The following is a 45,512-nucleotide window of genomic DNA, read 5'->3' as shown; positions in this document are numbered from 1 at the left end:
GCTGTCGACGAAGGCCACACCGTCGAGGCCGGGGACCTCATCGCCGTCCTGGAAGCGATGAAGATGGAAAACCCCGTCAACGCCCACAAAGCAGGCACCATCACCGGCCTGACCGTCACCGCAGGCGACGCCATCACCCAAGGCACCGTCCTCGCAGAAATCAAATAACGACATATCGGTAGCGATGCGAATTTTGGCTCGAATCCGGGCCTTGGATAGCGTTACCCTGTAGCAATGTCCGAGCTTCCGGAAATTCGTATCGGTACAGCTGATCGGGAAAAGGCGCTCGACGCGCTGAGCCTGCACTTCAGCGAGGGTCGCCTCACGGTTCCCGAGTTCGACGAGCGCAGTGCCACTATCGCTTCGGCCACGACGCGTGGGGAGCTCGACACAGTATTCGTCGATCTCCCCGCGACGCCGGGTACGGCCCAGGCACCTGCTCGGACCGGGGCGTCGCCCGTTCCGGCAACGGCCGGAACCGGTATCGACTGGCGTGCAGTGGTGATGCCGGTGGTGATATTCGGTTCCCTGGCATTGTTCTTCCTCACCGACTTCGATCAGAACTGGCTCTTCTTCCTTCTCATTCCGTTGGCGGGTGCGGTGCTGTCGGCAGGTGGCCATTCCAAGAACGAGAAAAGGAAGAAGAAGAGGGATCGTTGAAGGCGCTTCTGTTCGATGTGTTCGGCACGGTGGTCGATTGGCGCACCAGTGTGGCCCGTGAGGTCGAATCTCTGTGTGGTTCCGACGTGGACAGTCATGCATTCGCCGACCGCTGGCGCAGCCTGTATCAACCGGCGATGGAACAGGTCAGGTCGGGTAGTCGACCGTTCACGCGGCTCGACGTACTTCATCTCGAGTCTCTTCGAGTCGTGCTGTCGGAGTTCGACGTTCAGCTCGACGACGCCGACGTCGCATCCTTGAACAACGTGTGGCACCGATTGGATCCGTGGCCGGACTCGGTGCCCGGTCTCACGAGACTGCGGACCGATTTCATCATCGCCCCGCTCTCCAACGGCAATATCTCGTTGCTTCTCGACATGGCCAAGAACGCTGGACTGCCGTGGGACGCGATCCTCGGTGCAGAACCGGTCCAGGCGTACAAGCCCATGCCCGACGCGTATCTCCGCACCGCGGAGATTCTGGGTCTGGAGCCGAGCGAATGCATGATGGTCGCTGCCCACAACAGTGATCTCGTGGCAGCAGCCGACTGCGGGTTCGCTACGGCGTTCGTCGCCCGTCCACTCGAACACGGGCCGAGCCAGACCGCCGACCTCGCCGCGGAGTCGGACTGGACCCACAGCGTCGACTCGATCGAGTCTCTGGCAACACAATTGGGCTGCTGACCGCACCTGCCGCTCAGTGACGCGCGAGAGGAATGAGCTGGCGCGCAATCCACGCGTCCACGTCCCGATGCGACCGGAAGCGGACAATCGTCAGCTCTGGGCGGCGCGCACTCAGTTGCCGCACCCGCTCGGTGGTCGACCGATCGGTGTTCCACGCCCATCGAATGATGTGTTCACGGTCGAGGAAGATGCGGTGCAGTGGCGGCTCGATGTTCCCGTTCCACAGCTCACGCCTACCGAACCTGCGGCGTAGCGTCCGAATTGTCACCTGCCGCATAACTGTTCGACGGGGTAGGTCGAGCCACAGGAACAGCTCGGCTCGGTCGGCGAGACGGTCTCGGACATACTGCCATTCGGTGACCCAAGAAGAACGTGCAACGAACTCGTCGACGTCGTGCTCGAAGGTCGGACGCGGTGTCCAGTTCGGTCCGTGGAACAGGCTGTCGATCTCGATGTGTTCGATGCCGAGCAGGCACCCGAGGCGCGCGGCCAGCGTGGTCTTGCCGGAACCGGATGTTCCCGCGACGACGATTCGCGCAGGGCGATGTGGCAGCGCAGCATCCGGTCCGAAAATCACGACCGCGTCGCTCGTGTGCGGGCCAACAGATACGCCTGAGGCGTGGGTTCGTGCCCCATCGGGGCTCGATGCACGCGCACGTCCACCTCGAAGTCCGCGTCGACGAGCATGCCCGCGACTGCGTCGGGGTCGAGTCGATAGGCGTCGTAGGAGACCGAGTGCCCGTAGACGTGTTCGAGCCGCACTCGCTGGTCGCCGGACTGAAATGCCAAGAGCAGTGGACCGTTGGGCATGAGCACTCGATGCAGTTCGGCGAACACGGCAGGCAGGTGCGCCGGAGGGGTGTGGATGATCGAGTACCAGGCAACGATCCCGGCAACGGAGCTGTCCCCCTCGTCCAATGCCTCCATGGATCCGACACCGAATCGCAGGTGCGGATGTTCGCGCCGAGCGACCTCGATCATGTTGGGCGACAGATCCATTCCCGCTACGTCGAGGCCGAGGCGGTGCAGCTCCGCGGTGATGCGGCCGGATCCGCAGCCCACCTCCAGAACGGACCCGCTCGGTACCCGGGCCGCGAATGTCGCCAACAATCCGTGCTCGAGATGTCGGCCGTCGAGCTCGTCGCGGACGAGGTCGGCGTAGCTTTCGGCGACGGTGTCGTAGGCAGATCTCGTCATCGAAACATGCTGGTGCTCGGCCACGGTGGCTACGGTACCGGCTCACCCGGCGTCGGCAGGTACGAGTGCGTCAGCATCTCGAAGAAGTGACCGGTCGGGTCGCGGAAGTACACTCCGCGGCCACCGTGACCGGTGTTGACGGTGCCGGGTTCGGTCATCCGAGGATCGGCCCAGTGCTCGATGCCCTGGTCGACAAGCCTGGCGTAGGCCGCATCGAACAGATCGTCGCTGACTCGAAAGGCGTAGTGCTGGAACTGAATATCGTCGAAGGGAGGCTCGGCGAATTGAACGAGCGTGCCGTCGGTGAGTTGCACGTTGACGAACGGCCCCCACGACGGTGCCTCCGGCAGAGCGAACAGCGTGCGAAAGAACGCCGCAGAGTCGGAACTGTTCTTCGCCACGATGATGGTGTGATCGAACGAAATGGACATGCGCTGCCTCCTGGGCAGTACGACGCCTCCATGCCTGACGCAGTCCGTCATCGACACGCGACGCTGCCGCCGATGCTCGCACGGACCCCGAATCCGAGTCAACCGGTGAATTCACGGCCGCAGTTCGGTCATCTCCGATGACAGCATTGCCGAGGAAAGGACCACAGCATGGTCGGCCGACTTCTGTTCGTTCACGGTGCCGGCGGATTCGTCGACGACGCACCGCTGGCCAACGGGCTTGCGCAGGCTCTGCGCCTCGACCCTCGGATGCCGGAGCTGCCCGACACCGCGATGGGTTTCGAGGACTGGGCCGAACCGGTTCGGCAGCACCTGGACCGGCTCGGACCCGACGATGCGGTGATTGCGCATTCTTTCGGCGCATCGATCCTCGTCAGGGTCTTGGCAGAACATCGCCGGGAGCTACCCCTGCGAGCCACTCTGTTGGCAATGCCGGACTGGACGCCGCGTGGGTGGGACGTCGCCGACTACGCGTTCACCACCCAGGAGCCCGAGACCGGCCTGACACTCCTCCACTGCCGGGACGACGACGTGGTTCCCATTTCTCACCTGGCGCTGAACTCGAAGGCTCTTCCGTCGGCGACGGTGGTCGAGTTCCCGACCGGTGGTCATCAGTTCGACGGCATGATCGACGCCGTTGCCGCTCGAATCCTCCGACCGGGCGCTCACCGATAGTCGTGATCGATTCCCGTTGCCCAGTGCGAACATTCGACGGCAACGACGTCGTCTCTTCCCCTCAGGAAGTCTCGGGCACCTGAGTCTCCCGATGCCGATGCCACGGCTGCGTCCACGTGTCGACGCGCCAGAACGACAGGATGGCCGGGACGGCCGTCGAACACGGCCCTGGCGAGACCGGTTTCCCGCGCTGCACCGAGTACTGCCCGAACCACCTCGGATCCGACGTCCGGGGTGTCGACCACGTGCACAACCGCGTACTCCGCGTCCGCCGTCGCCGCCAAACCGGCGGTGAAGGAGGCGCTCATGCCCTGGTTCCACTGGGGCGTGTGCACCGCGATCACGCCGTCGGGCATGGGCGCATCTGCTGCGCCGAGAACCACGACCACGCGATCACAGCCACCGTCGCGCAGCGCCTGCACCGCCGTCCGCAACCACAGCCCGTCGTGGGCGAGAACCTTGGGCGATCCGTATCGCGTTCCGGCACCGGCGGCCAGTAGCACTCCGACGGCCAGGTCCGACACGATCGCTCCCTTCTCCGTTCGGTGGAGTCTTGGATGTTCGCACAACGTCCACGTCGAGTACGCCCCGAAGTTTGTGCGCGCTCGACTAGCGAGGATAGGCGTGATGGCTGATTCTTAGTGCACTTCTCCTGCAGCGTCGCAGGAATCCTGCCCTGTTGCTTCCGCGAGGTGCCCACCCATGTCCGTCAAGCCCACCACACGCAAACGTGTCCATCCTGTCGACGAAGTGCTTCCCGTTCCGAAACTTGCCGCCTACGGGTTCCAACATGTCGTCGCGTTCTACGCAGGCGCTGTCCTGGTACCGATCATCATCGGCAGCGCGATCGGACTGACCAACGAACAGTTGATCCACCTGATCAATGCGGATCTGTTCACCTGCGGCATCGCATCGATCATTCAATCGGTCGGATTCTGGAAGGTCGGCGTTCGACTCCCGCTGCTGCAGGGTGTGACGTTCGCCGGTGTCTCTCCGGTAATCGCGATCGCGATGGCGAACGGCGGCGGCACCGAGGGGTTGCTGTACGTCTACGGCGCCGTCATCGTCGCCGGACTCGTCACCTTCTTCATGGCTCCGTACTTCAGCAAGCTGCTGCGGTTCTTCCCGCCGGTGGTGACCGGTACCGTCATCACGATCATCGGTGTCGCGCTGCTCCCGGTGGCCGTCAACGATGCGGTGACCAATCCCGCTACGCACGAGCAGGATCCGACGAACGGCCGGTGGATGGCGTACGCGATCGGCACGCTGCTGATCATCGTGCTGATCCAACGTTTCTTCAAGGGCTTCATGGCCACCATCGCCGTGCTGCTCGGCCTCGTGATCGGAAGCGCCGTGGCATTCGTGCTGGGAGACATGAACTTCGACGGCACCTCGGATGCATCGTGGGTCGGCTTCACCCAACCCTTCCTGTTCGGAGTACCCAAATTCAGTGTCATCGCGATCATTTCGATGATCGTCGTCATGCTCATCATCGCCGTCGAAACCACCGGCAGTGTGTATGCGACGGGTGAGATCGTCGGCAAGCGCATCAAGAAGGACGACATCGCAGCGACTCTGCGGGCGGACGGAGTGGCCACCGTCATCGGCGGTACGTTCAACTCGTTCCCGTATACGGCGTTCTCGGAGAATGTGGGCCTGGTGCGCCTGACCGGTGTGCGCAGCCGGTGGGTCGTCGCCGCGGCCGGCGGCATCATGATCCTGCTCGGCCTGCTGCCCAAGACCGCGGCGGTCGTCGCGTCCATCCCGCCACCGGTACTCGGTGGTGCCGCGCTGGCGCTGTTCGCGACCGTCGCCGTCGTCGGAATCCAGACGCTGTCGAAGGTGGACTTCACCGATCATCGCAACCTGATCATCGTGGCCACCAGTCTCGGACTGGCGATGCTGGTGACCATTCAACCGTCGGTCTCCGAGGGCGTGCCGGATTGGCTCGAGATGTTGTTCGGCAGCGGCATCGTTCTCGGCGCGGTGTCCGCGATCGTGCTCAACGTGTTGTTCTTCCACATCGGCAACCGCGGCCAGGCGGTTGCAGGCGGTCCGGGTAAAGGCATCACCCTCGACAAGGTCAACGAGATGTCCGCCGAGGACTTCGCCGCCACGTTCGGCGGCCTGGTGCAGGGCACTCCGTGGGTGGTCGAACGCGCCTACCAGCAGCGCCCTTTCGCCGATGCGCACGGTCTGCGCGAGGCCTTCCAGGAGGCACTGTTGGCCGGCACCACCGAGGAACAGATCGAGCTGATCAACAGCTACCCCGATCTCGGCAGCGAGGACGCCACCGGCACCCTCAACGCGGCCGATCACGTCGGCCTGTCCAACCTCGAGGAGGACGAACACAACAACATCGTCCAACTCGCCGCCGAGTACAGGGAACACTTCGGCTTCCCGCTGGTGATCTGCGCGCGGGAGACCGAACGCTACGATCGAGTCCTGGCCAACGGCTGGTCTCGCGTCGAGAACGCACCGTCGGCCGAGCGGTCGTTCGCGATGATCGAGATTGCCAAGATCGCCAACTACCGGTTCGACGATCTCGTGGCCGATGCCAACCCGATCGCGGCCGCGCGGTTCGGTCGCATCAACGATTTCAGATAGAGAGCGCGAGTTGCTACACGAATGGATAGGGCTCGACGGGTTCAATCGGCTCAGTGACAGGCAGGCGATGCATGCGCTCTACGAGTGCTGCGCGTCGTCGATCTGGGCCCGTCGAGTCGCCCACGGTCGCCCCTTCGACAGCCGAGACATGCTGTTGGACAGAGCAGATCGGGTGTTGGCCGAACTACCCGAGGCGGAGATCGACCATGCGCTCGACGGTCATCCTCGGATCGGAGGCAAGGCCGACAACCCGTCGTCGAAACGTGAGCAGGCCGCGGTGACGAGCGCGGGCACCGAGGTGCTCGACAAGCTGGCGGCGGGAAATCGTTCCTACGAGGAGAAGTTCGGTCACGTCTACCTGGTGTGCGCCACCGGCAGATCCGCGGAGGAACTGCTCGCTATCCTCGAGGAGAGGCTCGACAACGATGCCGAAACCGAAAGACGGGTGCTGCGCGTGGAACTGGCCAAGATCAATCGAATTCGCCTCGGCCGCATGCTGGGCCCCGAGCAGTGACGGGATTGTCGACGCACGTCCTCGACGCGACGTCGGGGACACCTGCGGTAGGGATGAGGGTGCGGTTGTTCCATCCCGAGGAAGGCGAGATCTCCACGGCCACCACCGATGGCGACGGCCGCATCGGCGAGGTCGTGCCCGGTCCGATCGATCCGGGCGTGTACCGCCTGTCGTTCGACACCGGCGACTACTTCGAGGCGACGAGAACACCGAGCTTCTATCCCGAGGTGTCCATCTCGTTCACCGTCACCGATCCCGACGCCCACTACCACGTCCCATTGCTGTTGTCCCCCTTCGCTTATTCGACCTATCGCGGGAGCTGACATGACCGACCTGACCGGCAAGATCGTCCTCGGATCCAATCAGTACGGCAAGGCCGAGAACCGCGTGGTGCGGATCTATCGGGACTCGCCTCGGCACGAGATCCACGACATCAACGTCTCGAGCGCTCTGCGTGGTGACTTCTCCCCAGCTCACCTGGTGGGCGATCAGTCCAATGTCCTTCCCACCGATACTCAGAAGCAGACCGCGTACGCGTACGCGAAGACCAAGGGATTGCTCCACCTGGAGAGTTACGGCCTCGATCTGGCCCGCCACTTCGTCGACGATGTGGAGCCGGTGGAGGGTGCGCGCATCGAACTCGAGGAGTACGCGTGGGCCCGCGCGGTGATCGACGGCGTCGAGCACGATCACACGTGGACCCGCAAGGGCGAGGAGATCCGTACGTCGGCGGTGACCGTCGAGGGCAAGGGTGACGCGCAGCGGACGTGGGTGATCAGCGGCTTCAAGGAAATGGTGATTCTCAAGTCGACAGGTTCGGAGTTCCACGGATTCCTCGAGGACGACCTGACGATTCTCGAGCCCACGACCGACCGGGTGATGGCGACATCGTTGACAGCGCAGTGGCGATACACCACCACCGACGTCGAGTGGGACGGCGTCTACGCGGGCGTGAAGGCGGCGATGATCGAACGGTTCGCCAATTTGCAGTCACTGGCCCTCCAGCAGACCCTCTACGCCATGGGCGAGGCGGTGCTGGAGAAGTATCCGTTCATCGCCGAGATCACCATGTCCGCACCCAACAAGCATCACTTCGTCTACGACCTGGGCAAGTTCGGCATCGAGAACAATCTCGAGGTGTTCAACGCGGACGATCGGCCGTACGGTCTGATTCAGGCAACCGTCGAACGCGAGGATGCCCCGGACGCCGGAAGTGCCTGGCGGACATACTCTGTCGTCGGGTAGTGCGCTGAGTTCACGTGTGCAGTGCCGCAGTCCACTCCACCAACGGTGCGAGAGCTCGCCAGGCATCGCGCACCTTCGTCGCGGCCTTGGGTGTCTCGAGCCACGCGGGTGAGCCGAAATGCTTGCCCGCGGTGAGTGACTTGTGGCGCAGGAGGTCGATGCGCGGGTGGTCGAGCTCGTATCCCCGCGGCTTGGTCTTGAGCTTGTCGCCGCCGATCTCGTAGCCGGCCTTGGTCAGCGTCGCCAGTATCCGCTCGAGTTCGGCTCCGCGGACGTCGTCGTCGACGGTGCGGCGGTAGCGGGCAACGCCCTCGGACGAGGAGTTGTAGAAGCCGCCTGCAACGAACAATCCGGCGGGATCTATCTGCACGTAGAAGCCGAGACTGTCACCGCGAGCGACGAAGCCGCCCTGGTGGGTCTTGTACGGGGTCTTGTCCTTGGAGAAGCGAACGTCGCGGTAGGGGCGGAAGACCTTTGCGGTACCGAACTCCGATTCGAGTGTCGCGAGCAACGCCGTCATCGGACCCTTGACCGCGTTGTCGTAGACGTCCTTGTGCTCGTTCCACCAGAGCTTGCTGTTGTCGGCTTCGAGGTCCTCGTAGAAGTCCAGAGCCGCGAAGGGTATTCCGGTGAAGCCAGTCATCGTTCGATCCTATGCGGCCCCGGTAGCCGACGAACGAGGGATGGATTGAAGCGCGAGATAGACATCGAGCCGATCCGAGGTGGAACTCATATCGCGGCCCAGCAACTCCTCGACTCGCTTGATTCGGTACCGCACGGTGTTCAGGTGTACGTGCAACGATTCGGCCGTTCGGTTCCACGATCCGCCGGTGGCCAGGAACTCGCGGAGGGTATCGGTCAGACCGGCATCGGTTCGCCTGTCGTAGTCGAGCAGCGGCGCCAGAACGTGTTCGACGAACGACCGACGCACGTCGTCGGGCAGAGCCGAGAGCATCGTCACCGCCGATGTCGGCTGCGCACCCGCGGTGATGGTCACCGGGCTCGACCCTTGCCTGCTCATTTCCAGTGCGTGGCGGGCCGATCGCAGCGCGCCGTCGATGGTGATCCCGGTCGCTTCGGAACTGACGCCCACGAGCAGACGGCTGTGTCCGATGCCGGAGCCCAAGCGGCTCAATCGGGTTCGCAGTGTGTGCGTGAAGCTCGGATCGTCGGTGTTCACGACGGCGACGATGTCGCCGTGCGTGCTGCATCCGACGCACCCGCCGCCGAAGGAGGTCAGGGTGTCGCTCAGAACCGTGCGCAGCATCTCGCGCAGGTCGATCCGTCCGCTGTGGACGACCCTGACGACGACCAGCGAGCGGTCCGGGTCGACTCCTGCCTGGCGCAGCCGCGTCATGGCTTCGGGTCTGGTGCTGTCGGTTTCGATCAACGCCACTGCCTGGTCGGCGATTTCACGACGGACCAGCCGCCCCTCCTCGCGTCGAGCACGATCGAGCGCGGCGATCGCCGCGAGCTGACCGAACGCGTCGGAGATGGCGGGTGGGAACGTCGCCATGTCTCCGGCCACTGCGAGGAACCATCGCGTGGTCCGCTGCACGAGCGACGGTCCGATGCCGAAGATGCTGTACACATCGCCGTCACCGAGAGTGGTTGTCGTGGGGAGCCTTTCGGAGGACAGCGCGGCGTGCGTCAGCGTGTCCACGTCGGCATCGGTGAACGCCGAGACCTCGGCGACCAGCCGACGTCCGGTCGCGGTGAAGATCAGACACGCCATCCCGGTCTCCCTGGAGGTGTGCAACGCCAACTCGTCGAGCGCCCTGCCGTCCGCGATCGCCGTGAGCAGCTGACGTTGCCGGACGAGCGAGGTGTTCAGCATGGCTATGCGGTCTCCGGTGACACGGCCGACGAGGAACTCGGTCACCTCCCCGAACGACACGGCCTCGGGTATTGCGAGCAGCGGTAGACCGTGCCGCTCGCAGGCCTCGATCAGATCGGGTGGGACGTGGCCGAGAAGCCCTTCACCGGCGGCCAGTGCCGACGCTCCCGATTCGGTGACGGCCCGGACGAACATCTCACTGTCCGCGCGCGTTCGATGCCATACGAGACCGGTGATGACCAGCTCACCACCCGCGATGTAGCGCGACGGGTCGGGCAGATCCGTCGTGTACGTCCATCGCAACGTCCGACCCAGTGCGTCGGTATCGGAGGTGAGCAATCGAATGCCGAGCTGCGCGGCGTCCAGCAAGTCCTTGACCTGCACTGCGGTTCCTCCCCCGGCCCTCGCTGAGCGTGCCCGAAACAGCCGAGCGCGTAGGAAGAAACAGTATGTGTGGGTTGTTTCCACCGGGTTTCGGGCGTATCGCCGAACGACCGAAGATCGGTAACAGATACTCACTACAGTTCGAGAGAACACATCGGCTGGTGGATCTGCCGGCGTGGAGGATCCGCCGGCGAGGACGAGGGGTGAACGACGACCATGGATCTCGGTACTGTCGACGACATCGTGCTTCCCGGCTCCCGCGCGGACCTTCCGCCAGGACGTGTGGACACTGCGGTCCTCGCGGGAGGTACCTGGCTGTTCTCGGAGAAGCAGGACCATCTGGCCACCCTCGTCGACATCACCGCCTTGGGCTGGGAGCCGTTGACCGTCACCGAGACCGGGCTTTCTATCGCCGCGACGTGCACCATCGAGACGCTGGCGCGCTACACCTCTCCGTGGCCGGCCACCGCGCTGTTTCCCCGCTGCGCAGCAGCATTGTTGGCCTCGTTCAAGATCTGGAAGACCGCCACCGTCGGCGGCAACATCGCGCTGGCCCTTCCTGCCGGAGCGATGATCTCGTTGACCGCAGCCCTCGACGGCGTCGGGCAGGTGTGGTCGGGCGATGGCCCCGATCACGACTACCGCATCGCGATCGCAGACCTGGTCACGGGCCCGCACGCCAACGCCCTGCGACCGGGAGACGTGCTGCGCAGTATCGATGTCCCACTGCACGCTCTCCAGTCGCGAACGGCGATGCGCAAGCTCGCGCTGTCACCGCTCGGCCGATCGGCGGCCGTGGTGATCGGGCGGGTCGACGAGGGCGGCGAGTTCGTTCTGACCGTCAGCGCGTCGACCGTCCGTCCGTTCGTTCTGCGCTTCCCGGCCCTGCCGACGGCGGGCGAACTCGACGACGCGCTCGCCGCCACCATCGGTCCCCAGCACTGGTACGACGACCCCCACGGGGCTCCGGACTGGCGGCGTCACATCAGTTGCACTGCAGCGCAGCAGATTCGCGAGGAGTTGTCATGATCGTAGACATCAACGGTGTACCGACCGATGTCACTCCACGGCCAGGTCAGTGTCTGCGCACCATGCTCCGTGAACACGACCACTTCGAGGTGAAGAAGGGGTGCGACGCGGGCGACTGCGGCGCATGTTCGGTTCTCGTCGACGGTGAACCGGTGCATTCGTGCATCTTCCCCGCGTTCCGTGCAGCGAACCGGTCCGTCACCACCGTTGCGGGGCTCGGTACACCGGACGATCTCCATCCGATGCAGAGCCGGTTCGTCGAAGCCGCCGGATTCCAGTGTGGGTTCTGCACTGCGGGAATGATCGTCACGGCCTCGACGCTGACCGAGGGCGATCTGGACGAGCTTCCCGAACGGCTGAAGGGAAACCTGTGTCGCTGCACCGGGTATCGCGCCGTGTCCGACGCCGTCTGCGGAGTGGTCAACACCGAGAAGTCCGTCGACGGTCCGGCGTGTGGACGGTCCCTCGCGGCACCGGCAAGTACCCGCATCGTCACCGGAACCGAGCCGTACACACTCGACCACACCCCTCCCGGATTGCTGCACGCCAGTGTTCTCGGAAGTCCACACGCACATGCCCGGATCGTGTCCATCGATACCAGCGCGGCCGAGCAGGTGCCGGGCGTCCAGTTGATCCTGACTGCGAAAGACAGTCCGAGAACCGCGTTCTCGACGGCCCGACACGACCGCCGCGTCGACGATCCGGACGATACCCACGTTCTCGATACCGTCGTGCGCTTCATCGGCCAGCGAGTGGCGATCGTGGTAGCAGAATCGGTCGCGGCAGCCGAGGAAGGGTGCCGCGCTCTCGTCGTCGAGTACGACGTGCTGCCCGCAGTGTTCGATCCGGAGTCCGCGCTTGCCCACGATGCGCCGAAGATCCACGGCGACAAGGACGCGACGGCTCGGATCGCGGATCCGTCGCGCAATCTGGTGGCCGAGCTGCACGGCAGTACCGGGGACGTCGACGCGGGCGTCCGCGACGCAGCTGCGGTGGTCACCGGCCGCTGGACCACTCAGCGGATTCAGCACGTGCACCTGGAAACCCACGGCACCATCGGCTGGTTGGACGAGACCGGAAAGCTGAATCTGCGCACCAGCACTCAGGTTCCGTTTCTGGTGCGAGACGAGATCTGCGAGATCTTCGGCTTGGCACGCGATCGCGTCCGCGTGTTCACCGCGCGCGTCGGCGGCGGATTCGGCGGCAAGCAGGAGTTGCTCACCGAGGACGTGGTGGCGCTGGCGGTACTGCGTACCGGTAGACCGGTGCAGTTCGAGTTCACGCGCACGGACGAGTTCACCGTGTCGCCGTGTCGTCATCCGTTCCGTGTCGACGTCACCGCCGCCGCGAGCGCCGACGGTATCCTGACGGCCCTGGCGATCGACGTCCTCACCGACGCCGGTGCCTACGGGAACCACAGTGCCGGAGTGATGTTCCACGGCTGCGGCGAGTCGGTGGCGATCTACCGGTGCGCCAACAAGCGGGTCGACGCAAAAACCGTGTACACCAACAACATTCCGTCCGGAGCCTTCCGCGGTTACGGATTGGGGCAGGTGATGTTCGCGATCGAATCGGCGATGGACGATCTCGCCCGAGAGATCGACATCGATCCGTTCGAGTTCCGCAGGCGCAACGTGATCGTCCCCGGCGACGACATCGTCGCCGCACACCACGAGGCGGACGATCTGCAGTTCGGCAGCTACGGCCTCGACCAGTGCATCGATCTGGCCGAAGCCGCTCTGCGACGCGGCAACGGCGAGCACGCACCGGCGGGATGGAAGGTCGGCGAAGGGATGGCGGTGGCCATGATCGCGACCATTCCGCCGCGCGGTCACCGCGCCGAGACCTCGGTGGCATTGCTGCCCGAGGGTCGGTACGAGATACGGGTCGGGACTGCAGAATTCGGCAACGGCACCACCACCGTCCACACTCAGATCGCGGCGAGTGAGCTGGGCACGTCCGTCGACCGCATCGGAGTCGATCAATCCGACACCGACTCGGTCACGTACGACACGGGCGCATTCGGTTCGGCGGGCACCGTGGTGGCGGGCAAGGCCCTGTACGCGGCGGTTCGCGCGATGTCGACTCGGATCCTGGAGTTGGCCGCCGCCGCGACCGGACACCGGAATTCGGACTGCACACTCGGACCGGAGGGGGTGCGCTGCGGAGATCGCTTCGTCACCCTCGACGACGTTCTGACGATGGCAGGAGGCACCCTCGTGACCGCGGGCAACAGTGGTGGGCTGCCGCGTTCGCTCGCGTTCAACGTGCACGCGTTCCGGGTGGCGGTGCACGAGGACACCGGTACCGTGAAAATACTGCAGTCGGTGCAGAGCGCGGACGCAGGAACCGTGATGAACCCGCAGCAGTGCCGTGGACAGGTCGAGGGTGGCGTCGCCCAAGCGATCGGGAGCGCACTGTACGAGGAGATTCGTACCGACGGTGCCGGTCTGGTCACCACCGATTCGATTCGCAGCTATCACGTTCCGCAGTTCGCGGACATTCCCCGCACCGAGGTTCTGTTCGCCGACACCTACGACCGTCTGGGTCCGTTCGGTGCCAAGTCGATGAGCGAGTCTCCGTACAACCCCGTGGCACCGGCTCTGGCCAACGCGATCCGTGACGCCGTCGGTGCCCGACTGTACGACCTGCCCATGTCGTCGGACCGGGTGTGGCGTGCGGTCAGCGGTCGTAGAAGGTCTGCAGAATGATCGTGCTGCGTGTCCGCACGTTGGCGGTTGCTCGGATCTCCTGCAGCAGACGCTCGAGCGCCCTCGGCGACTCGACGCGTACCAGCAGGACGTAGCTTTCCTCACCGGCAACCGAGTGGCACGACTCGATGGCCGACAGATGCTTCAACCTGGCGGGGGCATCGTCCGGTTGCGCGGGATCGATCGGAGTGATGGCCACGAACGCCGACAGCGGCCGACCGAGGGCCTCCGGGTCGACCTGCGCCGTGTACCCACGGATCACGCGTCGGGACTCCAGCCGCCTGACTCTGGATTGAACGGCCGAGACGGACAGCGAAGCCTTCTCCGCCAACGTCGCCAGAGTGGCGCGTCCGTCGGAGACAAGCTCGTCGATGATCAAACGATCGACGCGATCGAGATTTTCACTCACCTGCGCAATGTAGCCCAGATCCCGAACGAATCAGCGGCCAGATCCGTTATCGCTGGTCGAATCGGTGCTTGTGCCTCTTTTCGATCGTCCGGCAGAGGTCACACGAAGAGCGGCGGTAGGGCGAGAACCATGACCGCCGACCAACTGACGTGCGTCAGGATCGGCGCCAGAATTCCGCCGGACGCACGCCGCTGCAGTCCCATCACGTACCCCAGAAGTACCGCGGCGAAGCCGAGCATCGGGTTGCCCGAGGCGAGGGTGGCGATCGCGTAGACGACCGTCGAGATGATGACCGGATGCCTGACGCCGATGGCCGCGTACAACGCTCCTCGGAAGAAGATCTCCTCGGCGACGCCGTTGAGCAGCGCGATGAACACGATGAGCACCAGCGAACCCACCCGAGCGTGCGCCAGTACGTTCTCGGTGAAGTCGGCGAGCGGCGGTATCTGCCGAACGACGAGTCCGCCGAGCATGAACACCCCACCGACGGCGAGGCCGATCAGGATGGGTGTGACGATCGGTCGCCTGATCGATCCCCCGACCTGAATGCGTCCGAGATGCAATGGGCCCGAAAGGAATCCACCTACCGTCCACACCGCAGCCAACACCAGGGTCAGTGCGTAGAACGCCGGATCGCCCGGCTCGACCTTGAGCGAGAAATAGAGCACCGTCGCACCGATCACCAGTGTGATCAGCACGATGATTCTCCGCTTGCGGAACGCTGCGTCGGACTCCTTGTGATCGCGCTCGACCGGGTCGACCAGAGCGGACTTCATCACGTTGAGCGCGGTCGTGGACCACGTTCCCATCACGCCTCCTCGGTATCGGTCAGTCGGCGCACGACCGACCTCGCGCGTCGATTCACGTCGGCCATCACGTCGAGATTGGTCCGCACCGCCGCCGCAACGGGCTTCGAGTACAGCAGTCGACGCCCACCGAGGGCTTCGATCAACCCCCACGTGCGGTCCGACGACGCCGCGACACCGCGACGCCTGATCCCCAGGGCGTCACCGCCGCTCCACGCCGCGTCGGTGTTCGCCAGCCGAAGCGGATCCTTCAGGGAGCACACACCGGGAGGGTCACCGACCATTCCCCGCACACTACGGGCCATGGCGTCGGCAATCGTGGTGAGACCTCGGGGAGGGTCGGGAACGAGCTCGCGAATCCGACTCTCGGACGTCGTCATCGTGTTGTGCAATGATCCGACGAGATCCTCGGCGAGTCCGGCGGGAATCGGAATGATCTTTCCGATCACCTTTCCTGCGAGCGAGGTCGGCACCAGCGGCACCGGAACGCCGATGCGCTGGAGACCGGCAGCCTCGACGTACGCGAACACCAGATCTCGATACGGCACCACATCCGGCCCACCGATGTCGTAGGAGCCCGCCGGGACCGTCTCGGCGTCGGCGGACGCCACCAGGTAGTGCAGCACGTCGTCGACGGCGATGGGCTGCACGGGCTCGGCCAGCCAACTCGGCAGCGGCAGCACCGGCAAGCGGTCCGCGAGGTAACGCAACATCTCGTACGACGTCGAGCCGGCACCGAGGACGATGGCCGCTCTGAGCCAGACCAGCTCGACGCCGTCCACCGTCAGTGCCTCGCCGACGTCCGCCCGGCTCGCGAGGTGCTCCGACAGATGGTCGTCGTCGGGTACGAAACCGCCGAGGTAGACGATTCGGCCCACTCCCGCACGGGCGGCCGCGGCTGCGAACTGCTCGGCGGATCGTCGGTCCTGCGCGCGGTAATCCGACTCGCCGATGGCGTGAACGAGGTAGTAGGCGACATCGATGTCACCGGATTCCGCGAACGCGGCCGCGCAGGACCGTTCGTCGGTGACGTCGAGCGAGACTGCGGTGACGGAGTCGAAGAAGTCGAAGGTCCGCAGGTTGTCCGGCGTTCGGGAGCCGACGACGACGTCGGCATCGTCGGCCAGCAGCGCTGCCACCAACCGCGACCCGATGTATCCGCTGGCACCGGTGACGAGAGCTCTCATGCGTCGAGGCTAACGGCACTCGGGGCGTGGTGTCGGTGTGGCATTGTCGCTCCTATGGCTCTGGTCTTGGCAGGTGTGGTTCTCCCCGATCCCCTCGGTACCGAAACGGTGCTCCGGCGCGGAGTCGCGGTAGCGCGGGCCGGAGCGGGCTGGATGCTCACCACGACCGCTTTCGCGCTTACCCTCCCCGGCCGAATCGAAGCACTGCTGACGCGTATTGAGATGTTGATGACACGCATCGATCACGTGATCGACTCCGCCGACGCCGTGGTCGCCAGCGTGCAGCGGACAACCGGTGCCGCGGACGACGTGGTCGCCTCGGCATCGGTCGCCTCGCACACCGCGCTCGAACTGATCGAGTTGTTCGATCCCATCGCCAAGAAATCCGAACCCATGGCCCGCAAGTTCGTCGACAACCTCTCGGAGGAGGAAGTCGACGCAGCGATCGCCATGGTCGATCAGCTGCCTGGACTCCTCGCTCACATGGAAGCGCTGCTTCCCATCCTCGCCACCCTCGACACGGTGTCCCCCGAGATTCACGAGCTGCTCGGAGTCACCAAGGACGTCCGGCGCGCGGTCATCGGAATCCCCGGATTCAAGTTCTTCCGAAACCGCGGCGAGGACAAGCTGGCCGACGAAGAGCGATTCGAGGACTGACCCCTACTTGACGAAGGCGAACTCTTCGCCTGCGTGGAACCGGGCGAGGGTCTCCGAGATCGATCGCCGTGACGGCGGATGAAAAGCAAAGGCGTGCAATGCCGCTGCGACATAAGCGATTTCGGGTGACTTGATGAAGCCGATCCCGCCCAACGATTCGACCGCAGCGGAACTGCCCCGCACCAGAGCGTCGCGAACGGCGATGCGGTTGAACAACAACCTCACCGAGATGTCCTGCCCGCGTTCACCTTCGTCGAAGGCGCGGGCCACGTTCTCGATCGCCGCCATCGACGTCTCCAGTTCGGCCGCCGCGCGAGCGTATCCCTCGTAGTCGCCTTTGTCCTGCTCGATCATGCGCTCGAGCAGAGACGTCGCTGCACCGATGTAGTTGGCCGAGATCAGCATGCCGAACCAGAGGTATCCGGTCATCTCGTGCACGCCGTCGGGGTCGTCGTCCTTGTTCGGCAGAACCAGACTGGCAGGCACTTCGACGTCCTCGAGCAGGACCTCTTCGCTCTGCGCGCCGGCCAGGATGTCGGTGGTCCAGAACGGCTTCACGCTCATTCCCGGGAGACTTGCCGGGATCAGGGCGACGGCACGGTCGCCGGAGTCGATCTCCACGCTGCAGGTCAGCAGATCCATCGATCGTGCCAGGCTGCACGGCTTCTTGCTGCCGTTGACGATGTAGTTCTCGCCCTTCTTCACCGCGGTCATCGTCGGGATGAACACACTCCCGCCGGTCACGCCCTCCGAGAATCCGGAGGCGACGATCGCCTTCTGTTCGACCAGTCCCTTGATCAAGGCACGGTCGTCCTCGGTGGCACCGCGAGCGAATTCCGTCAGCGAGGCGACCGAGAGATGGTGCATCGTGGTTCCCGCACCCAGAGAGGGCGACCGCGACCCGATGGCCCGCTGCGCCCGGACCGCGTCGATGGCCGGAGCACCGAGACCCCCGAGTTCGGTCGGAACCACCAAACCGGTGCCACCGAATTCTCGAAACTTGTCGATCGCGTCCGACTCACGCGACTCGAGTCGATCCAGCGGGGTTGTGTCCAGATAGTGCATCAAACCCGGCATGTACTTCTCGAGGGTTTCCCTTTCGCGCACCATTAATCCAGTCACAGTTCTTCTCCTTGTGTCACTAATCGATTGTGTGCCACTGATTGATTGCGTCTACGCCGTTTTTGTGCCATCACTTGATCGCGACAAATCGGTCGTAATCCATAATCACAGCGGTGGAGCAGGTGAATTCGCGCTGACCATCGACGATACCCTGTGACCTGCACAGATAAACTAAAGATATCGTAAAATCTTGGCGATCAAAAAATACCGAGATCATTTTTTCGGGCCGTTTTACCGACTGATTTCCGTTGCGAAAGCGTCTATCGAAACATCGAATATTCTTTCGTCGAATACCGATCGATGTCGCCGCCGGCTCCGAATCAACTCATGAATTCGCGACGAACCACAATCGACTCTGTGAGGAGTTCTGGTACACGATGGTTGTCAACAGATTGATGAAACGACTCGGCGGCGACGAACGCGTGGATTTGCTGCGGGCCGTCCGAGAAGCCGATGTGGTCCCCTACTTCCGCAAGATGGAATCGGCTGTCGCTCCCGTCGTTCGCGTCGAGGGCGAAGACAAGATCATGCTCGGTTCCAACAACTACCTCGGCATCGCCGACCACCCGAAGGTGGTCGAGGGTGCTCAGCACGCACTCGACACGTTCGGCAGTGCCGTCACCGGAAGTCGCCTGCTCAACGGCACCCTGGACCTCCACCTCGAACTCGAACACGAGATCGCCCAGTGGCACGGAACCGACGACGCACTCGTCTTCACCACCGGCTACCAGACGAATCTCGGAACGATCAGCGCGATCGTCGGCCCCGGTGACACGGTGATCGTCGATTCTGCAGCCCACGCCTCGATCCGCGACGGCAGCGCGCTCTCCGGAGCGTCGGTGGTCAAGTTCAAGCACAACGACATGGCCGATCTCGAGGCCCGACTCCAGCAGCCCGTCGTCGACGACGGGGCCGTGCTGGTCATCGTCGACGGCCTCTACTCCATGGAGGGCGACCTCGCACCGCTCGATGCCGTCTCCGAGCTGTGTATCCGTTATCACGCGGCACTGATGGTCGACGAAGCCCACAGCCTCGGCATCTACGGGCCCCAACTCACCGGAGCCGCCGAGCTGTTCGGCATCACCAGGGACGTCGACGTCACGATGGCGTCACTGTCGAAGAGCCCCAGCTCCACCGGCGGGTTCGTCACCGGATCGAGTGATCTGATCGACACCCTGCGAGTCAAGGCCCGCGCCTTCCTTTTCACGACTTCCGGCGTGCCTGCTGCGGTGGGAGCCGCGCTGGCTTCGGTCAAGCTGATCCGCAGCGACGATGGCAAGGATCGGGCTCGGCGCGTCCTCGACAACGCCGAGATGCTGCGCGGCGGATTGCAGTCGGCCGGGCTCGACGTAGCCGGTAGATCAGCGACCCCGCACGGAGACACGGCCTCACCGATCGTCTCACTCCACGTCGGCGACGATCTGGTGGCCATGAGTCTGTGGAAGAACCTCTACGACCGCGGCATCTTCACCAGCGCCGCCTTGCACCCCGCGGTGCCGAAATCCGGTGCGATACTGCGCCTGTGTGTGATGGCAACACACACCGAACAACAGCTGTCGACCGCAACGGACCACATCGTCGAGGCCGTGGCCGGACTACCCGGATGAGTGAGCACACCCGCGGTCTCCGTATTGCGGTCACCGGTGCCACCAGCGATTTCGCAGCCGCGATCCTGCCCAGATTGTTCGACGACCCCGAGGTGGACACGGTCGTCGGCATCGCCCGTCGGCCTGCGCGAATACAACACCCCAAGTTCACCTCCGTCCGATCGGACATCCGGTCGCCGGAACTCGAGACGCTGTTCGACGGCTGCGATGCCGTCCTGCATCTGGCGTTCGTCGTCGAGGAGCTCAGGGACAAGACCGAAACTCACGACATCAACCTGCGCGGCTCACGCAACGTGATCGACTCGGCGTACCGAGCGGGCGTCGCGCGGGTGGTGATCGCGTCGAGCATCAACGCGTACGGTGCCGACATCGCACCGGAACCGCTCACCGAGAACACCTATCCCACAGGTGACCCGGGCCGCTACTACTTCTACGACAAGGCCGAGGTGGAGCACTACGCGGAGTGGTGGCTGCGCAGACACCCCGAGGAGATGGCCATCTCCATGCTGCGGTGCACCTACATCGTCGGACCCGACTTCTCCAACGACGGAATCGATCAGTTCACCGGCCCGGTGGGAGCCTTTCCCGACGCGGATCGCGCGTCGTATCAATTCCTGTATCAGGACGACATGGCCGACGCGTTCCACCGAGCCGCGAAGACCGACCTCGTCGGCCCGTACAACCTCGGTCCGGTGGACTGGGTCGGTGTACGCGAACTCGCCGCGATGCAGGGGCAGGTGATGTTCGACGTTCCCCAGAAAGCCGCGACCCACGTCGCGAACGTGGCGTTCCGGCTGGGCCTGACGCCCTTCTCCGGGCAGTGGGTGACACCGGGCGAACCGATCGTCGACTCCTCTGCCCTCGGCCGCGCCACCGGCTGGGCACCGACTCTCACGGCACACGAGAGCGCGGCGGTGATGATTCTGTTACAAGGCAAGCCGCTGCTTCGGCGCGGTGACGCCCTCGCACGCGGCATCGCCTGCGAAGCCGCCCTACGCCCGGCCTCCGAGGCGGTGGAGCTGAGCCGCGCGGACCTCGCGGCCCTGCAGATCGACCATCGACAGCTCGATACCGGTCACGGAAGCGTGCACGTCGAGATCCATCGGTCGTCCACGGGATCCGATCGTTCCGTCGTTCTTCTGGCGGACACCGGTACGCACGGGCGGTATCTGACGACGTTGGCGTCGGACATCGCGGCCGGAGGCGTCGATGTCGTCGTGCTCGATCTCCCCGGGCACGGCTTGAGTACGGGTCGGCGCGGTCGATCGTCGGCGGCGCAGACCACCGCCGCCGTGGATGCGGCGTCACGGTTCGCTCGGGTGGAACTCGACACCGCGCCGATCACGGTGCGCAGCGGTGTTCGCCACGCAGCGGACACGCTGATCGGCGGTATCGTCCGGCGGGCAACCGGCTGGACGACGATGGACGAGCCCAGCCGATCCGACGGCCTGCTGCCGGACCGGACTCGCGTCGACGGGACCTCGAGCATTCCGTTCGTGTCGACCGCCGCCGATGCACTGGCCCTGTGCGCGACGACACCGGGCCTCAGCGCCGCCGGATGAACCTGCTGCCGATACGCGTCCACCACGACGGTCGGCCGACGCCCGTCGTCGTGGCACCGGTTGTCCGGGCCGCCTGAGCGGCGTGCTCGCGCGCGAGTCGGTCGACCTCGGCGCGGTTGATCCGCCAACTCTCCATCCAGGTCTCGACGTCCACCGGGCCGAGCGGCACGACCGGCGGCGTCGGGAACCGAATCCAGTCGACGATGCGAGCATTCAACTCGTCCAGCACATCTCGCGCCGAGTCCTCGCGCCGGATGGCGATGAGCGTCGACGGCAGCCGCTCGATCTCCTTGCGCAGCTGCAATGCGGTCGGCAGCAGTGCGTCGGCGGGCAGGTTCTCCCTCTTCAGAAAGCCTCGCACCCACCACAACTCGTCACCGGGATCCCCCATCGGGATCGGCTTGCCGGTCCCTTCCAGATTCTCGAACGCGCCGCTTTCCTGCGCCTGACGTATCTGTTTGTCCACCCAGGACTCGAACGTGACTCCTGGTTCCTTGCGCTCGGTCACCCCACCGACTGTAGATCCGTGGCTGCGCCGTTCGCCAGATCCGAACACGACGAAGCCCCAGACCGGTGTGCGGGCCGGGGCCGGGGTCGCGGCGGTGTCGGGGGTCAGCCGTACTCGGCGACCAATCGATCGAATTCGTCACGGTCGATGACCTGTGGCTCGTTGATCGCGAGCGCCTGCGCGTACTTGCTCGCCAGGTGGTAGTCACGACCGAGCGGCCCCTGCTCGGCATCGTCATCGTCGGATTGGATGCTTGCGCCCGGAGGCACCTCGTTCTGCAGTCCGTTGGTCTTGCTGCCGAGCAGAGCGTCGAGTTTCGCGGAAATCTTCTGCATGATCTCTTGGTCGTCGGTCATGGGAGGGGTGTACCCGAATCGCTCGAATCGACACCGCTGCGCGATCGGAGAACCGCGTGAGGATTATCTGTCGGTGCCCGGGGGCATGATGATGGGATGGCCAGGCACAGTACGGGCACCGACGTAGCGGGCGAGCTGTCGGTGATGGAGAAGTTGTCGCGGCCGACCCGGGAGTGGTTCTCCGGCGCTTTTCCTGCTCCCACGTCCGCGCAGTTGGGCGCGTGGTCGTCGATCTCGAGTGGTTCGCACACTCTCGTGGTGGCGCCGACGGGTTCGGGCAAGACGCTCTCGGCCTTCCTGTGGGCCTTGGACGAGCTGGCGCAACTGGGTGCGGACAGCACTCGCAAGACCAAGGTTCTCTACATCTCGCCACTCAAGGCCCTTGCCGTCGACGTCGAACGCAACCTGCGTGCGCCACTGGTCGGCATCACCCAGACCGCCAAGCGGCTCGGCCTGAACCCACCCGAGATCTCGGTCGGCGTGCGGTCCGGCGACACCAGCGCCGCCGACCGCAGAAACATGATCAAGACTCCGCCGGACATTCTGATCACCACCCCGGAATCGCTGTTCCTCATGCTCACCTCGGCCGCCCGCGACATCCTCGCCGAGGTCGACACCGTGATCGTCGACGAGGTTCACGCCGTGGCAGGCACCAAACGCGGCGCGCATCTGGCGGTGTCCCTGGAACGGCTCGACGCGATGCTGGACAAGCCCGCCCAGCGCATCGGCCTGTCCGCGACGGTGCGACCGCACGAGGAGGTGGGCCGTTTCCTGGCCGGTGCGGCCCCCATCGAGATCGTCGCACCACCCGCTCCGAAAACCTTCGATCTGACGGTCCAGGTGCCGGTGGAGGACATGACCGAACTGGGCGTCACCGATCCGAACGCCGACACCTCCGCCGCTCCCCCGGCGCAGGGCTCGATCTGGCCGCACGTCGAGGAGAAGATGGTCGATCTCATCCTCGAGCACAAATCGTGCATCGTCTTCGCCAATTCCCGTCGCCTCGCCGAACGGCTCACCGCGCGGCTCAACGAGGTGTACGCCGAACGGATCGGCGACGGCGTGGAAACACAACACAAGCCGCCCTCGCAGGTCGGCACTCCGAACGACGTCAACCACGGTGCCGATCCGTTGCTGGCCCGGGCCCACCACGGCAGCGTCAGCAAGGACCAACGCGCACTGATCGAGGACGACCTCAAGACCGGCAGGCTGCGCTGCGTCGTGGCCACCAGCAGCCTCGAGCTCGGAATCGACATGGGCGCAGTCGATCTGGTCGTTCAGGTCGAAGCACCGCCATCGGTGGCCAGCGGTCTGCAGCGCGTCGGACGCGCAGGCCACCAGGTCGGCGAGATCTCCAAGGGCGTGTTGTTCCCCAAGCATCGAACCGACCTGATCCACTGCGCGGTCACGGTCGAACGCATGACGTCGGGCAAGATCGAGGCGTTGTTCGTTCCCGCCAACCCTCTCGACGTCCTGGCGCAGCAGACCGTGGCAGCCTGCGCCCTCGAACCGATCGACGCCGAGGACTGGTTCGACTCGGTCCGTCGCACAGGCAGCTTCGCCACGCTGCCCCGATCCGCCTACGAGTCGACTCTCGACCTGCTCTCGGGCCGCTACCCCTCCGACGAGTTCGCAGAACTGCGGCCGCGGTTGGTGTGGGACCGCGACGCCAACACTCTCACCGGCCGCCCCGGGTCGCAGCGACTGGCCGTCACCTCCGGCGGCACCATCCCGGACCGCGGACTCTTCACCGTCTACATGGTCGGCGAAAAGCAGTCCAGGGTAGGCGAACTCGACGAGGAGATGGTCTACGAATCGCGAGTGGGTGATGTGTTCGCACTCGGTGCCACCAGCTGGCGCATCGAGGAGATCACCCACGACCGGGTGCTCGTGAGCCCCGCGTACGGCCAACCCGGCCGGCTCCCCTTCTGGCACGGCGACGGTCTCGGTCGACCGGCCGAACTGGGCCAGGCGCTGGGCGAATTCCTGCGAAGCACCACCGATCGCAGCAACCTCGCCGAGCGACTGAGCTCCGACGGCCTCGACGCCAACGCCGTCAACAACCTCATCGCCTTGCTCGACGAGCAACTCGAGGCCACCGGTCAGCTCCCCACCGACAAGACGATGATCGTCGAGCGGTTCCGCGACGAACTGGGCGACTGGCGGCTGGTGCTGCATTCCACCTACGGCCAGCAGGTACACGCGCCGTGGGCCCTCGCAGTCGGCGCGAGACTGATCGAGCGCTACGGCATCGACGCCGCCCCCACCGCATCCGACGACGGCATCATCGTCCGGCTCCCCGACACCGACGACCAGCCGCCGGGCGCAGAACTGTTCGTGTTCGAGCGCGACGAGATCGCCGACATCGTCACAGAGCAGGTCGGCGGGTCGGCGTTGTTCGCATCGAGATTTCGCGAATGTGCCGCGCGCGCACTGCTTCTCCCCCGCCGAAACCCGGGCAAACGCGCGCCGTTGTGGCAGCAGCGCCAGCGTTCGGCTCAGCTGCTCGACGTGGCACGCAAGTACCCGACGTTCCCGATCCTGCTCGAAACCGTCCGCGAGTGCCTGCAGGACGTCTACGACCTTCCTGCCCTCGAGGACATCCTGGCCCGCATCGGCCGACGCCAGATCAGAATCGTCGATGTCGAAACGCCGTCACCGTCACCGTTCGCCAATTCGCTGTTGTTCAACTACGTCGGCGCATTCATGTACGAGGGCGACAGCCCGTTGGCCGAACGCCGTGCCGCCGCACTGTCACTCGACTCGGCGCTCCTCGCCGAACTGCTCGGACGCGTCGAGCTGCGAGAGCTGCTCGACGACAGCGTCATCACCACCACCGAACTCGAACTGCAGCGTCTTCCCGAGGACCGTCACGCCAAGGACATCGAAGGCGTGGCCGACCTGCTACGCCTGCTCGGACCGTTGACCGTGGACGAAGTCGGCCTGCGCACCGACGGCGACGAATATCCGCAGTGGCTCGCCGAACTCGCCGACGCCAAACGGGCGATGGAGGTCTCGTTCGCCGGCCGGAACTGGTGGACGGCCATCGAGGACGCCGCTCGATTGCGCGATGCGTTGGGCGTCCCGCTTCCCATCGGTACTCCGGCCGCCTTCATCGAACCCGTCGACGATCCGCTGGTGGACCTGATCAGCCGGTATGCCCGAACCCACGGACCGTTCACCCTCGACGACGCAGCGGCGCGCTTCGGGGTCGGCACCGCCGTGGTACGCGACGTCCTACGCAGACTCGCCGTCGACAAGCGCGTCGTCGAGGGCGAATTCCGGCCCGGTGCCACGGGTAGCGAATGGTGCGACGCCGAGGTACTTCGGCGACTGCGGCGGCGGTCGCTGGCTGCGGCCCGGCAGGAGGTCGAACCCGTCTCCACCGCCACCCTGGGCCGCTTCCTGCCCGCGTGGCAGCACGTGGACAGCCGACGCCTGAGCGGGATCGACGGCGTCGCGACCGTCATCGAACAGCTTGCGGGCGTTCCTGTTCCGGCATCGGCGTGGGAATCTCTCGTGCTCTCGTCGCGGGTGACCGACTACAGTCCGGCGATGCTCGACGAGCTCACCTCGACCGGCGAGGTGCTGTGGTCCGGACACGGCGCGATCTCGTCGAAGGACGGCTGGGTGAGCCTGCACATGGCCGACACCGCACCACTGACCCTGGTGCCTGCAGCCGAGTCCGATCTGTCGGAACTGCAGATTCGCATTCAGGACGCCGTCGCGGGGGGCGGTGCGTACTTCTTCCGGCAGCTGTCCGACACCGTCGGCAGTACCGACGACACCGCACTGCAGGCTGCACTGTGGGAGCTGGTGTGGGCTGGTCGTCTGAGCAACGACACATTCGCTCCGCTTCGGGCGCTGCTGAACTCCACGACCACCCGCTCGGCCCCGAGTCATCGTGCACCTCGCCGTACACCGCGGTTGCGCTCGTACCGACAATTCGAGCGTCCCTCGCTCCCGACCCGAACCGGACCGCCGACGGCGGGTGGGCGATGGTCACGATTGCCCGAGCTCGAACCCGACCTCACCGTCCGTGCGCACGCTACCGCCGACGTCCTGCTCGAACGCTACGGCGTGGTGACCCGCGGTTCGGTGATGAACGAAGGTGTGCCCGGCGGCTTCGCCACGATGTACAAGGTGCTCACCGGATTCGAGGATTCCGGTCGATGCCGTCGGGGCTACTTCGTCGACTCACTCGGCGGTGCGCAGTTCTCCACCTCCGACGTGGTCGACCGATTACGCAGCTACGACGAACCGAAGAAGAACGCCAGCGCCGTCGTACTCGCGTCGTGCGATCCGGCCAATCCCTACGGCGGAGCACTGCCCTGGCCGAAAGCCGGCAGCGGCGAGGCCGGTGTCGGCGAGAAGCCGGACGAGACGACGAAGCATCGGCCGGGCCGAAAGGCCGGTGCACTGGTCGTCCTCGTTCGGGGCGAGTTGACGATGTTCGTCGAACGCGGCGGGAAGTCGGTGCTCACGTTCGGTGAGAACGCCGACGACATCGGCGCTGCAGCAACCGCATTGGCGGCCACCGTTCGCCGCGGCGGAGTCGACAAGCTACTCGTCGAGCGGATCAACGGTCACGACATCCACGGCACCGACTTCGCCAAGACCTTGACCGAAGCAGGTTTCTCGGCGACCCCACGCGGACTTCGCCTGCGTCGCTGATCGCCCACTGCCTGCGAGACCACCGGAGAGGACACGAACACCGATGCCCGAGGGCGATACCGTCTGGCGCGCCGCCAACACCCTGCGCGCCGCACTCGAGGGCCGACAGCTCACCACCTGCGACATTCGCGTACCGCGCTACGCCACAGTCGACTTCACCGGCGAGACCGTCGATTCCGTCGCCTCACGCGGTAAGCATCTGCTGATTCGAGTCGGCGGATACTCCATTCATTCGCATCTCAAGATGGAGGGCACCTGGCACGTCTACGCACCCGGTGCTCGCTGGCGCCGCCCTGCGTTCCAGGCGCGGATCATCTTGAACACCGCCGACGCGCAGGCCATCGGTTTCGAGCTCGGAGTGCTCGAAATCCTCGAGGACGAGGACGATGCCGTCGGATATCTCGGACCGGATCTGCTCGGTCCCGACTGGGATCCCGACGTGGCGCTGTCCAGGCTCGCAGCGGATCCGGCCCGGCCGATCGGGCTCGCGCTTCTCGATCAGCGCAACATTGCCGGCCTGGGCAACGTCTACCGCAACGAGATCTGCTTTCTCCGGGGCGTCGACCCGCGCACCCCGGTCGGCGAAGCCGGTGACCTGAGCAAGACGATCGACCTGTCCTACCGATTGATCATGGCCAACAAGGATCGCAACCAACGCGTCACCACCGGAGATCGACGTCCGGGCCGACACTTCTGGGTGTACGGGCGCGAGAACAAGCCGTGCAGACGCTGCGGAACCACCATCGAATTCGGTCTGATCGGAGATAATCCCCTGGAGGAACGCCAGATCTACCACTGCCCACACTGCCAGAAACGAGGTGTGGCGAGATAGTTCGGTCGGTGGTGTCCTTTTCGACGAACCCCGTTCGTCCTTCGTGTGTAGGTCGGCAAACGGTGCCGATCGCGACGAACCCGAGGAGTCTTCATGACCACGTACGCAGCCATCGTCTATACCCATGATGCCGACTGGACCTCGCCCGAGGTCGCCGACGAGATGGCCGAATACGGTGCATTCAGTGCCGCGGCCGGATCCGCGATCACCGGCGGAGCGGTCCTGCATCCCACGTCGACCGCCACCACGGTGCGTGTGTCGGGAGGGAAGGGCGGCGACGTCCTGACAACGGACGGTCCGTTCGCCGAGGCGAAAGAGGTGCTCGCCGGGTTCTTCCTCCTCGAGGCACAGGACCTCGATGCCGCGATCGCACTGGCCGCCCAGATCCCAGCGGCATGGAACGGAGCAATCGAAGTCCGGCCGGTCATTCCGATGACTCGATGAGTACACCGGCCGAGCACCTCTCGGCCGTGGTCCGTGACGAGGGTCGCCGAGTCCTGGCGACCCTCGTGCGCACCACCGGCAGTTTCGCCGTCGCCGAGGACGCGGTCTCCGAGGCGGTGGTGACCGCACTCGCTCACTGGCCCGGATCGGGTGTCCCCGACAACCCGCGTGCCTGGCTCACGACCGTGGCCCGCAACAAGGCGCTCGACATCCTCCGACGCGAGGCCGGGCGCACCGCGAAGGAACGAGAGGCGGCGGATCTCGCGGTGTCGAACCAGAACTGGAGCGAGAGCGACGAGTCCGAGATCGACGACGATCTTCTGCGGTTGGTCTTCACCTGCTGTCATCCGACGCTCTCCGTCGAGGCGCAGGTGGCACTGAGCCTGCGCACTCTCTGTGGTCTCGCCACTGCCGACGTCGCCCGACTGATGCTCGTGCCCGAGGCCACCATGTCCAAACGGCTCACGCGTGCGAAGAAGAAGATCGCAGCAGCCAACATTCCGTATCGAGTACCGAATTCGGCGGAGTTGCCGCAACGACTCGACGCGGTGGCCACCACGGTGTATTTGATGTTCACGGCCGGCTATCTCGGCGGCGAGACGCTGGTGCGGCCTCGACTGTGCGACGAGGCACTCAGGTTGGCCCGCGTGCTGATCGACCTGATGCCCGACGAGCCGTCACTTCGGGGGCTACTGGCCCTCATGCTGTTCACGGATTCGCGCCGGGCGACCAGGACCGATGAATCGGGCGGCCTCGTCAGGCTCGAGGATCAGAACAGATCTCGATGGAATCGAGAGGCGATCGAGGAGGGCGTCGGGTTGATGGAGGGTGCTCTGCGGCGCAACGACTCTCGGCCCAGTCGCTACACCGTCCAGGCAGCCATCGCCGCGTGTCACTCCACAGCAGCGACCTACGCCGACACCGACTGGTCTCGGATCGTCGCGCTGTACGACGCGTTGGCGGTTGTGGAGAACACACCGATCGTGGCACTCAACCGCGGCGTGGCCATCGGAGAGAGCCAGGGGCCTGCCGCCGGGCTCGACGCACTCGACGCCATCGATTCTCTGGGCGGCCACTACCTGTGGCACGCCTGTCGAGCTGTGATGCTCGATCGCCTGGACCGCGCGGAGGAGGCCAGGAACGCACGAACGACCGCGCTAACTCTCGGCCCGTCGCCTGCCGAGAGGGCGTATCTCGAGGCGCAGCTCGCGCCGCCCTCCCACCCTGTCGAGCGACGACGGGAAGAAACCTGAAAGCTCCCTGTCAGGTGCGACCAAGCCCCTTCACAGCTTCGCCGACCACCATGGATCGCATGCTGACACTTGCGATACTCACCCTGCTCGTCATGGCCGTCTCCGGCGCGACGGCCGCTCGCGCGCCCCGGACGCTGGTTCGACTGCGCTAGATCGTGCGAACGGGTTCGAGGATTTCCTGGCGGGCCTCGGGCGCGACGACGCGCAGCGCGTCTGCCGACTCGTCGTCGGGCTGACGCTGCGACTCGATCTCGGCCTCCACTCGGGCTCGGTAGGTCTCGACCTCACGATCGACCGTGGCCTCGTCCCAGCCCAGAACCGGTGCGATCAATGCAGCGACCTGACCCGCGCAGTTCATCCCACGATGCGAGTACTCGATCGAGATTCGGGTCCGACGCGAGAGCACGTCCTCGAGATGCAGTGCGCCCTCCGCTGCCGCGGCGTACACCACCTCCACCTGGAGGTATGCCGGCGCATCGGTGAGTGGTTGCAGCAGTTCGGGTTTGCCGTCGGCCATGGCCAACACCTCGTCGATCAACGAACCGTATCGGTCGAGCAGATGCGTCACCCGATGCGGATGCAGCTTGTGCATCTCGCCCAGGTGCGGTGCTTGATTGACCAGCGCGAAGTAGCCGTCGGCACCGACGAGGGGCACCTTCTCGGTGATCGAGGACGCCACCCGCACCGGGATGTCCTCGGCGGCCAGATCGACTGCGTCCTCGGCCATCACGCGGTAGGTCGTGTACTTGCCGCCCGCGATGGCGACGAGTCCGGGTGCAACCCGAGCGACCGCGTGTTCCCGGGACAGCTTGGAGGTTTCGTCGCTCTCGCCGGCGAGCAGTGGCCGCAAGCCCGCGTAGACCCCGTCGATGTCCTCGTGGGTGAGCGGCGTGACGAGCACCGAGTTGACCTCGCCCAGGATGTAGTCGATGTCGGCCTTGGTGGCGGCCGGGTGTGCGAGATCGAGGTTCCAGTCGGTGTCGGTGGTACCGATGATCCAGTGCGCGCCCCACGGAATGATGAACAGCACCGACTTCTCGGTGCGCAGAATGATCGCGGCCTCGCTGACGATTCGATCGCGCGGCACCACGATGTGCACGCCCTTCGAGGCGCGTACCCGGAACCGGCCGCGCATGTTGGACAGTGACTGGATCTCGTCGGTCCACACGCCGGTGGCATTGATCACCACGTGTGCCCGCACCTCGGTGGTGGCACCGGTCTCCGAATCACGCACGCGGACACCGGAAACCCGGTCGGCCTCACGCAGGAATCCGACCACCTGGGTCGATGTGCGCACCACTGCGCCGTAGTGGGCGGCCGTTCTGGCGACCATCATGGTGTGCCGGGCGTCGTCGACGACGGTGTCGTAGTACCGAATCCCGCCGATCAGCGACTTGCGTTTGATCCCGGGCGACATACGCAGTGCACCGGATCGAGTCAGGTGCTTCTGCTGCGGCACCGATTTGGCCCCACCCATGCGGTCGTAGAGGAAGATGCCCGCGGCGATGTAGGGCCGCTCCCACAACCGATGCGTGAGCGGGAAGAGAAATTTCAGCGGCTTGACCAGGTGCGGTGCGAGCGTGGACAGAGAGAGTTCGCGTTCGTGCAGGGCCTCGCGCACGAGCCCGAACTCGAGCTGCTCGAGGTATCGAAGCCCGCCGTGGAACATCTTGGACGAGCGAGAGGACGTTCCCGACGCGTAATCACGCGCCTCGACCAGGGCGACCTTCAGTCCGCGCGTCGCCGCGTCGAGGGCCGCTCCTGAGCCGACGACGCCACCGCCGACGACAACTACGTCGAACTGCTCGGTTCCGAGCTGGTCCCACGCCTCCACCCGCTGGTCGGGTCCGAGGAACTTCGTATTCGATCGGTTGCTCATCTCGAACGCTCCCTCTCCTTCGAAAATCCCCGCATTGCTTGCACGTCAGGCTACCGCCCCTGGTCGTCAGGCCGCAGAACCTGCCGAGTGCGCGGCGGCCAATCGTTGCACTGCGTCTGCCAGCACGGGCGGGGTGGATCCGGCGTAGCTCAACCGGAGCGAGTGACGGTACTGCGCACCCGACGCGAACGCCGTTCCCGGCACGAAGGCAACTCCGTGCTCGAGTGCCGCATCGAGCAACTGGCCGGTGTCGGTTCCGTCCAGGAAGGTGGCCCAGGCGAACATCCCTCCCGCGGGGCGTGAGACGACCAGCCGATCACCGAACTGTGCGGCGAGAGCGGCGATCAATGCCGTTGCACGGCAGGCATACTCGCGCCGCAGAACAGTCAGGTGTGCGTCCAGCCACGCGGAGTCGGCGAGCATCTCCGCCGTCATCGACTGCGTCAGCGAGGATCCGCACAGATCCGCGCCCTGCTTGAGCAGTTCCACCGCCGCACAGACGCTGGGTGGGGCGACGAACCAGCCGACTCGGAGCGTCGGAGCCAGGATCTTCGACGCACTCGACAGTCGGATGACGCGATCGCTGTGACGCGCGATCGGTGCCGGCGGGGCGTCGACGCCGGATTCCGTTGTTCCGAACCAGATCTCACCGTACGGGTCGTCCTCGATCACCCAGAATCCGTAGTGATCCGCCAGCGCCGCGAGGTGACGACGTCGCTGCTCGCTCATCGTGACTCCACGCGGATTGTGGAAGTTGGCGACGGTGTGGACCACAGCGGGCCGCAGTCCCGCTGTCAGTCGACGTTCGAGTTCGTCGGTGTCCATTCCGGTATCGGTCAGGGGAATGGACTCGATGCTCGCTTCGGCGATAGAGAAGACTTGCAGCGCACCGGTGTACGCGGGTTCGTCGACCACGACGACAGCGCCCGGGTCGATCAGGGCCTGCGCGAGCAACGTCAGGGCCTGTTGCGAACCGTGCGTGACGATGACGGACTCGACCGGAACGGGCACTCCCCCGCGCACGGCCGATTCCCTGGCCGCAATGACGCTGCGCAGAGTGCGGTGGCCGGATGTCTCGCAGTACTGCACCGCGTCGGGGCGGCGAAGCGCAGCCTCTGCGGCTGCGGCGATGCGGTCGACCGGTATCAGATCGGTGGCCGGTAGACCTCCGGCCAGGCTGATCACGTCGTCACGTGCGGTGAGGGACAGGAGGTCGCGGATGGCCGAGCTGGTGAGCGAGTCGGTGCGCCTGGCCAGGCCGGCGGGAAGGTACGTAGAGGACATGAGAGAGACTCCGGGGCAGCAGGAATGGGGGGAAGAACGGCCCGCGGATCCGCTGAGTCGAAGAAGGAGCGGACGGGTGTGTCCGCTCCTTCGACTGTCTCACGTGCTACCGAAATATGAAACGCAATTCTCACATCGTGAGATCAGTCCAGATCGTCGTGCGCCATCAGCTGGCGCGCGGCCTCGATGACCGAACCGGACAGCGACGGGTACACCGAGAACGTGTTGGCCAGGTCGTTGACCGACAGATTGTTCTGCACCGCCATCGCGATGGGCAGAATCAGCTCCGACGCACTCGGGGCGACCACGACACCGCCGATGACGACGCCGGTGGCCGGACGGCAGAAGATCTTCACGAAACCACGCTTGAGGCCGCTCATCTTCGCTCGCGGATTGGTGGTGAGCGGCAGCATCACCACGCGCGCGGGCACGTCGCCTGCGTCGATCGTGGACTGCGCGACGCCGACCGACGCGATCTCGGGCCGAGTGAACACCGCCGAGGCCACGGTCTTGAGCTTGATCGGGCTGACCGCCTGCCCCAGTGCGTGGTACATCGCGATGCGTCCCTGCATCGCCGCGACCGAGGCCAGCGGCAGCAGACCGGTGCAGTCGCCGGCTGCGTAGATGCCCGCGACCGCGGTACGCGAGACGCGATCCACGCGCAGATATCCGCCCTTGTCGAGTTCGATGCCGACCCTCTCGAGACCGAGACCGGAGGTGTTGGGCACCGATCCGACGGTCATCAGCGCATGGCTGCCCTCGACGGTGCGACCGTCCGAGAGCGTGACGCGAACACCGTCGTCGGTGCGGACCACCGAATCGGCGCGGGCATGCTTGACGAGGGTGACACCGCGCTCGTTGAACGCGTCCTCGAGCACCAGCGCGGCGTCCTCGTCCTCGTGCGGGAGGACGCGGTCACGGCTCGAGACCGCGGTGACCTTGACGCCCATCTCGGTGTAGGCCGAGACGAACTCGGCACCGGTCACACCGGATCCGACGACCACCAGGTGTTCGGGGAGAGCCTCGAGGTCGTAGAGCTGACGCCAGTTGAGGATGCGTTCGCCGTCGGGCTCGGCTCCCTTGACCACGCGGGGGCGGGCTCCGGTCGCGATGAGCACGACATCGGCGTCGAGGATGCGTTCTTCGCCGTCGGCGAGGACGGCCTTGATCTGGTGCGAGGCCATCCCGACATGGGAGTCGATCATCTCGGCGCGTCCGGCCAGCAGTTGCACCCCGACGGAGGTGACGCGGTGGGCGATGTCGGACGACTGCGCCTGCGCGAGGCTCTTCACGCGGTCGTGAATCTTCGGCAATGCGACGGCGGCCTGCGACGGATCGAGGGAGATGCCGAGGTCGCTGGCTCGACGCATCTCGGTGCGAATGCCGGTCGACGCGATGAACGTCTTCGACGGCACGCAGTCCCAGAGGACGCAGGCACCGCCGATACCGTCGGAATCGACGAGCGTCACCTCTCCGCCGTGCTGTGCGGCAACCAACGCTGCTTCGTACCCTGCCGGACCACCACCGATGATCACAATCCGGGTCATTGATCCTCTTCTCGCGTGCTCGAAATCTCTCGTTGTCTCGCGTCAACGGTATTCGAGAGGCTGTCCTCGCGCGTCGGTAGGGCTGGCTTCGTCGGCCCGATGGGAGGCCGGACCTGGGGCGACGCACCGAAACACGACCACGGGGCGTCAGTGTGCACCGATACGGTTTAGGCTGGCCGACGTGCCAATTTATGCCGCGTACGGATCGAACATGCATCCGGAGCAGATGTTGCAGCGATGCCCTCACTCGCCCCTGTCGGGAACCGGATGGCTGCACGGATGGCGGTTGACCTTCGGCGGCGGCGACATCGGCTGGGAAGGCGCGCTGGCGACGGTCGTCGAGGATCCCGACTCGCAGGTGTTCGTGGTGCTCTACGACGTGTCCGAGGAGGACGAGGAGAGTCTGGATCGCTGGGAGGGCTCCGAACTCGGCATTCATCGGAAGATCCGGCTGCGCATCGAGACCGGCCGGGAGCCGGTGCTCGCGTGGATGTACGTACTCGACGCCTACGAGGGCGGTCTGCCGTCGGCACGCTACCTCGGCGTGATGGCGGAGGCAGCCGAAATCGCCGGTGCCCCAGCCGAATACGTGCGAGACCTACGCACCCGCAACAGCCGCAACGTCGGCCCGGGTACCACCTCGTAGCCGGACATCCAGCTCAGAAGTAGTTCTTCATGACCGACGCCACCCACGCCGGTTCCCTCACGTCTTCACGCTTCGGAACCATGGACTGCAGGAACGGCTTGATATCGAACACCGGTGAGCCGTCGATCGCGTCGAGACCTCGGACTCGGATGCGCAGTCCGTCCACGTCGACGAGCTCGCACCGCGACACCCCGAGATGGTTGGGTCGGTCCTTGACTCGTTGAGCGAGGACACCCACCCGAGGAAGCGTCGTATCACCGCGGGGGTGCCGTGAGCCGGTGGTCGTCGCGGCGGGATCGCACAGGTGGAAGCCGTAGACCACCTCGAGGTGGGAGAACTCGGCGAGACCGAGGGTCGCGTCGGCGTCGAGGACACTCTCGTGCAGGTCGATCACGGACTCGAGCGACCCCCAGTTGTCGTCCACCACTTCGGCGCGATCGGATCCGACGATCCCGATCGGCGACACGTCGAACACCGTCTCGTCCCCCACCTCTAGTTCGGATCCAGCGCGATTGCGGTCATCACCTTCACGCCGACGGCCAGTGCTCGTTCGTCGAGATCGAAGGTGGGTTGGTGGATGTCGAGTTGTGGTCCGGTACCCGGCCACACACCGAGTCGAGCCATTGCGCCCGGCACGCGTTCGAGGTACCACGAGAAATCCTCACCGCCACCGGATTGCGCGGTATCGGCCAGCGCGTCGGGTCCGACCCGGCCGACGGCCTTCTCGAACGTGTGCGTCGACTCCGGATCGTTGACCACGGGAGGCACGCCGCGACGGTAGTGCAGCTCGAATCGGACCCCGGTCGGTGCGAGCAATCCGGTGACGATCTCCCGGACCAACGGTTCGAGCAATGCCCAGGTCTCGTGGTCACCGGTGCGGACGGTGCCGGTCAGCATGCCGGTCTGCGGTATGGCGTTGGGAGCCTGGCCGGCGACCACCGCTCCCCAGACCATGACCGTGCTGGTCCGCGGGTCGATTCGCCTGCTCAACATTCCGGGCAGGCCGGTGATGACGGTGCCGAGCGCGTACACGAGATCGGTGGTCAGATGTGGCCGCGAGGTGTGCCCGCCGGGCGAATCCAGCCGCAGCTCGACGGTATCCGCCGCCGAGGTGATCGCACCGAGACGTAGGCCGACCTGCCCCACTTCGAGCCGCGGATCACAGTGCAGCGCAAAGATCTTGGTGACGCCGTCGAGCGCTCCCGCCGCCACCGCGTCGAGCGCACCGCCCGGCATGACCTCCTCGGCGGGCTGGAAGATCAGACGCACCCCGTACTGCAGGTCCGGCAGCGACGCCAGCGCCAGCCCCGTTGCGAGCAACACGGTGGTGTGTGCGTCGTGCCCACAGGCGTGGGACACCCCAGGCACGGTCGACGAGTACACCGCGCCGGTGTTCTCCTGCAGCGGCAGGGCGTCCATGTCCGCCCGCAACGCCACCCGGGGACCGTCGGGTCCGATGTCGCAGATCAACCCTGTTCCGCCGGGGAGCGGCTTGGGTGACAGGCCCGCTGCTTCGAGATGCTCCATCACGAATGCGGTGGTGCCGAATTCGCGTCGAGCCAGTTCCGGATTGGCGTGAATGTGCCGACGCCACAGAGACAGGTCGGCCGTGTGCGCGTGAATCCACCGATCGATCGCGTCTTCTCGGGTGCTCACGACTGCGCCGCCGAGCGGGCGATCACGCCGTCGAGCAGACGAGCACGGGTACCGGGATCGGCGGCGGCACGCGCAGCGGTCCTGGCGAGACCGAGGGCTCCGTCGAACAATGCCCGATCGGCCGACTCCGTGATGCACGCGGCGGCGAACTCCGGCTGATGCGTCACCGCCCCTCCTGCATCGAGTCCGACGACGGGATGGATACCGGGTAGAACATTCGTCACGTTTCCCATGTCTGTGCTGCCCAACGGGCGAAATCCTTCCAAATCCGGAGCGAGGGGCGATCGGCCCAGCGCTTCGATCTCCTGCCGAAATGCCGCGACCAGCCACGAATCCGGCGTCAACGCCGCGTAGGTCGGCGACACCGTACGGATCTCGTGAGTGCACCCGGTGGCGATCGCTCCTGCCTCGAAACACGCGTAAGTCTTCGCGGTCAGAGCGTGCAACGATTCGGTGGTGTTCGCGCGCAGGTAGTACAGCAACTCCGCGTGGCCGGGCACGATGTTCGGGGCCGCACCCCCGTCACTGACGATGCCGTGCAGCTGCTGACCCGGCGCGAGGTGCTGCCGCAGTAGCCCGAGTGCCACCTGACTGATGGTCACCGCATCGCCTGCGTTGATCCCCCACTCGGGAGCGGCGGACGCGTGGGCGGCCCGGCCGGTGAACTCGACGGCGATGTCCGCCAGCGCCAGCGACGTCGCACCGACAATGTCGAAGGGACCGGGATGGACCATCAACGCCGCGCCGACGCCGTCGAACACTCCTCGCTCGAGCATCAACACCTTGCCGCCGCCGGTCTCCTCGGCCGGGGTACCGAGCACGCGCACGGTGATGCCGAGAGCGTCGGCGACCGGAGCGAGCGCAAGCGCAGCACCCACAGCCGAGGCCGCGATGATGTTGTGCCCGCACGCATGACCGATCTCGGGTAGAGCGTCGTATTCGGCACAGATACCGATCACCAGATCGCCGCTGCCGAACGACGCGGTGAAGGCGGTGTCCATGTCCGCAACGGCCGTCTCGACCTCGAAATCGTGCGCCCGGAGGGTATCGAGGATCTTGGCGACGCTGCGATGTTCGGCGAACGCCAGCTCCGGTTCCGCGTGGATCGAGTGCGAGAGCGCGACCACTTCGTCGGTGGCGTCGGCCAGGGCGCGGTCCATCGCCTCGCCCACGGCAGCACTGTTCGATTCGTCGATCACGAGAGACAGTGTGTCACTAGCGCGACCGAGTGTCGGAACAGAGCTGTGCCGAGTCGCGGGTGACGACGGTCCTGCTACTTCCCGAAGCTGAAGTTGCTGTCGTCTGTCGCGGTGTTCAGCGCGGCGAGCAGATCCACGTGCATACGACTCTTGATCCCGGCAAGGTTCGCACCCCGGGTGCTCGTCAGCGCCGCCGCCTTCGCGACCGCGTCGGACAGCAGCGTCTCCTCCGATGCCGTCGCCTCGACGATTCCGGCGGCCACTGCGTCGGCACCGCCGTAGCGGCGACCGGTCGTCATGGCTTCGACGGCGGTCTGCTTGGGCAGCCGGGAGTTGATCAGAGCAGACATTCCCACGGTGAACGGCATGTTCAGGTTCACCTCGGGCAGGCAGTAGAAGCCTCGGTCGGCGCGCTGGACACGGAAGTCGTGCGAGGTGGCGAACATCGCGCCCGCACCGAATGCATGCCCCTGCACAGCTGCGACGGTGGCCATCGGGAAAGCGAGCAACCGGGTGTAGAGGGTGTGGACGCGGTCGAGATACCAGGTGATCTTGTCCAGGTTGGCGAACAGCCAGTCGGTATCGAGACCGTTGCTGTAGAACTTGCCTGCCGACGTGGTCACCAGAGCCGCCGGGCCCTCCGAGGCCTCGACCTCGTCGAGCAACGCGTGGGTGGTGTCGATCCAGTCCGGGTGGAAACGGTTCTCTGGATTGTCCGCTCCGTCCTGGGCACCGAGGAACAGGATGTGGACGTCGCCGTCGCGTTCGAGATAAGGCATGCAGCGGATACTACCCAACGGTAACTTCCGCCGGTCGCACATCCGTGTCGTCGATCTCCTACTGTTGTTCATCGTGGCAACCACCGACGCACATACGACCGACCCCGTGACCGATCCCGACGGTGCCGCGCGCACCGCCGCCGACGCACTCGCCGCAGCAACCGGGGTCGATACCCACACCGTGGCCATCGTTCTCGGTTCCGGATGGCAGGCGGCAGCCGACGTCTTCGGCTCCCCCACCGCGACCGTGCGCATGGCCGACCTGCCCGGTTTCGCGCCGCCGTCGGCGTCGGGGCATTCCGGCACCATCACCTCGGTGGACGTCGGCGGTACCCACACACTGCTGCTCCAGGGACGCACTCATGCCTACGAGGGCCACGATCTACGACGCGTCGTGCATCCCGTGCGGACCGCGATCGCCGCCGGTGCCACGACCGTCGTGCTGACCAACGCTGCAGGCGGTATCAGGGACGGTATGAGCGTCGGGCAGCCCGTGCTGATCTCCGACCACCTCAATCTCACGGCTCGCTCGCCCCTCATCGGTGCCGAATTCGTCGATCTGGTCGACGCGTACTCGCCCGAACTTCGCGCGCTCGCGGCACGGATCGACCCGTCGCTCGAGGACGGCGTCTACGCCGGACTGCCCGGCCCCCACTACGAGACGCCCGCCGAGATCAAGATGCTGCGCACGCTCGGTGCCGACCTCGTGGGGATGTCTACGGTGCACGAGACGATCGCCGCCCGCGCGAAGGGTGCACGCGTCCTCGGCATCTCTCTGGTGACGAACCTCGCCGCCGGAATGACCGGCGAACACCTCGATCACACCGAAGTGCTCGCTGCCGGAAAGGATTCCGCCGCTCGCATGGGAGCGCTGTTGCACGAGTTGGTTTCACGCCTGTGACCGAGGAGCTCACCGAGCGGGTGCAACAATGGATCGCAGGCGATCCCGACCCCGTCGCCCGCGAGGAACTCGACGGCCTGTCCGACGCCGAACTCGCCGACAGGTTCAGCGGTCCCCTGACGTTCGGCACCGCGGGGCTCCGTGGCCCGGTGCGCGCGGGACCGAACGGGATGAACGTGGCGGTGGTGACGAAAACCTCGGCCGGCATCGCGGCGTGGTTGATCGAGAACGGTCTCGGCGGGTCAACCGTTGTGGTCGGTCGCGACGCCAGAAACGGATCCGAGCAGTTCGCTTTCGCGGCCGCCGAAGTCTTCTCCGCGCAGGGCTTTTCCGTGGTGATGGTGCCGCGGCCACTGCCGACCCCCGTCGTCGCCTTCGCTGTGCGGGCACTCGACGCCGAACTCGGCGTACAGATCACGGCGTCGCACAACCCTGCGGCCGACAACGGGTACAAGGTGTACCTACGCGGCGGCTCGCAATTGATCCCGCCGAGTGACGCCCAGATCGAAGCGCTGATCGCCGCCACGGCCGACGCGGTCGAGATCCCGCGCGCGATCGTGCAGCCCGGCGGCTCCGACATCGCAGCGCGATACCTCGACTCCGTTGTCGCACTGCCACGTTCGACGCGTCGAGACATCCGCATCGCGTTGACTCCCCTGCACGGTGTCGGTGGCGAGCTCGCGACGGCCGCACTGCGTGGTGCGGGGTTCCGTGACATCCGGGTGGTCGAGGACCAATTCGAACCGGACCCCGCGTTCCCGACCGTGACGTTCCCCAACCCCGAGGAACCGGGCGCGGCCGACGCGGTGCTCGCACTGGCGGCCGACATCGACGCCGATATCGCGATCGCACTCGACCCCGATGCCGACCGCTGTGCGGTCGGAGTTCCCGGGCCCGACGGCTGGCGCATGCTGACCGGCGACGAGACCGGTGCCCTCCTCGCGAACGACCTGCTGAGTCATTGCCCCGCAGACCCGTTGGTGGCCAACACGATCGTGTCGTCACAACTGCTCTCTGCGCTCGCCCCGGCGCGCGGCGCTCGCTATGCCCGCACCCTGACGGGCTTCAAGTGGCTCGTCCGTGCGGGTGAGGGCCTCGTGTACGCCTACGAGGAGGCCATCGGACACTGTGTCGATCCGACGGTGGTGCGCGACAAGGACGGCATCTCGGCCGCCGTGGTACTCGCCGACCTGGCCGCCGGCCTGAAGCAGGAGCGCCGCACCCTGCTCGATGTGCTCGACGACCTCGCGGTCGAGTTCGGCGTACACCTGGGTGCACAGGTCTCGCGGAGGGTGCAGGACCTCGCCGAGATCGGGAACATGATGGACCGGCTCCGCACCGAACCGCCGACCGAATTGGCCGGTCGGGCCGTCACCGTTGTGGACTACGCCCAGCGCGACGACGAATTACGCACCGACGCAGTCGACATCAGCGGATCGGGGCTGCGGGTGATCGTGCGACCGTCCGGTACCGAACCGAAGCTCAAGGCCTACCTCGAAGTGATCGAGCAGGTCGTCGGCCGAGAGGACCTGCCGAGAGCGCGGGCGGCAGCAGCCGAGATCCTGGCCGAACTGACCGACTACGCCCAACACCTCTAGGCGTCGAGGAACCCTCAGAACAGCGCCGACTGCACCGCAGGCAGATCGGACGTGAAGGCCCCCAGTTCGATTCGCCGACCCTTCAGCGCCGCCAGATCCACGACGTAGGTCTCGTCGTCGACGGTCGCGATCACCGCCTGCCCGACGCAGGTCCTGATCTCGAGACCGTGGGATCCGGTTGCGATGTCTGCGGGGTAGGCGACGCGACTGACGTTCTCGCTCAACGCTTCCCGGCCTGCGGGCGGGGCCCATCGTTCGTCGATCGGAGTGCATCCGGCGATGTCTGCCTCGGTCAGCATCTCGCGGACCTGCTCGGCCCGAGCAGCGGCGGCGGCATCGAGCCTGTCGACGTCGATCGGCAGACACAGCGAGGCGGCCTTTGCGGCCGACCGCACCGCCTGCCGTAGTCCCATCGATTCGGTCACGAGATCCTCGGCTACTCGGACGACCTTTCCGTCGTCCGCGTGAGCAACGTACCGAGCGCAGATGGCACCTTGCTCGGCCAATCGGCCCCATTTACGGGTGTCCGCTGCCGTCCCGATCTTGAAGGTGCCGTTGGCGAACGCTGCCAGATACAACCAATGCGGTTGCATGACATGCTTTTCCAGATCCCGCGAGACGAACCCGCTGCGATGCACGGTGTGCACGAATCTGAAGCTGTCCTTGTCCGCGCACGACGCGCACTGTCCCGACGCGACGGCCCGCTCCCGGCCGGGGCACGGCACGTAGCGCGGCGGGCCGTCGGCCCGAAATGCCATGCGCCCGGTGCAGTATCGATCGGTCGACGCACCCGGCGCACGGAATCCGAGCGTGCGACCGACCAGTTCGCGGAACTCGATCTGCTCGGTGGCGACGTCGAGCAGCCGCAAGCCGGGCTGCGGTGCAGGTGACGCCACCGACGGCCACGAGACGCCGAGGACCAGACTCGGCGCGGCAGCGTTCGTCAGCGCGGGCCGAACTGACGATCGCCCGCGTCGCCGAGGCCGGGAACGATGAAGGCGTTGTCGTTGAGGCCGTCGTCGATGCTCGCGGCCACCAGTCGCACCGGCAGACCCGAGGCTTCGAGGGCGGCAACCCCTTCGGGAGCAGCAACGACGCAGATGGCGGTCACGTCGGCTGCGCCGCGGCCGACGAGCAGTTCGATCGTGTGGACCATGGATCCACCGGTGGCGAGCATCGGGTCCAATACGTAGACGGGCGTCCTCGACAGATCGTCGGGCAGGGATTCCATATACGGCACGGGCTGGTGCGTTTCCTCGTCTCGGGCCATCCCGACGAAACCGACGCCGGACTGCGGGATGAGGCTGCTGGCCTTCTCGACCATGCCGAGGCCCGCACGCAGAACCGGAACCAGCAACGGCGGTCGAGCCAGCCTGGTTCCCTCGGTGACCGCGACGGGTGTCCGAACCTCGAAGGTGTCGATCGCGGCATCGCGGGTGGCCTCGTAGACCAGCATGTGGGTGAGCTGGCGCAGAGCCGACCGGAACGTGGCGTTGTCGCTGCGCTCGTCCCGCATCGTGGTGAGCAGGGCTGCGGCCAGTGGGTGATCGACCACGTGTGTTTCCATGCCGACCAGGATAGGACGTGCGCGGCGGGGCGCGAACGGCAACTCGGGGGAACCGAATGGCACGTACCCGCGTCGAACCAGTTGGGCGTCGCACTCGGCGACCGTGAATCGATTGCATACTCAGGGGGCAGTGATGGCCGAGCTCGTCGTCGAAACCGAGGGGGTCCTCGCATACGGTGCGGTGGCGTCGACCATGGCCGAGCAGATCGCGGCGGCAGGTGCTGCCGCCGCCGCGTGCGGCCCCGCTGTGCTGGCTCCGGTCTTCGGCCTGATCGGACAGGAGTTTCTCGGCGCGGTCACCGTTACCCATCTGGCGCACACCGATGCCGTGGTGCGCCTGGCCGGCGCGGTGGCGAGCATCGGCTCCGCGGCCACTGCATCCGCGGTCTCGTACGCCCTCACCGATGCCGGCACCGGCGCAACCGTTGCGGCCTCGGCCGCCGGTGTCGCGACGGACGCGCGGTAAGCGCCGATGATCGATCTGCTGGCCCGTCCCATCGTCGATCTGCTCGGGGCCTTCGGCAACGGGGCGCTCCCCACCGGGGGGCCGGCCGACGTGCTGCGGGTGTCCTCGGCAGCGATCGAGGCGGCTCGGGGAATCGGCAGGGTCGCGGTCACCGAGCTCGCTGCGAATTGGAACGGTGAGGCCGCCGATGCGGCAGTTCGCTACGCCGAGAACGCCCATAAGAGCGCCGTCGCTCTCGCCGACCACGCCGACGACATCGCTGCCGTCGTCGATCGGGCCTGTCGCGACACCAACCAAGGCTTCCTCGAGCTGCAGGCGATCGTGCAGTCCTTCGTGGGAATCGCACTGTCGGCCGGGCCGATCATCGCCACCCCGCCGGGGCAGACCATGCTGATCACGGCGGCCATCGAGCACCTCGAGCGAGCTCTCGTGGTGGTGTCCAGGGTTCGCGGCGAATTGGCCGTCCACACCACGAAAGTCGGTGAACTGGCCGTTCCGCCCACGGTTCCCGCCCCCGTGGGCGGCGAACCGACACCGGCCTCCGGCGCACCCTCGAATCTCATGACCTCACCCGCGACATCACAGGTGATCGAGGCAGGCGAGAAGCTGGCGAAGACGTTCGCCCAGTCCGTCTCGTCCCCCGCCGCGGGGACCGAGTCGCTCGGCAGCGGTGGTGCCCACAACTACCTGGGCAATCCGGGCACCGATCCCTCCCGATCCCCCGAGCACATCGGCCGGGGAGTCCAGATACGCCTACCCGACGGCAGCACCGTCACCGCGCCCAACGCCGAAGCCGCAGGTGCCGTCCGCAGCGCACTGACCCAACAGGGTGTGCCCTACGCGTGGGGAGGTACCACGCCGGGCCGCGGGCTCGACTGCAGCGGATTGACCCAGTGGGCGTACGCGCAGCAGGGCATCGAGATCCCGCGTCTGGCACAGGAACAGGACATCGGATCCGCCGTGGCACCCGGTGAGGTGATGCCCGGTGACCTCGCAGTCTGGGACGGGCACGTGGCCATGGTCATCGGAAACGGTCAGCTCGTCGAGCCAAGTAATCACAAGGGGTACTAATGGCCGCTTCGCGCAGGGCTTGAATCCTCCCTGGAGCCAACCGAACCTGACAGTCTGGTAGGAGTAAGCACATGAAACGGACCCTGATCTTCATCGCAGGAGCTGTGCTGGCTATCTCTGGATGCTCAACAACGAACGAGCCTGCCACCACTACTACGGATACTTCCACCCCCGACTCGGCGGCTGCAGTCGAGGATCCGACGAACAAACGAGGTGCACTCGAAGCGGAGTTGGGCGAGCCGATCTCCGTGCCTGAGGTTATTGATATCACTGATACCGCGCTGGATTCCGACGGTTGTGAAGCTAATGCGGATTCCCCCAGCGTGATGAAGATGGCGCTCACTGCGTCCGTTCAGATTTACGACGTAACCCAGATCGAGTGGCTGTGGCCGTCCGACTTCTACTACGTCGACGGTGCAGGGAAGGTGACCCGGAATGTTGATACCTCCGACGCCAACCCCTGCCGAGGAGGTAGCAAGGTCATCGACCTACCTCCGAACTCAGCTGCAGATGCACGGGTAACTCTCGACATCCCCGTCGAATCGGTTGCGATCGGCTACACCATCAGCAGCTCGGCAAACAATCAGAGGGTTGAGTGGAAACTGCCGGAAGGTACCTTGACGGCCGCTGCAACACCCACTAGCTGACCCAGTTCGAACGACGAAAAGCCCCCGACTCGAAATGAGTCGGGGGCTTTCTGCTTGGTCGAGTCCGATCAGGCGGTGGACTCTTCCGTGGTGATGGTCTCGTCGACCGGATCGACCACCGACACCGACGTCCACTACCGCAGATGCGGCCGGTGCGGTCAGTGGCAGCGCGAGGTCTTCCGCAGTGGCAGGTTCGCCGACGTCGACCAGCCGTACGACAGCGAACCCGACCTCGGCAGCCCCTACTTCGACTAGGTGACCCACCGCGGCGCAGTCCGTCGTCAGACCGTGTACCAGTTGGCACCGTCCGTCTGAAACGTTGCCTTCTCGGAGGCCGCGAGGGTCGCCGTGGCAGCACCGTCGATCGTTCCGCCTGACGCGCTAACCGCGACGGTGATCGACCCAGCCCCCGTGTTCTTCACTTTGAAGATTCGTCCGGTGCCGATGGTGACAGCAGACGGCAGGGTGATTGTGATCGTGCCGCTCGCGAGAATCGTGTGGTCTGTGGCGGTCACCGCGTAGTTCGCGGTCTTCGCCGTGATCGCCGCACCGAACCCACCCATCGCCTTGATCGCGGCGTTGAAGATGTGAGCGGTAGCCCAGGTGAGAAGTCCCGATGATCGGGTGATCTTCAACAGCGTCGCGATGGTAGCGCCCGCATCATCTTTGCTGACCAGTTCCAGGTTCGTCCCGGCGTTCGATCCGGATTCCGCTTCGCCGGTGGTGGACAGCTCCCAGCGATCGACCGACCCCGTCTGCCAGTAGACGGCCTTCCGTGCGCCTGCGCCGCCGTTGAGCCAATAGCCGTTTGCGCGGCCACTGCGACCGAGGTAGTCCGAGGTCTGTCCCGACGAACCCGCGACC

At 65.7% G+C, this 45,512-nt stretch carries 46 protein-coding genes; 24 read left to right on the top strand and 22 right to left on the bottom strand.

Annotation, left to right across the window (positions count from 1 at the left end; translation table 11 throughout):
- The 3 genes from CH249_RS00555 to CH249_RS00545 all read left to right on the top strand — a co-directional run.
- Positions 1 to 168, top strand: a 168-nt coding sequence (locus CH249_RS00555) for a biotin/lipoyl-containing protein (protein ID WP_141214784.1), incomplete at its 5' end; no start/stop codon positions are given.
- Between the two features lie 66 nt (positions 169 to 234).
- Positions 235 to 660 (top strand): DUF1707 domain-containing protein, encoded by a 426-nt coding sequence (locus CH249_RS00550; protein ID WP_094645304.1) that lies wholly within the window; start codon positions 235 to 237, stop codon positions 658 to 660.
- A complete protein-coding gene (locus tag CH249_RS00545) occupies positions 657 to 1,343 on the top strand; it encodes a haloacid dehalogenase type II (protein WP_094628566.1) in 687 nt (228 codons plus the stop codon). The genes CH249_RS00550 and CH249_RS00545 overlap by 4 nt, the downstream gene beginning before the upstream one ends.
- Before the next feature lie 13 nt (positions 1,344 to 1,356).
- Here CH249_RS00545 and CH249_RS00540 read toward each other — a convergent pair whose 3' ends face one another.
- Genes CH249_RS00540 through CH249_RS00530 form a run of 3 tightly spaced genes read right to left on the bottom strand, consistent with a single transcriptional unit; the run spans position 1,357 to position 2,971 of the window.
- Positions 1,357 to 1,917, bottom strand: coding sequence for an AAA family ATPase (locus CH249_RS00540; RefSeq protein WP_094683119.1), 561 nt, complete (start codon positions 1,915 to 1,917; stop codon positions 1,357 to 1,359).
- Entirely contained in the window at positions 1,917 to 2,540 is a 624-nt protein-coding gene (locus CH249_RS00535; protein WP_094683120.1) for a class I SAM-dependent methyltransferase, read from the bottom strand. Before CH249_RS00535 ends, CH249_RS00540 begins: the two co-directional genes overlap by 1 nt.
- 29 nt (positions 2,541 to 2,569) lie before the next feature.
- On the bottom strand, positions 2,570 to 2,971 hold the full coding sequence (locus CH249_RS00530; protein WP_094645308.1) for a VOC family protein: 402 nt from the start codon (positions 2,969 to 2,971) through the stop codon (positions 2,570 to 2,572).
- Between the two features lie 168 nt (positions 2,972 to 3,139).
- Between CH249_RS00530 and CH249_RS00525 the strand changes: the two genes are divergently transcribed.
- Positions 3,140 to 3,664, top strand: coding sequence for an alpha/beta fold hydrolase (locus tag CH249_RS00525; protein WP_094645310.1), 525 nt, complete (start codon positions 3,140 to 3,142; stop codon positions 3,662 to 3,664).
- Here CH249_RS00525 and CH249_RS00520 read toward each other — a convergent pair.
- A complete protein-coding gene (locus CH249_RS00520) occupies positions 3,655 to 4,191 on the bottom strand; it encodes an NTP transferase domain-containing protein (RefSeq protein WP_094645452.1) in 537 nt (178 codons plus the stop codon). The two genes, CH249_RS00525 and CH249_RS00520, sit on opposite strands and share 10 nt — an antisense overlap.
- Positions 4,192 to 4,366: 175 nt before the next feature.
- Between CH249_RS00520 and uraD (CH249_RS00515) the strand changes: the two genes are divergently transcribed.
- Genes uraD (CH249_RS00515) through pucL form a run of 4 tightly spaced genes read left to right on the top strand, consistent with a single transcriptional unit; the run spans position 4,367 to position 8,030 of the window.
- Positions 4,367 to 6,271 (top strand): 2-oxo-4-hydroxy-4-carboxy-5-ureidoimidazoline decarboxylase, encoded by a 1,905-nt coding sequence (gene uraD, locus CH249_RS00515; protein ID WP_045195792.1) that lies wholly within the window; start codon positions 4,367 to 4,369, stop codon positions 6,269 to 6,271.
- Between the two features lie 10 nt (positions 6,272 to 6,281).
- Positions 6,282 to 6,785 (top strand): 2-oxo-4-hydroxy-4-carboxy-5-ureidoimidazoline decarboxylase, encoded by a 504-nt coding sequence (uraD, locus tag CH249_RS00510; protein WP_032397426.1) that lies wholly within the window; start codon positions 6,282 to 6,284, stop codon positions 6,783 to 6,785.
- On the top strand, positions 6,782 to 7,108 hold the full coding sequence (uraH, locus tag CH249_RS00505; protein WP_032397427.1) for a hydroxyisourate hydrolase: 327 nt from the start codon (positions 6,782 to 6,784) through the stop codon (positions 7,106 to 7,108). Before uraD (CH249_RS00510) ends, uraH begins: the two co-directional genes overlap by 4 nt.
- Before the next feature lies 1 nt (position 7,109).
- Positions 7,110 to 8,030, top strand: a complete 921-nt coding sequence (gene pucL / locus CH249_RS00500) for a factor-independent urate hydroxylase (protein WP_094683097.1) — start codon at positions 7,110 to 7,112, stop codon at positions 8,028 to 8,030.
- A gap of 10 nt (positions 8,031 to 8,040) precedes the next feature.
- Here pucL and CH249_RS00495 read toward each other — a convergent pair whose 3' ends face one another.
- Complete coding sequence (locus tag CH249_RS00495) at positions 8,041 to 8,673, bottom strand: DUF2461 domain-containing protein (protein WP_045195795.1); 633 nt, start codon at positions 8,671 to 8,673, stop codon at positions 8,041 to 8,043.
- A gap of 9 nt (positions 8,674 to 8,682) precedes the next feature.
- Positions 8,683 to 10,251 carry a PucR family transcriptional regulator gene (locus CH249_RS00490; protein ID WP_045195796.1) on the bottom strand — a complete coding sequence of 523 codons (1,569 nt, stop codon included), beginning with the start codon at positions 10,249 to 10,251 and terminating at the stop codon, positions 8,683 to 8,685.
- A 216-nt stretch (positions 10,252 to 10,467) separates the two neighbouring features.
- Here CH249_RS00490 and CH249_RS00485 point away from each other — a divergent pair, with 216 nt between their 5' ends.
- Together CH249_RS00485 and CH249_RS00480 are read left to right on the top strand one after the other, a co-directional pair.
- Positions 10,468 to 11,280, top strand: coding sequence for an FAD binding domain-containing protein (locus CH249_RS00485; RefSeq protein WP_032397431.1), 813 nt, complete (start codon positions 10,468 to 10,470; stop codon positions 11,278 to 11,280).
- A complete protein-coding gene (locus CH249_RS00480) occupies positions 11,277 to 13,991 on the top strand; it encodes a molybdopterin cofactor-binding domain-containing protein (RefSeq protein WP_094683098.1) in 2,715 nt (904 codons plus the stop codon). The genes CH249_RS00485 and CH249_RS00480 overlap by 4 nt, the downstream gene beginning before the upstream one ends.
- Here the strand turns inward: CH249_RS00480 and CH249_RS00475 are convergent.
- The 3 genes from CH249_RS00475 to CH249_RS00465 form a co-directional block, all read right to left on the bottom strand.
- A complete protein-coding gene (locus CH249_RS00475) occupies positions 13,963 to 14,400 on the bottom strand; it encodes an Lrp/AsnC family transcriptional regulator (protein ID WP_032397433.1) in 438 nt (145 codons plus the stop codon). The two genes, CH249_RS00480 and CH249_RS00475, sit on opposite strands and share 29 nt — an antisense overlap.
- Positions 14,401 to 14,498: 98 nt before the next feature.
- Positions 14,499 to 15,209, bottom strand: coding sequence for a CPBP family intramembrane glutamic endopeptidase (locus tag CH249_RS00470; RefSeq protein ID WP_094645320.1), 711 nt, complete (start codon positions 15,207 to 15,209; stop codon positions 14,499 to 14,501).
- Positions 15,209 to 16,393, bottom strand: a complete 1,185-nt coding sequence (locus CH249_RS00465) for an NAD(P)H-binding protein (protein ID WP_094683099.1) — start codon at positions 16,391 to 16,393, stop codon at positions 15,209 to 15,211. The genes CH249_RS00470 and CH249_RS00465 overlap by 1 nt, the downstream gene beginning before the upstream one ends.
- A 54-nt stretch (positions 16,394 to 16,447) precedes the next feature.
- Here CH249_RS00465 and CH249_RS00460 point away from each other — a divergent pair, with 54 nt between their 5' ends.
- Entirely contained in the window at positions 16,448 to 17,050 is a 603-nt protein-coding gene (locus tag CH249_RS00460) for a ribulose 1,5-bisphosphate carboxylase large subunit (RefSeq protein WP_032397436.1), read from the top strand.
- A 3-nt stretch (positions 17,051 to 17,053) separates the two neighbouring features.
- Here the strand turns inward: CH249_RS00460 and CH249_RS00455 are convergent, their stop codons facing one another.
- Complete coding sequence (locus CH249_RS00455) at positions 17,054 to 18,172, bottom strand: acyl-CoA dehydrogenase family protein (RefSeq protein ID WP_032397437.1); 1,119 nt, start codon at positions 18,170 to 18,172, stop codon at positions 17,054 to 17,056.
- Positions 18,173 to 18,549: 377 nt separating this feature from the next.
- Here CH249_RS00455 and CH249_RS00450 point away from each other — a divergent pair, with 377 nt between their 5' ends.
- Both CH249_RS00450 and CH249_RS00445 read left to right on the top strand, forming a co-directional pair.
- On the top strand, positions 18,550 to 19,779 hold the full coding sequence (locus CH249_RS00450) for an aminotransferase class I/II-fold pyridoxal phosphate-dependent enzyme (protein WP_094683100.1): 1,230 nt from the start codon (positions 18,550 to 18,552) through the stop codon (positions 19,777 to 19,779).
- Positions 19,776 to 21,341: an NAD-dependent epimerase/dehydratase family protein gene (locus tag CH249_RS00445; protein WP_094683101.1), complete on the top strand. Its 1,566-nt coding sequence runs from the start codon at positions 19,776 to 19,778 to the stop codon at positions 21,339 to 21,341. Before CH249_RS00450 ends, CH249_RS00445 begins: the two co-directional genes overlap by 4 nt.
- Here the strand turns inward: CH249_RS00445 and CH249_RS00440 are convergent.
- Entirely contained in the window at positions 21,325 to 21,849 is a 525-nt protein-coding gene (locus CH249_RS00440) for a DUF1992 domain-containing protein (RefSeq protein WP_094683102.1), read from the bottom strand. The two genes, CH249_RS00445 and CH249_RS00440, sit on opposite strands and share 17 nt — an antisense overlap.
- A gap of 104 nt (positions 21,850 to 21,953) precedes the next feature.
- Positions 21,954 to 22,205, bottom strand: coding sequence for a modification methylase HgiDII (locus CH249_RS00435; RefSeq protein ID WP_094628544.1), 252 nt, complete (start codon positions 22,203 to 22,205; stop codon positions 21,954 to 21,956).
- 96 nt (positions 22,206 to 22,301) lie between these two features.
- Between CH249_RS00435 and CH249_RS00430 the strand changes: the two genes are divergently transcribed.
- The 4 genes from CH249_RS00430 to CH249_RS00415 all read left to right on the top strand — a co-directional run bounded on the left by CH249_RS00430 (position 22,302) and on the right by CH249_RS00415 (position 29,408).
- Positions 22,302 to 26,879, top strand: a complete 4,578-nt coding sequence (locus CH249_RS00430; protein WP_373453513.1) for an ATP-dependent helicase — start codon at positions 22,302 to 22,304, stop codon at positions 26,877 to 26,879.
- A 43-nt stretch (positions 26,880 to 26,922) separates the two neighbouring features.
- A complete protein-coding gene (locus tag CH249_RS00425; RefSeq protein ID WP_032397442.1) occupies positions 26,923 to 27,711 on the top strand; it encodes a DNA-formamidopyrimidine glycosylase family protein in 789 nt (262 codons plus the stop codon).
- 93 nt (positions 27,712 to 27,804) lie between these two features.
- Positions 27,805 to 28,155, top strand: coding sequence for a YciI family protein (locus tag CH249_RS00420; protein WP_032397443.1), 351 nt, complete (start codon positions 27,805 to 27,807; stop codon positions 28,153 to 28,155).
- Complete coding sequence (locus CH249_RS00415; RefSeq protein ID WP_094683103.1) at positions 28,152 to 29,408, top strand: RNA polymerase sigma factor; 1,257 nt, start codon at positions 28,152 to 28,154, stop codon at positions 29,406 to 29,408. The genes CH249_RS00420 and CH249_RS00415 overlap by 4 nt, the downstream gene beginning before the upstream one ends.
- 148 nt (positions 29,409 to 29,556) lie before the next feature.
- Here the strand turns inward: CH249_RS00415 and glpD are convergent, their stop codons facing one another.
- From glpD to CH249_RS00400, 3 genes are all read right to left on the bottom strand, one after another.
- The gene (gene glpD / locus CH249_RS00410) at positions 29,557 to 31,287 is read right to left on the bottom strand and encodes a glycerol-3-phosphate dehydrogenase (protein WP_032397444.1); all 1,731 of its coding nucleotides are present in this window, start codon (positions 31,285 to 31,287) and stop codon (positions 29,557 to 29,559) included.
- A 66-nt stretch (positions 31,288 to 31,353) separates the two neighbouring features.
- A complete protein-coding gene (locus tag CH249_RS00405) occupies positions 31,354 to 32,571 on the bottom strand; it encodes a PLP-dependent aminotransferase family protein (RefSeq protein WP_094683104.1) in 1,218 nt (405 codons plus the stop codon).
- A gap of 143 nt (positions 32,572 to 32,714) precedes the next feature.
- Positions 32,715 to 34,118 carry an NAD(P)H-quinone dehydrogenase gene (locus CH249_RS00400; protein ID WP_045195809.1) on the bottom strand — a complete coding sequence of 468 codons (1,404 nt, stop codon included), beginning with the start codon at positions 34,116 to 34,118 and terminating at the stop codon, positions 32,715 to 32,717.
- 181 nt (positions 34,119 to 34,299) lie between these two features.
- Between CH249_RS00400 and CH249_RS00395 the strand changes: the two genes are divergently transcribed.
- A complete protein-coding gene (locus CH249_RS00395; protein ID WP_032397447.1) occupies positions 34,300 to 34,764 on the top strand; it encodes a gamma-glutamylcyclotransferase in 465 nt (154 codons plus the stop codon).
- A 13-nt stretch (positions 34,765 to 34,777) separates the two neighbouring features.
- Here CH249_RS00395 and CH249_RS00390 read toward each other — a convergent pair whose 3' ends face one another.
- From CH249_RS00390 to CH249_RS00375, 4 genes are all read right to left on the bottom strand, one after another.
- Entirely contained in the window at positions 34,778 to 35,239 is a 462-nt protein-coding gene (locus CH249_RS00390) for an SAM-dependent methyltransferase (protein ID WP_218828390.1), read from the bottom strand.
- 17 nt (positions 35,240 to 35,256) lie between these two features.
- Positions 35,257 to 36,420 (bottom strand): M20 family metallopeptidase, encoded by a 1,164-nt coding sequence (locus tag CH249_RS00385; protein ID WP_094683105.1) that lies wholly within the window; start codon positions 36,418 to 36,420, stop codon positions 35,257 to 35,259.
- Positions 36,417 to 37,580: a M20 family metallopeptidase gene (locus CH249_RS00380; RefSeq protein WP_045200012.1), complete on the bottom strand. Its 1,164-nt coding sequence runs from the start codon at positions 37,578 to 37,580 to the stop codon at positions 36,417 to 36,419. The genes CH249_RS00385 and CH249_RS00380 overlap by 4 nt, the downstream gene beginning before the upstream one ends.
- A gap of 113 nt (positions 37,581 to 37,693) precedes the next feature.
- Positions 37,694 to 38,398 carry an enoyl-CoA hydratase/isomerase family protein gene (locus CH249_RS00375; RefSeq protein WP_094683106.1) on the bottom strand — a complete coding sequence of 235 codons (705 nt, stop codon included), beginning with the start codon at positions 38,396 to 38,398 and terminating at the stop codon, positions 37,694 to 37,696.
- Between CH249_RS00375 and CH249_RS00370 the strand changes: the two genes are divergently transcribed.
- Positions 38,397 to 39,299, top strand: coding sequence for a purine-nucleoside phosphorylase (locus tag CH249_RS00370; RefSeq protein WP_373453514.1), 903 nt, complete (start codon positions 38,397 to 38,399; stop codon positions 39,297 to 39,299). The genes CH249_RS00375 and CH249_RS00370 overlap by 2 nt on opposite strands.
- Positions 39,296 to 40,897 carry a phospho-sugar mutase gene (locus CH249_RS00365; RefSeq protein ID WP_094683107.1) on the top strand — a complete coding sequence of 534 codons (1,602 nt, stop codon included), beginning with the start codon at positions 39,296 to 39,298 and terminating at the stop codon, positions 40,895 to 40,897. The genes CH249_RS00370 and CH249_RS00365 overlap by 4 nt, the downstream gene beginning before the upstream one ends.
- A gap of 14 nt (positions 40,898 to 40,911) precedes the next feature.
- Here the strand turns inward: CH249_RS00365 and CH249_RS00360 are convergent, their stop codons facing one another.
- On the bottom strand, positions 40,912 to 41,793 hold the full coding sequence (locus CH249_RS00360) for a DUF2797 domain-containing protein (protein WP_256980279.1): 882 nt from the start codon (positions 41,791 to 41,793) through the stop codon (positions 40,912 to 40,914).
- Between the two features lie 47 nt (positions 41,794 to 41,840).
- Complete coding sequence (upp, locus tag CH249_RS00355) at positions 41,841 to 42,464, bottom strand: uracil phosphoribosyltransferase (protein ID WP_032398209.1); 624 nt, start codon at positions 42,462 to 42,464, stop codon at positions 41,841 to 41,843.
- Positions 42,465 to 42,567: 103 nt separating this feature from the next.
- Here upp and CH249_RS00350 point away from each other — a divergent pair, with 103 nt between their 5' ends.
- From CH249_RS00350 to CH249_RS00335, 4 genes are all read left to right on the top strand, one after another.
- The gene (locus tag CH249_RS00350) at positions 42,568 to 42,930 is read left to right on the top strand and encodes a hypothetical protein (RefSeq protein WP_256987979.1); all 363 of its coding nucleotides are present in this window, start codon (positions 42,568 to 42,570) and stop codon (positions 42,928 to 42,930) included.
- Between the two features lie 6 nt (positions 42,931 to 42,936).
- Entirely contained in the window at positions 42,937 to 44,001 is a 1,065-nt protein-coding gene (locus CH249_RS00345; RefSeq protein ID WP_094698876.1) for a C40 family peptidase, read from the top strand.
- Between the two features lie 71 nt (positions 44,002 to 44,072).
- Positions 44,073 to 44,648, top strand: coding sequence for a hypothetical protein (locus tag CH249_RS00340; RefSeq protein ID WP_094698874.1), 576 nt, complete (start codon positions 44,073 to 44,075; stop codon positions 44,646 to 44,648).
- 75 nt (positions 44,649 to 44,723) lie between these two features.
- Complete coding sequence (locus tag CH249_RS00335) at positions 44,724 to 44,903, top strand: hypothetical protein (protein ID WP_143544331.1); 180 nt, start codon at positions 44,724 to 44,726, stop codon at positions 44,901 to 44,903.
- A gap of 26 nt (positions 44,904 to 44,929) precedes the next feature.
- On the opposite strand, the gene CH249_RS27700 is transcribed toward CH249_RS00335, so the two are convergent.
- Positions 44,930 to 45,512: hypothetical protein (locus CH249_RS27700; protein WP_218830221.1), on the bottom strand; the 583-nt coding region annotated here is incomplete at its 5' end.

The organism is Rhodococcus sp. 05-2255-3B1 (assembly GCF_002258545.1).
In the GTDB taxonomy this organism is placed as follows: domain Bacteria; phylum Actinomycetota; class Actinomycetes; order Mycobacteriales; family Mycobacteriaceae; genus Rhodococcoides.
Note: the sequence above shows the minus strand (reverse complement) of the source record. Positions and strands in the feature narration are given on the sequence as shown.

Bases quoted from the DNA above. Each gene is read 5' to 3' on its own strand.
- CH249_RS00370 (WP_373453514.1), top strand. From the start codon at position 38,397: ATGCAGCGGATACTACCCAACGGTAACTTCCGCCGGTCGCACATCCGT.
- CH249_RS00445 (WP_094683101.1), top strand. From the start codon at position 19,776: ATGAGTGAGCACACCCGCGGTCTCCGTATTGCGGTCACCGGTGCCACC.
- CH249_RS00400 (WP_045195809.1), bottom strand. From the start codon at position 34,118: ATGACCCGGATTGTGATCATCGGTGGTGGTCCGGCAGGGTACGAAGCA.
- CH249_RS00470 (WP_094645320.1), bottom strand. From the start codon at position 15,209: ATGGGAACGTGGTCCACGACCGCGCTCAACGTGATGAAGTCCGCTCTG.
- CH249_RS00525 (WP_094645310.1), top strand. From the start codon at position 3,140: ATGGTCGGCCGACTTCTGTTCGTTCACGGTGCCGGCGGATTCGTCGAC.
- CH249_RS00450 (WP_094683100.1), top strand. From the start codon at position 18,550: ATGGTTGTCAACAGATTGATGAAACGACTCGGCGGCGACGAACGCGTG.
- CH249_RS00345 (WP_094698876.1), top strand. From the start codon at position 42,937: ATGATCGATCTGCTGGCCCGTCCCATCGTCGATCTGCTCGGGGCCTTC.
- pucL (WP_094683097.1), top strand. From the start codon at position 7,110: ATGACCGACCTGACCGGCAAGATCGTCCTCGGATCCAATCAGTACGGC.
- CH249_RS00405 (WP_094683104.1), bottom strand. From the start codon at position 32,571: ATGTCCTCTACGTACCTTCCCGCCGGCCTGGCCAGGCGCACCGACTCG.
- CH249_RS00425 (WP_032397442.1), top strand. From the start codon at position 26,923: ATGCCCGAGGGCGATACCGTCTGGCGCGCCGCCAACACCCTGCGCGCC.
- CH249_RS00535 (WP_094683120.1), bottom strand. From the start codon at position 2,540: ATGACGAGATCTGCCTACGACACCGTCGCCGAAAGCTACGCCGACCTC.
- CH249_RS00485 (WP_032397431.1), top strand. From the start codon at position 10,468: ATGGATCTCGGTACTGTCGACGACATCGTGCTTCCCGGCTCCCGCGCG.
- CH249_RS00435 (WP_094628544.1), bottom strand. From the start codon at position 22,205: ATGACCGACGACCAAGAGATCATGCAGAAGATTTCCGCGAAACTCGAC.
- CH249_RS00460 (WP_032397436.1), top strand. From the start codon at position 16,448: ATGGCTCTGGTCTTGGCAGGTGTGGTTCTCCCCGATCCCCTCGGTACC.
- CH249_RS00480 (WP_094683098.1), top strand. From the start codon at position 11,277: ATGATCGTAGACATCAACGGTGTACCGACCGATGTCACTCCACGGCCA.
- CH249_RS00380 (WP_045200012.1), bottom strand. From the start codon at position 37,580: ATGGACCGCGCCCTGGCCGACGCCACCGACGAAGTGGTCGCGCTCTCG.
- CH249_RS00340 (WP_094698874.1), top strand. From the start codon at position 44,073: ATGAAACGGACCCTGATCTTCATCGCAGGAGCTGTGCTGGCTATCTCT.
- CH249_RS00550 (WP_094645304.1), top strand. From the start codon at position 235: ATGTCCGAGCTTCCGGAAATTCGTATCGGTACAGCTGATCGGGAAAAG.
- CH249_RS00530 (WP_094645308.1), bottom strand. From the start codon at position 2,971: ATGTCCATTTCGTTCGATCACACCATCATCGTGGCGAAGAACAGTTCC.
- CH249_RS00420 (WP_032397443.1), top strand. From the start codon at position 27,805: ATGACCACGTACGCAGCCATCGTCTATACCCATGATGCCGACTGGACC.
- glpD (WP_032397444.1), bottom strand. From the start codon at position 31,287: ATGAGCAACCGATCGAATACGAAGTTCCTCGGACCCGACCAGCGGGTG.
- CH249_RS00465 (WP_094683099.1), bottom strand. From the start codon at position 16,393: ATGAGAGCTCTCGTCACCGGTGCCAGCGGATACATCGGGTCGCGGTTG.
- CH249_RS00430 (WP_373453513.1), top strand. From the start codon at position 22,302: ATGGCCAGGCACAGTACGGGCACCGACGTAGCGGGCGAGCTGTCGGTG.
- CH249_RS00415 (WP_094683103.1), top strand. From the start codon at position 28,152: ATGAGTACACCGGCCGAGCACCTCTCGGCCGTGGTCCGTGACGAGGGT.
- upp (WP_032398209.1), bottom strand. From the start codon at position 42,464: ATGGAAACACACGTGGTCGATCACCCACTGGCCGCAGCCCTGCTCACC.
- CH249_RS00495 (WP_045195795.1), bottom strand. From the start codon at position 8,673: ATGACTGGCTTCACCGGAATACCCTTCGCGGCTCTGGACTTCTACGAG.
- CH249_RS00375 (WP_094683106.1), bottom strand. From the start codon at position 38,398: ATGCCTTATCTCGAACGCGACGGCGACGTCCACATCCTGTTCCTCGGT.
- uraD (WP_045195792.1), top strand. From the start codon at position 4,367: ATGTCCGTCAAGCCCACCACACGCAAACGTGTCCATCCTGTCGACGAA.